The organism is Hanstruepera ponticola, assembly GCF_002940745.1.
GTDB classification, from domain to species: Bacteria; Bacteroidota; Bacteroidia; order Flavobacteriales; family Flavobacteriaceae; genus Hanstruepera; species Hanstruepera ponticola.
Map to the genome: position 1 here is coordinate 1 of NZ_POTB01000002.1, position 57,671 is coordinate 57,671.

The window sequence follows — 57,671 nt, forward strand, 5'->3', positions numbered from 1 at the left end:
GTTGTTACTATTGGCTCACCTACACCACAGTTGTCTGTTGCTCCAAACATTGGTGCCTCTACTTCTGGGTTACAGCCTAAATCACCACTCTCATCATCTGTTGTGATTACTGGTGCTTCTGTATCTACTATCCATGTATAAGTTACACTTACTTCTTCTGCAGGGTTTCCACAATCATCTGTCACGTTTGCTGTCCATGTCTGGCTGTATGCACATCCGTCATTTGTTGGACCTGCTGTTGTTACTATTGGCTCACCTACACCACAGTTGTCTGTTGCTCCAAACATTGGTGCCTCTACTTCTGGGTTACAGCCTAAATCACCACTCTCATCATCTGTTGTGATTACTGGTGCTTCATCATCAAAAGTCCATGTGTATGTTACACTACAAGCTTCAAAATCATATGATGTATTACCACATGGATCTGTAGCTTTGAAGATATATGTTACACTTCTCTCACATCCTTCATCATCAAGTATTGTTTCATCAACAAAAACAACTGAATTATCAGCTGCTCCAAAACAATTATCATCTACTGTTATAAAATCTATTAAACTTTCTCCGCTTGGTATAGATTCAGGGTTACAACCTAGATCACCTCCTGGAATTGCACTACAATTAACCTTGGGAGGCAGATTGTCTTCTGTCCATGTATATGTGATAGAGACTGGGGTTGCGGTGTAACCACAATTCTTTACTAAATATGCTGTCCACGTTTGAGAAAAACTACAATCAAATCCACCAGCATTTTGTGGTCCGTTTGTAGTAACAAAAATATCGCATTTGACATCTGTATCAAATTCAGGTGGAACCACAATAGGGTTACATCCTAAATTAGAATCAACTGCATTTGTTGTAATAACAGCTTGTTGCTGTTCATCTCCAAGTATAGTTCTTTGACTAAAACCTTGAAAAGATAGAAACAAAAAAACCATTAACGTTAACAACAGTTTATAACTGCTATTAGAATGAATGGTTTTTTTATCCCAAAAAGAACATAGTTTTTTTAGAGAGCTCCAACAATTGGTAACTCTCAATTTTGAGGTAAAAGTGTACATTAACATAACATTTTAGTTTGATTAATAATGCGTTAACATAACACAGTTGTTGTAATACAACGATTACTTTCAAGATGAGCAACATCTTAAAAATAACAAGTTATTCTTATGAAGTAAAATTGAGGCACTTAAATGCTATTAACCAATTAAATGCTAAAATTGTAGGAAGAATAAATTTAGAAAAAATATTCTGATAACGAATATAAATAATTCACATACCCGTTTCAAAGTAAATTAGATAATCGACATTTTTATTAGATAATGTGTAATCTAATTAGTACAATTCAGTATTATCAATTGTTAAATTTTGAAGAAAATTCAAGGAGTTCTCTAAATCAATATAAAGCTCCCTGTCATTTGATACAAAAGCAACTTCATTTCTATACGCAGCTAGAAAAGATTCAATAAAGTCAGAAGATTTTATCGGACTTCTAAAAGCAATAGCTTGAGCAGCATTAAATAATTCAATTGACAATATGCGTTCAATATTATTAATTAAGTCGTAAGCTTGAGTTGCAGCATTGGCTCCCATACTAACATGATCTTCTTGACCATTACTTGAAACAATACTATCGACACTTGCAGGCGAAGCTAGTTGTTTGTTGGCACTTACAATACTAGCTGCTGTATATTGAGGTATCATAAACCCTGAATTCAATCCTGGATTATCAACCAAGAATGTTGGTAATTTCCTTAAACCAGAAACCAATTGAAAAATACGTCTTTCTGAAATATTCCCTAATTCAGCCATAGCAATTTTAAGATAGTCCAAAGCAAGCGCCAACGGTTGCCCATGAAAATTCCCTCCAGAAATAATCTCATCATCCTGACTAAAGATATTAGGATTATCAGTAACAGAATTTATCTCTGTTGTAATTGTTTTATTTACGAATTCTAGAGTATCCTTTGTTGCTCCATGAACTTGAGGCATACATCTAAAGGAGTAAGGATCTTGAACATGCTCTTTTTCTTGCTTAATTAATTCACTCCCATCAAGAAATTCTCTAACTCGCTCTGCTGTTTTGAGTTGACCTGAATGAGGTCTAACCAAATGTACTAGTTCATTGAAAGGCTCTATTCTACCATCAAAAGCGTCTAGTGAAATACTACCAATTAAATCTGCTAAATAAGATAGTTTATATGATTTTATCAATAAACAAGTTCCATAAGCACTCATAAATTGTGTCCCGTTAAGTAAAGCCAAACCTTCTTTTGATTGCAATTTAATTGGACTCCAATTAAACAACTTAATAATATCTTTAGATTCACAAAATTCATCATTATATAAAACGGTTCCTTTACCTAATAGTGGTAGTGCCAAATGAGCAAGAGGTGCTAAATCTCCCGAAGCTCCTAAAGAACCTTGGGTATATACAACTGGTAATATATTATTATTATAAAATGCTATCAACCTTTCAACAGTTTCCAATTGCACACCACTATGTCCATAACTTAACGATTGAATTTTTAAAAGCAACATAACTTTTACAATATCACTTGGTACATGCTTTCCCATCCCACAAGCATGAGACATAACTAAATTTTCTTGAAGTTTAGTAAGATTTTCTTTAGTGATTTTAATGTTGTAGAGGGAGCCGAAACCAGTATTAATACCATAAATGGGCTTATCTTGACCTCTCAACTTTTCATTTAGATATTCTCTACAAGTATTTATTTTTTGGATGACTTCCTCGGAAAGCGCAAGTTTTTTGTCTTCAGAAATGATATCTGATATTTTCTCAATACTTAAAGTTTCTGATGATATGTAGTGAAATGAATCCATATTAATATTTTAACGGTTTCAAAATTCCACATTCATTGTTTATTATGCAAACAAATATCAATAATTAAATAAGATTTTAATTTAAAATTATATTTTTGGTAAATTAAACAAACAAACCCATGAAAAGAACTTTAATATTACTATGCGCATTATCAATTTTTGCGTGTGAAAAAAAAGAAGAAGCTCCTAAAGATTATGTGACTTTTTCAGGTAAAATCACCAACCCTAATAGTGACTCCATAGTTTTGAGAACCAGAGATTACTCAAAGACTATAAAAGTTAACGCTGATGGCACTTTTAGCGACACTCTTAAAGTTGAAACTGGCATCTATAATTTTTATGATGGAGCGGAATCCACTTCTGTTTTTCTAAAAAATGGCTATGAAATTGATATGACGTTAGACGCAAAAATGTTTGATGAAACAGCAAAATATACTGGAAAAGGATCAGAACATAGTAATTTTTTAGCTACAAAGGCCTTAAAGGAAGAAAAGTTACTTGACTTTGAGGAGTTAAGCACTATTGAAGACATGCAAACTTTAGAAGAAAGGTTAGCTAATATAAAAACTCAATTGAGCGAATTTTATGCATCAAATAAGGACATTGATACTTCAATAACTAATAGTGCTAATAAAACGTTAGAACCTATGCTCGACTCCTACAAAAGATATATTGGTCAAGCTATAGCTCTCAAAAAAGAACTACCTAAAGGTGCAGAGTCTCCGACGTTTGAAGACTATGAAAATTATGATGGCACTAAAACATCATTAGAAGATTTAAAAGGTAAATATGTTTACATTGATGTTTGGGCAACCTGGTGCGGACCATGCAAAGCTGAAATACCTGCTTTAAAGGCTATTGAAGAAGAATACCATGATAAGAACATTCAATTTGTAAGTATGTCTATTGATGATGACAGAACTCATGGAGGATCTTGGGACCAAGCACGTGAAGACTGGAAGGCCATGGTTAAAGATAAAGAATTAGGTGGTATCCAAATTTTTGCTCCAAAAGGCTGGCAATCTGAATTTGTTCAGAATTATAAAATAAATGGTATTCCGCGTTTTATTCTTATAGATCCTGATGGTAACGTTGTGACACCAGATGCACCAAGACCATCAAGTGAAAAATTAAAAGAACTGTTTACGGAATTAAATATATAATCTCATAAATTCTCAAAACAAAAAAGCCACATTATTGTGGCTTTTTTTGCTGTTTATCATTACTTTCTTCTTCAATAGGCTCTTGATTTTCAGGCAGTTTAAAAAGATCAATATAAGCTTCACCTAAAGCATCAATAACATCAGAAGCTATAAGGCTTTGATACCCTAAATCTTCAACAGCAATATCTGCAGCTTTTCCATGCAAATAAACGCCGAAAACCGATGACGCTAAAGGATCATACCCTTGCGCTATAAGTCCCGTAATTATTCCAGTTAAAACATCACCTGTTCCTCCAGTTGCCAATCCAGGGTTTCCAGTAGTGTTGACATACAATTTTTCACCCATTACAACAATTGTGTTTGCACCCTTTAATACAACAATAACCTTGTGTTTTACAGAAAACGCCTTAACCATTGATAGTTTATCGAAGTCATCTTTCCATTGTCCTATCAATCTCTCTAACTCTTTAGGATGAGGAGTTAAAACGGTGTTTTCGGGTAATAATTTAATTAAATCCTTGTTTTGCGAAATGCAATTCAAACCATCGGCATCAATAACTAATGCTGATTTATTTTTCTTTAAAAATATCCCAAGCGCAGAATTAGTTTCTTCATGTGTTCCCATTCCTACTCCAATACCTATGGCAGTTGGTTCAAAGTCAATTTGAATATTAGAAATATAATGTTCGTCTTCGTCTGTAATCACCATAGCTTCTGGAAAACTTGTTTGCAATGGTACATTACCACATTTTGGAACATAACTACTAATTAAACCGACTCCTGAAGATAATGCGCCTCTACTTGATAATGTGACTGCTCCAATTTTACCATAACTTCCTCCAATAATTAACGCATGACCGTAGTTTCCTTTATGTGAAAATTTTTCTCGAGGCTTATAAATTGGTAAAACCTCTTGTTTTCCAATCAACTCTACTTCAGTTGGTGTTGTTATTAAATATTCCCTATCTATACCAATATCTAACACTTCCCACTGTATTGTGTATTTACCTGTTTCTGGCAAAAAGAAAACCAGTTTTGGGGCTTGGAAACTCAAAGTATAACTCGCCCATACCACGTGATTTTCATTTTCAGGAACCTGATCAGTCTTCAATCCTGAAGGAATATCAATTGATAACGTAAACGCTTTCGACTGTCTAAAATGTTGAAATAATTTTAATACCCATTGTGCTGGTGGACGATTAAGACCAATACCAAACACAGCATCTAATATTATATCTTGTGGCTGCATTTCAGGATATTCATCACGTTCTCCCAATAGTATCGGCCAAGATTTAGTAGTTTCTTTGATACGTTCATAATTTATTAAGAAATCTTTAGAACGTTTATCACTGTAGTTAATTATATAAGTATGAACATTATAGCCATGTGTAATTAAATGACGCGCAACAACCAATCCATCACCACCATTATTACCAATACCGCAAAACACATGTATAGGTACTTGAGCACCTTGCATACGCATATGCAACCAATTAAAAATTTGCGTTCCAGCGCGCTCCATAAGTTCAGTAGAAGTAATGTTTTGACGTTCAGCAGTTAACTTATCGCCTTCATATATTTGTTCTTTTGAAAAAATCTTCATGTGATTGTTTTATGTTTTTAACAATTTATCGAATAAAAAAGCCCTTCAATCCAAAAAAAGGGTATTAATTTTTTTATTACAGTAAAAATAATACTTTTGATAGGTATAGACATAAAAAATGCAACTTTCAAACCAAATACATTTCAATTTTTTAACCTTTTCTTCTACGAAAGGTTGTGTAATTACAGTTGCTTTTTTTACGACCCTTTGGGGTTAAATCTATATAAAACTCCGTAATTAATTTATCCTTTTTTCCCTTACTAACATATTCAATTTATCAACTGATTTATTATGAATGTATTAAAATTTGGCGGCACATCTGTAGGCTCCGTAGAAAATATAAAACAAGTTATTGGTATTTTAGAAGACTATTCCAAAACTGAACCGCTAATTTGCGTGGTTTCAGCAGTTGGTGGCATAACTAATAAGCTTCTAAAAGCAGGAGAACTTGCTCAAAATAAAAATGAAACCTATCTATCTGAATTTAAAGATATTAAATCTATTCATTTAAATATATTGTCTGAATTAATTTCATCTCAAGACACGACTTCAAAAGAGTATTTAGAAACCAAATTACAAGCCCTAAAAAGCCTTTTAGATGGTATTTATTTAATCAATGAATTATCTCCAAAAACAACTGACAAACTTTTGAGTTTTGGTGAGCTTTTATCCTCATATATAATTACAGAAGCACTAAAAGAACGTGGCAACAGTATTATGAGAAAAAATAGCCAAGAACTCATTGTCACTGATTCCAATTTTACCAAAGCTGAAGTTAATTTTAATCTTACAAATACTAATATCTTATCATATTTTGCAGATGCTAAACAATCAATAACCATTATTCCTGGTTTTATCTCGAAATCAGAAGGTGGCGAACAAACCACTTTAGGTCGTGGTGGCTCTGATTTCACAGCTGCGATTATTGCTGCTGCATTACGAGTTAATCGATTGGAAATATGGACCGATGTTAGTGGCATGTACACGGCAAATCCGAAATTGGTAAAACAAGCTTATCCTATAAAAAACTTGTCCTACCAAGAAGCCATGGAATTATCTCATTTTGGCGCTAAAGTACTTTATCCTCCAACTGTACAGCCGGTTTTGGATTACAATATTCCAATTCATATAAAAAATACTATGGTACCAGAAGCTTCTGGAACTATAATTTCCAAAGATTACACCAATGGCAAAACAACCATAGCAAGAGGTATCAGCCATATAGATAACATGTCCTTACTCACCCTTCAAGGCAATGGCATGGTGGGCATCCCAGGATTCTCAAAAAGACTTTTTGAAACATTAGCCCAAGAGAAAATTAATGTGATTTTAATCACTCAAGCGTCTTCGGAGCATTCTATTTGCTTTGGAATTGCAAATGTTGACACCATAAAAGCTGAAAAAGCTATAAATGCAACTTTTGAGAATGAAATTTCACTTCATAAAATTGATCCCATAATAATTGAACATGATTTGGCTGTTATAGCACTAGTTGGTGACAATATGAAAAATCATCAAGGTATTAGTGGACGTTTATTTAGCGCTTTAGGTAAGAATAATATCAATATTCGAGCTATTGCCCAAGGTGCCTCCGAAAAAAATATTTCGACAGTAATTGCTCAAAAGGATGTAAAAAAGGCACTAAACACTATACATGAACGGTTTTTTGAAGAACAGAATAAGCAACTTAATGTGTTTATTACTGGAGTTGGTAACGTTGGTGAACGGTTAATAGAACAAATTAAGCAGCAGAAAAAATACTTAAAAGAACACCTCAAAATCAACTTACGCGTCATTGGACTCTCCAACTCACGTAAAATGATATTTGATGATTCCGGATTATCATTAAAAACCTGGAAAGTTGATCTTGATAATGGTGAATCAGCGTCGTTAGAGGCATTTTTTGAACATGTAAAGACTTTCAACTTACGAAATAGTATTTTTGTTGATGTTACGGCCAATGAATCTGTTGCCAAAATGTACACTAATTACTTAAAAGAAAGCATTGCTGTTGTTGCATGTAACAAAATAGCCTGTTCTAGTGATTTGGAAAACTATAATAATTTAAAACTCTTATCACGAAAATATAATGCACCTTTCTTATTTGAAACTAATGTGGGTGCTGGTTTACCCATAATTGACACCTTAAATAACTTAATAGCTTCAGGTGATGAAGTCACATCTATACAAGCTGTTCTTTCAGGCAGTTTGAATTTTGTTTTTAATAATTTCAATGACAAAACAAAATTTCATGACGTGGTAAAACAAGCCCAATTAGAAGGCTATACAGAACCTGATCCCAGAATTGATTTATCTGGTGTTGATGTGGCCCGAAAAATTCTTATTTTGGCAAGAGAAAGTGGCACAGATATGAATTTAGATGACATAGAGAATAAATCCTTTTTAACTAAAGCTAATTTAGAAAGTGATTCTGTAGATGAGTTTTATCAAACTTTAATTGATGATGAAGCACATTTTCAAAAACTATATGCCTCTGCACAATCCAACGATTGCCAGCTCAAATATGTTGCCGAATTCAATAATGGCAAAGCCGAAGTTGGGTTGCGGGAAATCCCTGAAGGTCATCCATTCTATAATTTAGAAGGAAAAGATAATATTGTCATGTTCTATACCCAACGCTATCCAGAACAACCTATGATAATTAAAGGTGCTGGTGCAGGAGCCGATGTTACCGCTTCAGGCTTGTTTGCTGATATAATCCGAATTGGAACCAACTAAATTATGGACAGAATAAAGATTTTTTCGCCAGCTACTGTTGCAAATATCTCTTGCGGATTTGATGCATTGGGTTTAGCGTTGGAAGGCATAGGTGATGAAATGGTATTCACCAAACGAAATGACAATCAACTCATAATCACTAAAATTGAAGGCGCTAACCTACCCTACGATATCGATGACAATTTAGTAGGAACCGTTATAAAGGCCATGCTCCAGAAACTGGATTTGCAGATAGGTTTAGATATTGAAATTTATAAAGGATTTAAACCTGGAAGCGGATTAGGTTCTAGTGCTGCCAGTGCAGCTGGCACTGCTTTCGCTATTAATGAACTATTAGGTAAACCATTTACAAAAACTGAATTAGTACAATTTGCCATGCTAGGTGAAGAAGCCGCTTGTGGCTCTCCAATTGCCGATAACGTGTCCGCTGCTTTGTTTGGCGGTTTTGTTTTAATTAGAAGTTTAAATCCTGTAGAAGTTATTAGCTTACCAGTTCCAGATGATTTATTTATAACGGCTTTGCACCCACAAATAGAAATCAAAACAGAAGATGCTCGAAACGTGTTACCTCAAGAAATCCCTTTAAAAGATGCCATAACACAATGGTCTAATGTAGGAGGTCTTGTTAGTGGCTTATATACAAATGATTACAAATTAATTGGTCGATCACTACAAGATGTTATTGTAGAACCTTATCGCAAAAAATTAATTCCTCATTTTGATTCTGTAAAGCGTGCTGCTTTAAATACTGGCGCCTTGGGTGCAGGTATTTCTGGCGCTGGACCAACTATATTTGCAATTAGCAAAGGTGAATCTCATGCAAAGCAAGTAGAATTAACTATAGATAATATATATTCAAAAACAGATATAGAATATTACACATTTGTCTCTTCAATTAATAAAGAGGGTGTGAAAATTATAAAATAGTGAACGTCTATTCGAGTTTTTTCTGAAAGAAAAAGTATCGAGAACACGTTTAGTAATTAATCTCTTATTCTCGATAAATTCCACATGAGTGGAACACTCGAATTGACGAGATAACAAAATTTGATTAATGATTTATTACAGTTTAAACAAAAAAGCGCCAAATACCTCATTTAAAGATGCCGTGATTAAAGGTATTGCACCAGACAAAGGCTTATATTTTCCAGAACGTATTACCCCTTTACCTGATTCCTTTTTTAGAAACATTGATAATCTTTCATATTCTGAAATAGCTTTTGAAGCTATCAAACAATTTGTTGAACCAGACATTCCAGAATCAATATTGCAACAAATTATTGATGAAACGCTGTCGTTTGAGTTTCCTATTGTAACCATAAATGAACATATATCAACTTTGGAATTGTTTCATGGTCCAACTATGGCATTCAAAGATGTTGGTGCCCGATTTATGGCAAGATGCCTCGGTTATTTCAATCAAAACAATCAGAATGAAGTAACGGTGTTAGTAGCTACTTCAGGAGATACTGGAGGAGCTGTTGCTAATGGATTTTTGGGTGTTCCTGGCGTTAATGTGGTTATCCTCTATCCTAGCGGTAAAGTGAGCGACATTCAGGAAAAACAATTAACCACTTTAGGACAAAACATTAACGCATTGGAAGTTGATGGTGTTTTTGATGATTGCCAAGACATGGTCAAACAAGCCTTCTTAGATACTGACATTACAAATCACATGCAATTAACCTCGGCCAACTCCATTAACGTGGCTAGATGGTTACCGCAACTGTTCTATTTTATGTTTGCTTACAAACAATTGCATAACCAGTATAAAGATATCGTGTTTTCAGTCCCAAGCGGAAATTTTGGAAACATTTGCGCAGGTATGATGGCACAGCAATTAGGCTTACCTATCAATCATTTTATTGCCTCAAATAATGAAAACAATGTCGTTTCAAGTTATTTGAATTCACAAGAATATACGCCCAAACCATCTGTTCAGACAATTAGTAATGCTATGGATGTTGGAAACCCTAGTAATTTTATAAGGATTCAAGAAATCTATAATCATGATTTTGATACGCTGAAAAAGAATCTGTCAGGATTTAGTTTTACTGATGCTGAAACACGCGAAGCTATGAAAGAACTCTATAATAAATATAACTATATTGCCGATCCGCATGGTGTAGTTGGATATTTAGGAAGCAAGGCCTATTTAAAACAAAACCCTAGTGCCCATTGTGTGTTTTTGGAAACGGCTCACCCCACAAAATTTTTAGATGTGGTTGAGGAAACCATCAATACAACTGTTGCATTGCCCAAACAAATACAAGCGGTTATGAACCGAGAAAAGAAAGCCAGCAAAATCGGTTCATACCAAGAATTAAAAAACTACCTACTTATGTCGTAAATATATGATAACAACGTAAATGCTATTAATTTTATGACCACCATTTTAACTGCCACACCAATAGATGCAAAACAACTTGCAGAACTTGGTAAAACTACTTTTTTAGAATCTCACGGCCACAGTGCTTCTAAAAAAGATATTACGAATTACGTGAAATCAAAATTTTCAATATCTGAATTTGAGCGCGAACTTAAGCAAGCTAAAAATCATTACCATATTTTGTATCATAACGAAACTCCCATTGGTTATTCTAAATTGGTATTGAATGTTACTAGTAAAAACATTCCTAATAAAACCACCACCAAATTAGAACGACTTTATGTTTTGCAAGAATATCATCATTTAAAGTTAGGCTTAGAACTCTTTAATTTTTGTGTGACCTTCTCAAAAAACCATGACCAAACAGGTATGTGGCTCTACACTTGGGTTGAAAACCATAAAGCTATAGCATTTTATAAAAAAGCTGGGTTTGAAATTGTAGGAAGCTATGATTTTAAAATTTCAGACACCCATTACAATCCCAACCATCAAATGCTTTTGGATTACTAATTACTCATGTTTTTACATAAAAGAACAACAAAACTGGATTCCTGCATGGCTATTGGCAGGCAATCTTATAGACCATAAGCAAACACAACAAAAAGTTCTCATATCCCGAAAATGACACCCAAAAAAACTATATTTATACTGATATAACAAGTTGTGCATAATGCGGAGAAACAAACTGCTGAAAAGAAAAAAACGTTAGAAAAGTTTGAATTTTAACTGATAAGGCACGTTATATTTTTTACAATATTCTATCCTAAAGCTATCCCAATCGTTAAACTGACTCATCATTTCTGTTGCTTGAGAAATAAATATTGACAATTCATTTCTTGCACCTTCAGTAAGATATTGATGATGTTTGTATTTTCTTGTTCCAGTTATTACGAATGGATTAACTATTCTTAAAAACGGCAAAACCTCTTGCGAAAATCTAAAATAGATTATCTCATTTGTAAATCGTCCAGCCTGCCAAGGTTTTTCAGCTATTATGCCATTATATTCCCAATTATTTAAACGAAACATTTCTTTGTAATAGTCTTGAGTAAAAATAGACTTGTATTCTGTTGGTTTTCGTAAAATTCGACTTCCAATGTTTTTTATTTTCCATAAATCCTCTATTGTTGAGAGAAGTTTACGTTTTTCATTTTCAGTATCTAATTCTTTATCAGAAAACTTGTTCTTTACTTTTGACTCTGTTTGGTCAATAATAAATCTTTTAAGTAAGTCCTGATTTTCTTTTCCCTGTAGAACCTTTAATTGTTCTATTTCTTCAGGATTCAATTTGGTATTCTTCATCGCTATTAATTATAAATTTTATTTCTCACTTTTTTTATATGGTCACCGAAAGTAAAATCATCCAAAAAATTATGTTCTAATTTTGATTTTAACTTTGTTATGTTGGGATTCATCTTTTTTGCTCTTCCCCAAGCATATTTATCCGAACTTGGAGCATCAAACGCATAGAATACGTAAGCAAAACTTGGGTCGACATTATTAGATATAGCATATTGCTTTATGAATTCGTGATTATTAATAAATCCACTTGCTTCTTTTGTTTTCTCTTTTGAGAAAAGATACTCTCTTGCAAAATTATCCGCTTCAATTTCACTTTGAGATTCACTATCCAAACTTTTTTGACCTTCTTGAGAAATATGATAATTTGAAAGCTGTATTTCATCCCAATCAAATAATACGTGATAAAGCTCGTGTACAAGAGCAAACCATAGTGTTGGATAAAACCCAACATAGTCGGTTAATGCTATACAAGGTTTATCGTTTACCATAAAAGTTGCACCTCTTATGTGTAAAGACGGAAAAGATGGAATAAAAACTACAGTAATTCCTAGTTGAAATAATTGTTTAATAACATTTACAAGACCATTTTCAACATCCATAGATTGCCATCTAATCTGCGGGAAATAATCTATTAACTTATCACGACTGTAAATATTTGGATTTCTTAATTCAATACAAGATTGTTCTGCTAAATAAACCCAATTCTTAACACTACAATTACGTTTAGCTCTTTTTCCGGAACTAAATGCAACATTAATATCAGGTTCAGAATATTCGAAAATATTCTTTAATCCAAAATAATTACAAATCGACTTAACAATTTCATTATAATCAGTCAAAGACTTTATTAAACCAACTTTTTTAAGCTCTGCCAAATTGAATTTTTCATTAATAAATTCAACCATTTCATTGGTTCGATTTATATCCTTCCCAACATTATGAACTTCATTTACTTTTTGTAAATATAGAGTTGCTATTTGCTCTAAATCAGTACCTAAAAAATTAGATAATTTTATTAATTGAGTGTAATCTAACATTTTTTGTTCACCCGAAAGAATTCCATCCAGAGTACGAACACTCATTCCCATAATACTTAATGCAGTCGTTTTTGGAATATTTAAGCTCTCAAGTCTATTTATGAACAATTCCTCTAAAGTTTCCTTTATTTTAGTAGGTTTAGGCTCGAATAGTCTTTTTAGAATATCATCACTATCAGAATTTATATTTCCCATATAGTTTTATAGTACCTTTTATGTTTTGATTTAATTTTTGACTAAAGTACTTCAAAAAATGCATCAATACATTTTTTATTTAATTAACTTTTAAAATGTTATTAACAATTAAAAATCGATTGAAAAGAATAATTATCTATACGGAAATCACAATATCCAACAATGTTTCTAAATAAATTGCAAGGTTCTCGCCTTCTAACGAAAATTCTCGAGGGTTTTTATATTCAATTTTTTTATTAAATTTAGGAACTTAAATACTAAATTAATCTTCTACAAAAACGTAGCTTTTAATACAAAAAATAGCGTTTTAGAGATTAATTAATTAAAATAATTTAAAGAAAAATTAGTTTGGATTAATATTTGTACTATATTGAATAATATTATTTAAGAAAAATGTCAAATAAATCATTTAAATATAAAGTTTCACCATTAACAGTTAGGAAGGCTAACCAAAGCCTTATTAAAAATGGTATTTCTGATAAAGTTAGAAATAGTTTTAATGGAGATATTGTTGTGCATTATAGTATCAAAAATGGAATAAAAGTTAAAACCTTTACCAATAAGGATATTAAAAACGCATATGAAAAAGCTCTAAGTTTATATGCCGAAAGAGTTTAATCATATTTATGAAAAACTTGTCTCTGACAAAAATGATATTGTAGGACATATTGCTTATTCTATCTACAAGCAAGATAAAATAGATTACATTAAATCAAAAAAGAAAGACGAGACTGCTGTTAAGAATAAGACGCTAAAGGCTTTTCACGAAATTTCCTCATCAGAATCTTCAATCGAATCTTATAAAATAAAAGCGGAATTAGTTTTACAAGCATTTTTCGAAAACACACTTGAAGAAATGTCTACCGACATTGAAAAACAAGCTGTAGAAAATCAAACTCAAATCCTACAAGAAGTACTCATCCCATATAAACCTGATTTCTGGAAAAGAGTACAGTCAGGTTTAGTTAGTGCATTTTTGTTTGCTCTGTTTTTAGCACTAATTGCCTTTATTTTACAATTTCAAGATACCGTTTTCGAATTCAACGTCAAGAAAACTAATGATATTGAATCAAACACTGGTAAAACAGATTTACCAACTGAAAAAAATACTGAAATCATTAAGCCAACTGAATAAAGCACTATGCACAACAACGTGTATAATTCATTGCTAATTATAGTCTACTTACGAAAGTCCTCGCGGACTTTCTATCTGTGGTTTATTTGCTAATTTAGTTGCTGAAACACGCAACGAAATCATACACAAACACGTTGTAAGAAATACCAAAAACCCACGAATTTGAATGAACAAAACAATATTTGAAATTACCAAAATGGACTGTCCATCGGAGGAAAATTTAATCCGAATGAAATTGGACGGAATTTCAAGTATTGCTAATTTGGACTTTGACATTCCGAATCGAAAATTGACCGTTTTTCACAACGGAGAAATTGACCAAATCGAAATGTCCGTTATCGAACTGAATTTAGGCGGAAAGAAAATCTCAACGGAACAAACAGACCAAACGGAATTTAAAGAAAACGAAAGTCAAAAAAAGCTACTTTGGGCTGTACTTGCGATAAATTTCGCGTTTTTCATAATAGAAATGACAACAGGAATTATCTCAAAATCAATGGGATTGATTGCCGACAGTTTAGATATGCTTGCGGACAGTTTTGTTTACGGAATTAGCTTGTTTGCGGTTGGCGGAACAATAATAAAGAAAAAACGGATTGCCAAACTTGCTGGATATTTTCAAATAACACTTGCGATTATTGGATTTGTAGAAGTTTTAAGAAGATTCTTCGGAGACGAGAAATTTCCTGATTTTTCGACAATGATTATTGTTTCGATTTTTGCACTTATCGCAAACGGAATTTGTCTTTACATTTTGCAAAAGTCAAAGAGTAAAGAAGAGGCACATATGAAAGCAAGTATGATTTTCACCTCGAATGATGTGATTATCAATTTGGGAGTAATAATTGCTGGAATTTTGGTAAATTGGTTGAGTTCGAGTAAACCTGATTTGATTATTGGAACGATCGTTTTTGCATTGGTAATTCAAGGAGCATTTCGAATACTAAAATTGAGCAAGTAAGCAAAATAGCACTACTTACAACAACGTGTGTAATTAATTGCTTTGGTCGTTTCTTATTTGGAAAATTCCTTCGGAATTTTATCGCGTTCGTTTTTGTTTACTAAATTACGTGCTAAACCACGCAACGAAATCATAGCCAAAACCGTTGGCAAACATTTAAGGAAATTGAGTACGAAAGAAAAAAAACAAAGAGGTTACGGAATTATTGAACCGCCAATTTATGAGGAATTGAATTGGGATATGGAATTAATTATGTCGTGTCTCGAATTTATCCGAACTAAATTGCCTGAACTATTTTCGGAATTCCCTCAAGGTGTGAAATATGAACTAATACCTTTAGAAAATCCATTTGGAGAAGCATATCCTGTAATTGGACTTTACTCTGACAATCCAAAAGATTTGGAGAAATTACCTGAATTTTTAGACCTTGATGAACAAGTTGGAATCTGGCTGAACGAAATCGGAATTGAAAGTATTAAAAAGGAATCGAAAAAAATAAAAACTATGAATTGGGAAACTCTGAAAAACAGAAAACCTGAATAAAAACGTTTTGCCAATACAATATATAAAAAATGCTGGTTTGGCTAAACCAAAGTTAGTTGCTCGTTTGCTTGCATCTGATTTTCCTTCGGAAAATCCTCGCACACAAACACGCTATTTTCCATATACATAAACGTTACCCAACATTTGACAATACAACAATGAGAAGGAAAAGACTACAACATAATGCTGATATTTTTTGTGATATGTTCGCCGGTTGCAAAATAGTGAATGATATGAAATCTTTGGTTGAATTGAAAAATGGAATTATTGAATTTGATTTCCTAAATAGAACTCAAAAACTCAACAATGCTGAATCGAAAACTGACTTTAATATGTTTCACGAAATTTCGGAATGGTTCGCTGAAGATTTAAAAAAGCACAATATCGAAAAGGAATTAATTAAAGAAGCTAAAGTAAAGGCGGAATTTAAAGTTGAATTTACTACAAGAAAAAAGAATTCTCGAACGAAAGGAATTACTGAACTATATCTGAATTTAAACTCTTGGATATTAACAGACGAAAAAGAATATAAATCGGAAAAGGAACAGACACAAGAATTTCACCATATTGTACGGAAAGAAAAAAACGTCGGGTAACGAAGTACTGTGGTAAAAACAAGTAAAACACATTAATTTTTCACTAAAGTGCTTCTATAAGTTTCATCATATACTAGTCCTGATATAGCATCCCGAGCTTTTCATTAAATATTCTAGACTTCTTATTAGCCTCTACAAAGTTTTGATTAAGAATTACAATTGCGTGATTGCGTGGTACACCTGCGTTATTAAGCGTTCACGTTCAGTTTTTAACCATTCCAGTTGCGTGATTGGTCGTTCCCCAAGCGTTATTGGTCATTCCCTATGAGTGATTGGTCGTTCCCCAAGCGTTATTGGTCATTCCCTATGAGTGATTGGTCGTTCCCCGAGCGTGATTGGTCATTCCCCGAGCGTGATTGGTCATTCCCCGAGTGTGATTAGTCGTTCCCCAAGAGTTATTGTTCGTTCCAACAGTCATCAAGACGTTATTGCGAACATAGTGAAGCAATCTCATAGTCCATAAGTAAACAAATAGATTACTTCGGTCGTACCTCCCTCGTAATGACGATCAACCAATAACCAAATTGACAAATCAACACGTTTCCCGACCTTTAGCGTCGAGAATCATCGGTCATCTGTCATCAATCGTCAATCGTCAATCGTCAATAAAAACAAACCCAAACAACTATCACAAGCTATTTGGGTCTTTATAAATAGTAATTCGTTTGTATCTAATCTAACTTCGGTAATACAAAGTCATCCAAAGCACTTTTTTCTTTCATTAAGGCTTCAATTTCATCAGACTTGCGTGGTGCTTCGGCTGATAAGTTTACAGGACCTTTATCAGTAATTAAAATATCATCTTCAATACGTACAGCAATGCCCCACCATTTTTCATCACAAGGACTTCCGTCTGGAATATAAATACCAGGCTCAACCGTAATAACCATATTAGCTTGTAAATCACCATAATCGCCTGGATCATGAACGTCTAACCCTAAATAATGTGAAGTTCCATGAGGGAAATATTGGCGTGCTTCATCTACTGTTTTAACAATGCCTAATCTTACTAAACCTTCATTAACCACTTTTCTACTAGCTGCATCAACAGACCTAAATGGTGCACCAACTGTAGAAGCCGCAATACCTGCCTCTTGGGCATCATAAACAATATCGTAAACAGCTTTTTGCTCTGGTGTGAATTTACCATTTGCTGGTATAGTTCGGGTAACATCGGCTGTATAGCCATGATATTCAGCACCTAAATCCATTAAGACCAAATCGTTTTCCAATTTCATTTTCGTGTTTTCTATGTAGTGCAATACACAACCATTGTTTCCTGCTCCAACAATACTTGGATAACCTTCATACTCACTACCATATTTTTTGTAAACATACTCATGTATACCTTGTACTTCGGTTTCAGACATACCAGGATGCATAGCTTTCATAATCTCGCGTTGCCCCATTGCCGAAATTCGCACAGCTTTATTCAGTAAAACCATTTCTTCTTCTGTCTTCAACTGGCGTAAACTTGCCATAATAGTTGATAATGATTTTGTATCTAAATTACTTTTTGGTGCTTCCAATTCAATTTTAATAACCTGTTGCTTCAACTCAATACGGGTTTTATCATCAGTAGCGTTTACATAACCAGCAATAACCTCATCGTTTTCCAAATCTGGAAACTGCTCAAAAGCCCTGCTAATCATCTGTGCTACATTAGCACTATTTTCTACCTCTGTAGCTTTTATCATCTCATAAACACGCTTTTTTATGGGATCTTCATCAACAGATTCGTCAAAATTTACTTGAGTTTTAAACGATTCTACTAAACTGTATAAATCGGCTTTATCACGTTTAGAATCACGATAATCATTATTAAAATTATTAAACATGACTTTGTTAAACGCGCTATAATCTATTCCAGAGTTCGCAAATTCAGACCCATTGTAGGCCACATCAAAACCCAATTGATTTTTAGCACCTTCTATTCCTAAGCGTCTTCCTGTCCACTGCTCTGCTTGCGCATTTCGTTCCTGTACATATAAAATTTCATTATAGGTATTACCCTTGTCATCGGTTTGATTGTCTTTAAAAACCACCAATACAGCATGAGGTTCTTTATAACCTGTTAAGTAGTAGAAATTAGGATCTTGATGATACACATAATCCACATCGTTAGCGCGATTTCTCACGGGATTGGCAAAAAATACAGCAACACTGTTATCAGCCATTTTAGCCCGCAAAGCAGCACGTCTTTCTTTGTGGAAATCAGCACTCAAATAATCGGTTGGCAAACCATCTTGTGCAAAAATGGTCATTGAAAAGAAAAGTGAGCAAAGAATAAATAATTTTAGTTTCATTATGAATTAGTTTTAAGAGCCCTAAAATAATTTTTAATTGTGAAAAGCACCATATAAATAAAAAAAATTAACAAAGTTTTAATTGCAGAATATCAACCCAATCCTAAAATAAAACAGATAATTTTCAATACTTTTGCGAGTAAATTAATGACAAATAAATCGCATTTCGTAACAACGGAATCAAAACCTATTTTTTGATGAAAAATACCGCTTTAACTGAAACACACATAGCACTTGGTGCAAAAATGGTTCCTTTTGCAGGATACAATATGCCAGTACAATATGAAGGCGTAAATATAGAACACGAAACTGTACGTAATGCTGTTGGTGTGTTTGATGTATCACATATGGGTGAATTTTTAATAGAAGGCCCTCATGCTTTAGAACTTATTCAAAAAGTGACGAGTAATGATGCTTCAAAATTAACAGTCGGCAAAGCACAGTATAGCTGCTTGCCAAATGACAATGGTGGTATTATTGATGATTTAATAGTTTATCGTGTCAAGGAAGAAACCTATTTATTGGTTGTTAACGCTAGTAATATTGAAAAAGATTGGAATTGGATTAGCTCTAAAAATGATGTTGGGGCTACTATGCGTGATTTAAGTGAGGACTATTCCCTCTTGGCAATTCAAGGTCCTAAAGCTATTGAAGCCATGCAAAGTTTGACCAGTCATGACTTATCAGAAATAAAATTCTACAATTTTATAGTTGGCGACTTTGCAGGTATTGAGCATGTTATAATTTCTGCAACTGGTTATACAGGTAGTGGCGGATTTGAAATTTATTGTAAAAACAGTGAAGTAAAGCAAATATGGGATAAGGTATTTGAAGCTGGTGCAGATTTTGGTATTAAGCCCATTGGTCTGGCTGCTCGTGATACTTTACGTTTAGAAATGGGCTATTGCCTTTATGGAAATGACATTAACGATTCTACATCACCCATTGAAGCTGGATTAGGTTGGATAACCAAATTCACTAAAGCGTTTACTAATTCTGAAGCTTTAGAAGATGAAAAACGTCGCGGACCAAGCAGAAAATTAGTAGCCTTTGAATTGGACGAAAGAGGTATTCCTCGTCAAGGTTATGACATTGTAGATGGTCAAGGTAAAAAAATTGGTGAAGTGACTTCTGGTACGATGTCTCCATCTTTAGGAAAAGGTATTGGTTTAGGGTATGTTCCAACAATATTCTCTGATATTGATAGCAAAATACATATACAAATTCGTAAAAATGCTGTCCCTGCCACTGTAGTCAAATTACCTTTTTATAAAGGGTAGTATCATGATTGATTACCACAACATTTTAGAACGTATAAATCAAACCGTCTCAAAGGAAAAAGACAAAGGTAAAATAGCCAGTTATATTCCGGAATTAGCCAATGTTGATATTAATAATTTTGGTGTTCATTTGCATTTGGTTTCAGGTAAAGAATATGCCATTGGCAATTCTGAACAAAAATTTTCAATTCAAAGTATCTCAAAAGTATTTTCACTCGCTTTAGCTATGTCTCATATTGACACAGCAATTTGGGAACGCCTAGATGTTGAACCATCTGGTAATCCCTTTAATCATTTGTCACTTTTAGAATTAGAAAATGGCATCCCTAGGAATCCATTTATAAATTCTGGTGCTATAGTCATTGCAGATATTTTGGTTTCAAAATTAAAAAATCCCAAGTCAGACTTTTTAGATTATGTTCGCGAGATTACTGGTGATAACAGCATTGATTACAACTACAAAGTAGCACAATCAGAAAAAGAAACAGGGTATACAAACTATGCAGCTGCTAATCTTCTTAAATCTTTTAACAACTTAAATAACGACGTAGATGTTGTTTTAGATTTTTATTTTCATCAATGCTCATTGGAAATGTCTTGTTCACAACTCACTAAAGCCTTCTATCTTTTCGCAAACCAAGGCGAATGTTTAGCACGTAAAAGCAGACTCACAAAAAGTCAAGCAAAGCGTATTAATGCCATTATGCTTACCTGTGGATTTTATGATGAGGCTGGCGAATTTGCCTTTGAAGTTGGATTACCTGGCAAAAGTGGAGTTGGTGGAGGAATTGTTGCTTTACTGCCCAATGAGTTTGTAATATCCGTATGGTCTCCAGGATTAAATGAGCGTGGCAACTCCAAACTAGGTATGCAAGCCCTTGAACAATTTACCACACTAGCCAATCAGTCTATTTTTTAATTCGTTTATTATTAATATGTAAGTGAAGAAAGTAGAAAATAAACATACCATATTAATTCTTGGCGCCAGTGGTTTTATTGGGTATGCGATTTACAAGGAACTCTGTGGATACTTTCGGACTTTCGGCACGTATAGAACGCCTAAAAAAGAGTTTAAAAAAAACCATCATTTCTTTCATTATAATGTTGAAGAAGATGATGTTTTTGAAATCTTGAACATTGTAAAACCAACGATAATAATTTCTACATTACGGGGAGACTTTTCTGCTCAAGTTATTGCTCATACGCACATAGTAGATTACATGAAATCACATAAGTGTAAAATGTTATTCTTATCATCTGCCAATGTATTTGATGGTTACAGTAAGTATCCGAGTTATGAAAATGATAAAACATACAGTAATAGTGTTTATGGGCATTTCAAAATAAAAATTGAAAACATGCTTATGCGTTTACCCAAAAAACAAGTAGCCATTTTAAGACTACCTATGGTATTGGGAAAACATGCTCCAAGAGTTGAAGAAATAAAGTTACTGTTGAAAGAAAAAGAGCCTATTGAAGTATTTCCTAATTTAATTATGAATGTAACTTCAGATCTCAAAGTCACACAGCAAATTCATTATATAATAAATCGTAACAAATCTGGTATTTATCATTTAGGGAGTCAGGATTTAGTTCATCATGAATCTTTTATAGAAGAAATCATTGCGTCTTTAGGGGCTAAAAATGCCATTATAAAACGTGTATACACCACTAATGATGATAGGTATCTGGCCGTACTACCCAAAGAACATTTACTCCCGAAACACTTGCAATTGCAGAGTAAGGATGTTTTAAAAGAATTGCTACAATAAATTTAGTTTTACCAAGTATTTCACTACTTTTAGTTATTAAACCTATTCCCATGAAAAAACTAAATCCCCAAGACATTGAAAAAAAGTTACTGCGTTTCCCAGATTGGGAGTATTTTGATGGTGCACTTCATGCAGAGTTTGAATTTGATAATTTCAAAGACTGTTTTAGTGCCATGAGTCGGATTGCTTTTGAATGTGAAGCGCAAAACCATCACCCAGAATGGACTAACGTATATAACATATTGTCCATTTCATTGTCAACACATGATGCCAGCGGAGTTACAGATAAGGATTTTAGACTAGCTGAAGCCATCGAAATGATTGTTGAAGTTCAGGATTAAAAGATTTTTTTATAGCATGGCATTTTTATTAAATTTGTCATTCAACTTTTAAAACATACTATATGGGAAGAGCTTTTGAATTCCGTAAAGCACGAAAAATGAAACGTTGGTCTGCTATGAGTAAGGCCTTCACTAGAATTGGAAAGGATATTGTAATGGCAGTTAAAGAAGGTGGTCCTGATCCCGATAGTAATTCTAGATTACGTGCCGTGATTCAAAATGCCAAAGCTGTAAATATGCCCAAAGATAATATTGAACGTGCTATAAAACGCGCGAGTGATAAAAATCAAGGGGACTATAAAGAAGTGATTTTTGAAGGTTATGCGCCTCACGGTATTGCTGTATTAGTTGAAACTGCAACTGATAATAATACCAGAACTGTGGCCAATGTTAGAAGTTACTTTAATAAATGTGATGGCAGTTTGGGAACATCAGGTTCTGTTGTATTTATGTTTGATCATACTTGTAATTTTAAAATAAAAGGTGAGGAACTTGATTTAGAAGAACTAGAATTAGAACTTATAGATTTTGGTGTTGAAGAAATCTTTGAAGATACCGATGAGGATGCTGATGGAAATGAAATTAATAGTGTTATGATTTATGCACCTTTTGAAAGTTTTGGAAAAATACAATCCTATTTAGAAGAAAATAATATTGAAATTTTATCTTCTGGATTTGAGCGTATCCCTCAAGTCACTAAACCTTTAAATACTGAACAGGTAGCAGATGTTGAAAAACTTTTAGAAAAATTAGAAGAAGATGATGACGTTCAAAACGTTTACCACACCATGGAAGAAAGCACTGAATAAAAATTTACACATAATTTAACCTAAAAATCCTAAACTTCTCGTTTAGGATTTTTATTTTTATAAGTAACAAAACGTCTATAAAAACGTTTGATAAGTAAAAACATATGACTAATCAGTATACTCCTCGCCTACTATTTTTATTTGCTATGATAATTTTTAATTATTATGGCCTTGCCCAAACTGTAAAAGGAAAAATCCAAAATCAAAAAAATGAAGCTATTCCTTTTGCCACCATTCAAATAGGTGAAGATTATGGTGTTATATCAAACGATGAGGGTAATTTTTCAATCGTAACTTCTGGTTTTAAGGCGTCTGATTCTGTGACTATATCCTGTCTTGGTTATGAAAAACTAGGCATGCAGTTACAAGAATTTTCTTCCCAAAATTATACGCTTAATGAACGCGTTAATGAACTTTCCGAAGTTTATATTACTGACCGAAATTTGGGTGTTGATTCAATTATGCACTATGTTAATGCAAATTTGAAAAAGAACTACAAAATAGACTTGCAAGCAATGAAGTTTTTTGGAAGACGAACTGAATATATAGTTGGAAAAACTGCTGATTTTGAAATTGAAAAATCATCAAATTTTAAAAAGAAACAACTAGAAGCTTTTAATCAGGATTTTGATGCTTTGGAAACATCCCTATTGAACAATAAATCAAAACAATATACCGATGTGGTTTCTACACTGTATATCTTGGATGAAAATAAAGCTAAATTAAACGTTGAAAAAGCCGTTAAACTTCTTGATGAAAAAAATGACCAATCATTGGAAAAAGTTGCCGAGAAAGGAAATGATATTGTTTTAAAACATCTGGACAAAAATAGTGTTTATACTGTAAAATCAGGATTGTTTAAAATATCAGATTCTGTTTCGCTTGATAATAGAGAGGATAAAATGGGAGATAGTATAAGTTCGGTTAAAAATGTTAGAAATGCCACCTTTGGAATCATTAAAAACAACAGCCTAATATCAAACGAGCCTGATTTAGATTTTGTAAGCGAAACAAGAAAATATCGTTACGAACTAGAAGATTTGACTCTTCTAAATAATGAAATTGTATATATCGTGAATTTTGAACCCAGAAGAAGCTCTGCAAAATACACAGGTACCATGTATATTTCCAACGAAACCTTTGCTGTTATAAGGGCTGATTATAAGTTTTATGAAAATAGAATTGGTGAAAAATTCAATCTGCGTTTGCTTTTAGGAATAAAGTATGTAGAAAAAAATAGAGCAGGATCAGTAGCTTACAAAAAGCATAATGACACCCATTACTATCCTTACTATATAAGTGAACAAGTTGACAGATATTTTTATGTAAACCGTCCCATAAAGTTTATTGACAACGCCAACGGAGATAAAGTAGCCTTTAATTTCAAAATAGAAGGTACTTTTAAAGAACGTTCCGAAATACTTATGCTAGAGATACAAGAAATCACTAGCGCTGATTATAATAATGCTGTAGAGTCTAAAAGCATAGACTACGAAAATATCAAAACATATGATCCCTCAATTTGGTCTGATTACAATGTACTTGAACCACTGAAAGAAATGAAAGAATTTAAAGTCACTGACTAAAATGAAAAAGCTACTTTAGAATAAGTAGCTTTTTTATTGGTAAATGTTTCTTTTTAGGGACTTAATCGTTTACTTTATGTTTCATTTACACATTAAAATATTTTCAAAATTCATGCCAAAAATCAAGAGTATTCAGGGATTTTACCTTTAACACCCTTGAAGAAATTTTTCATGAAAGTAAAATCGGCTTCAATATCATCCGTAGGATAAAAGGGTTCAGATATTCTGTTTTGTTTATTTTGAAAATCCAATGTAAACATAATGATGGGCACATTTGCAGCTTTCGCAATGTAATAAAAACCTGTTCGCCATTCACTAACTTTTTTTCTGGTACCTTCTGGCGCTAAAGCTAATCTAAATTCTTCACGTTCTTCAAATAATTTGGCAATTGCTTCCACCTTATTTTGATTAGAACTTCTGTCTATAGGTGCACCTCCAATAGCTTTTAAATACCATCCAAAAGGACCAATAAACAGTTCTTTTTTTCCGATAAAATTTGACTTGACACCAATAACCTTTCGTAAAAGAACGCCAATATAGAAATCATGCCAACTGGTATGCGGAACGGCTATTAATACGGCTTTTTTTACTGTGTCTTTAGACATGTTGGTATTACCCACAACTTTCCAGCCCAATACTTTAAAATAGATGAATTTGGCCAGCCAACGCATATTACATTTTTTGATAAAGATCTTTTAATTTTTGGGGTGTAATAACTTTTTTCCAGTTTTTACCTATAGCATTCTCCCACAGTGGCTCTAATCCCATGGCAACATTTATCATAGTGTTGAACTCATCATCGCTCAAATTATCACATAACCCTTTTGGAATTTCAATGTTGTTTTTGGCTTTCATTTTCTTAAACAAGGCTACACCTTCTGGATAAAATTCTTCCAAATGATCAAATACAATACAATTTCCAATACCATGTTTTGTTCCTAAAACATATCCTAAACCATAACTCATAGCATGTGCTACACCTACTTGAGAATATGCAATACTCATACCTCCATGCCAAGATGCCATCATGAGTTTATCCTGCGCCTCTTCAGGAGTTAAATTGTTGTCTAAAAACAGTTCATTACACAATTCATAGGCTTTTTCACCATAGCTTTTACTAAAAGCATTTAAAAAGGTTCCATTTAAGGATTCTATACAATGAATAAAGCAATCCATCCCTGTATAAAACCACTGCTGTTTTGGTACATCTTTGGTAAGTTCAGGATCTAAAATAACCTGATCAAAAGGCGTATAATCTGAATTTATACCTAATTTTTTGTCTGGACCAGTTAAAACGGTTGTTCTAGAAACTTCGGCTCCTGTTCCCGATATTGTTGGGATACCAACGTGATAAACTGCTGGATTTTTCACCAAGTCCCAACCTTGATAGTTTTTGGATTCACCATCATTGGTAAGCATAATTGAAACAGCTTTTGCCAAATCCATAATAGTTCCACCACCAATACCTACAATTCCAGAAGGTCTTTCTTTGCTGGTTAAAATAATATCTTCAACCAATTTATCAACTTGAGAGGTTTTGGGTTCCTCATTGGCAGATATATATAAAAGCTTATCCTCATAGGCTAGAGGAATTCTTGAAGTTAACCACGAATTACCTTTAAAAACATCATCCACTAAAAATATAAAAGGTGCTTTTACACTCAACCTTTTAGGAGAAATAATTTCATCTAATTGATTAAAACTGCCGCGTCCAAAAACGACTCTGGACACCATTGGATAATTTTTATAACTCATGTAATTCGTTCTGTAACAAAAATATTATTTTTTAATTTATAAGCGGTAAAATATCTAATAAACTCCCTACGGTTTTATATTTCAGTCCATTTGTCTCACTTTCATGCACTTCTTCATGAAGCCATGTAGTATGAAATGGTACATGAATAGCGTGAGCTTTTATGTTAATTAATGGTAAAACATCTGATTTTAGCGAATTACCTATCATTAAAAATTCAGATGGTTTTATATCTAAATGATTTAACAATTTAGAATAATTAACTTCTTTTTTATCACTCAACACCTCAATATGATGAAAATAATCAAGCAATCCAGATTTTTCAAGCTTTCGTTCCTGATCCAATAAGTCGCCTTTTGTTGCTAGTATTAAACGGTATTTTTGTGATAGATTTTTTAAAACTTGCTCAACACCTTCTAACAACTCTACAGGTTTATTAATCATATCCTTACCAATGTCCAAAATCTCCTTAATTACGTGATTGGATACTTTACCATTTGAAAGCTCAAGTGCCATTTCGACCATAGAAAGAACAAATCCTTTCACACCATAACCATATAATGGTAAATTTTTCATCTCCATTTTAAAAAGCTCTTGATCTATTTTATTTAAGGTTTCGTATTTAGATAATAGTTTACCAAAAGCCTCTTCAGCATCTCTAAAATATGTTTCATTGACCCAAAGTGTATCATCGGCATCAAATCCAATTACCTTTATACCACTATAATCTATTTCCATAGTTTTTTTGCACGTTCCAAATCTTCAGGCGTGTCAATTTCAACACCTTGAACATCCGTTTCAACCATCTTTATTTTTTTACTATACTCCAAATAGCGAATGCATTCTATTTTTTCCGATGCTTCGAGTTCTAGCATAGGTAATCTATAAAAATCTAATAACGCTTCTCTTCTAAAGGCATATACCCCTTTGTGTTTAAAATATTTAGTATTTACAGTTTCATCACGAGGAAACGGAATAGGACTTCGGGAAAAATAAAGCGCAAAATTATTTTTATCTGTAATAACCTTCACAGTATTGGGATTACTGATTTCTTCCCAATCAGTGATATTTACCATCAAGGAAGCGAGATCTATTTCCTTTGAAGCATCATTTTTAAACACGTCAATAAGCTTTTGCAATGACGTCAATTCGGTAAATGGTTCATCTCCCTGAACATTAACAACAATATCTACATCTGTCATATACTCAACAGCTTCAGCTATTCTATCACTACCACATTCATGTTCCTTAATACTCATCATTGCATTTCCACCATTATTCACTATTTCATTGAAAATGATATCGCTATCTGTAACAACAAAAACCTCATCAAAAAGGTTGGTAGCAACCGTTGCTTCATAAGTTCTTAAAATTACGGTCTTGCCTTCAAGATCTTGCATTAACTTACCAGGAAATCGAGATGCGCTGTAACGCGCAGGAATCATTGAAATAATCTTCATTGGAGTAATTTCGTTTCTAATTCAAAAATACATAATTAATACAACTTCACCTACCTGATTGTATCTTTCTGCAAAATTCAAAATCATAAAAATTATTAATAGTTTCTGAATTCTATTTTGGCTTAATCCATAAAAAACTCATCTTTAAAACCAATTAAATATAATTTCTCTTTAGCTCTTGTAACGGCAGTATATAGCCATCTTAAATAATCCTTATTGACACCTTCAGGAAGATAAGGTTGCTCAACAAAGACTGTATGCCACTGCCCTCCTTGTGATTTATGACATGTAATAGCATAAGAAAACTTAACTTGCAAAGCATTAAAATATTTATTGTTTTTTACGCCTAAAAACTTTTTATAATTACTTTTTTCATCTTGATAATCCTTCATAACTTCTTGGTAGAGTCTATTGGACTCTTCGTAAGGTAATGATGGTGTTTCTGCAGAAATAGTATCTAACAATAAAACGGTTTCAAAAGGTCTCATTTTTGGGTAGTCCACCATGCGAACTTTTACCTCTGCAAAACGAAAACCGTATAAATCTAGAATGTTAAATATTTCGAGAACTTCAATGATATCACCATTAGCAATAAACCCTGCTTCAGTAGTTGGTTTAATCCAAAAGTAATTGTTTTTTACGACCATGAGATAATCGCCACTTGTCAATTCATTTTCATTAAACAGAATACGACTTCTTATTTGCTGATTGTATAAATTTGCTCGTTTGTTGCTTCTAACGATAATTGCTGTTTCTTCATTTCCAAGATCGCTATAGGCTCCATTTATGGCATCCATGATTTCATGACCATCTATTAATCTAACAATATCTGAAAAGTTATTTAGTTGAAACTGAAAATCATCAAAACTATTTCCTGATAAGGTTTCTCTTAAATTGGTAGCATTGAGTAAAATCCCTGACTCCTGCTCTTGTCTTACCACTTCATCCAATTCCATTTTGGTTACATCCTTATTATAATGTAACTCCAAAGTGTTTTCATTCAATGCTGGACTTAAGTCTAATTTTACAGGAGGTAATTGAGCTGTATCACCAATGAGTAGCAGTTTACAATTATGCCCTGAATAAACATATTGCATTAAATCATCTAATAAGGAGCCATTTTCAAACAGTTTAGAATCGCCTGGAGTATCTGGAATCATAGATGATTCATCAACAATAAACAAGGTGTTTTTATGCTTATTGGGTTGAAGGACAAACTTTACTCCACCACTTTTTTCTTTTTTTGGAAAATAAATTTTCTTGTGAATTGTGAAAGCTTCTTTACCTGAATAATTAGATATTACTTTTGCTGCTCTACCAGTAGGTGCCATGAGTACTGCACTTTTTTTCGCTTTCCATAAATTGGTAACAATAGTCCCAACTATGGTTGTCTTACCAGTTCCGGCATACCCTTTTAATAGATATAATCCTTTTTTATTTTTATCAAAAATAAAATTTGATAATTGTTGTAATACAAGGTCTTGCTTTAATGTGGGTTGGAATGGAAATTGTTGTTTAACAAGGGAATAAAATTCGTTTGAATTCATTAAAGCAGATTAAAAATTTTAATTTCATCAAATATAAGAATGATTTTTAGTCGCATTGGCTTTTACGATTAAAAAAAAATTGTAGATTTGCGTATATCCTTAATTAAATTAATTAAACACTATGTTAACAATAATCCTTATAGTTGTAGCAGTTATACTTCTTACTACTGGCTTGGTTTGGCTTGTAGATAAATTTATTCCATCTAAATTCAAACCAGTACTAACTATATTACTTTGGATCTTAATTTTCTTTCTAGGCTACCAAACATTCATGTCAATTTATGAGCCTATTAAATTTAATGAAGTAAAAAACAAACGTTACCTACAAGTTATTGAGAACTTAATTGATATTAGAGATTCACAATTAGCGCACAGACAAGTTACAGGAAAATTTGCTGGAGATTTTGATGGTTTGGTAACATTTATTGATACCGCAAAATATACCATTACACAACGTCGTGACACAACAGTTATTGATAAAGAATTGACCAAACGATATGGTGGTGTTGAAACTGTAAAAGATAGTATCATTATCGATACATTAGGTTTTGTATCAGTTAGAGATTCACTATTTGGTAGCTCTGATAGATATAAAACCATGATGAATGTTCCTACTGCTAAAGAAGGAATTAAGTTCACAATGAAAGCTGGATTTCTTGAAGAAGATGATGTAAGAATACCAGTTTTTGAAGCTTTTGTTAAGAAAGAGGATATTTTATATGACCAAGAAAGAGATTTGATTTTACAAGAAAATGAAGTCATTTCTGTTGATGGTGTAAACGGAGATGCATTGCGTGTAGGATCTATGGATGAAGTTAGCACCTCTGGAAACTGGCCTAAAACCTATGGTGATAGCGAATAATATTTCAGAAAAAGAAAATAATCTAGAACTGTCCATTCAAATTAGTTTGAATGGACTTTCTTTTTGTGTTTTAAACAAAAAACTAAATACCATTACTTTTTTAAAACCGTTCTACCAGAATAAGAAGGTTACACCTATCAAGATACTGGACACTTTAATTAATGCTTTTGAATCTGAAACCGAACTTCAAAAAGAGTTTAAAAACGTTTTAATTATTCATGACAATGAGCTTTCAACGTTTGTACCCAAAAACTTATTTGATAGTAATCTTTTGGCAGATTATTTAAAGTTTAATTCCAAGATATTAAAGTCAGATTTCATAGCTTATGATGAGATCAAAACCAATGAGAGTGTTAATGTTTATGTCCCTTATGTGAATATAAATAACTACATCTATGAAAAGTTTGGAGCGTTTTCATATAAACATATTTCAACCATATTGGTCGAAAAAATTTTAGAAGCCGAAAAATATGCCCAAAACGATAAAGTATATGTGCATGTTGAACATTCTCAATTTAATATTGTTGCTATTTCAAAAGGCAACTTGATACTTTACAATTCTTTTGAATATAACACTAAAGAGGACTTAATTTATTATTTACTCTTTACATTAGAGCAGTTAGGTTTAAATCCTGAATCCATAGACGTCATATTATTGGGTGATATTAAATTAAACGATAATGTTTATGACATTATCTACAAATATATAAGACATGTAAGTTTTGGAACCCGATTTGATGATTACAAATTTAAGAACGAGCCTGCTTCCAATCATTCTAATTTTCCACTAATACATAGTTTCTAATGCGTATTATATCAGGAACATACAAAGGAAGGCGTATTAATGCACCAAAAAAATTACCAGTCAGGCCAACGACTGATATGGCTAAAGAGGCTTTATTCAATATTCTTAATAATTTGTATTACTTTGATGATATTTCAGTGTTAGATTTATTTGCAGGTACGGGAAATATCAGTTATGAATTTGCTTCTAGAGGAACAAATAATATTACAAGTGTTGATGCCGATTATGACTGCATTAAGTTTATAAATAAAACTGCACATGATTTTGAAATGCCAATAAACACCATTAAGAGTGATGTTTTTAAATACCTAGAATCTGCTCAAAATAAAAATACCATTATTTTTGCCGATCCACCATATAATTTCTCATTAGATTTGTTTTCTAAAATTCCAGAGTTAGTATTTAACAATCAACTTTTAGAAGATTCTGGTCTATTAATCATTGAACATTCCAAACACACAAATTTAAGTGAATTTCCAAACTTTAGCTACTCCAAAAGTTATGGTGGCAATGTGTTTAGTTTTTTTGAAGCACCTTAAACCCAAATATTTTTTTCTCTAATTCGTTTTTTTTCAGTAATTTAGATTTCTCTTTATAGCACTCAATAATAAATAGCACATTACGCATCCCCTTTTTATTGAACACAACCGCTACATTGCTATGGTTAGTATTTGACTATTAATCAACAATTTTTCTAACCAAAACCATTAATTATGAAAATTTTTAAAAGAGGAATTATTTTCCACACACTCGTTTTATGTGCACTTTTTAGTGTTTCAGCACAAGATAGCCAACCAACCATGTTTACTGTGCATACAGACAACGTGAAATTTGACAAAATGATGCAGTATGAAGAAGCTGCAAAAGAACTTAAAAGTAATTTTGAAAAACACAACATAAAAGATGTAAGCTGGACAGCGTTAAGTATTGAAGATGGCCGCTATGTCTATGTTACTCCTATTAAAAACATGTCTGAACTAGACAAAAATATGATGGAAGATCTATATAAGAAGATGGGAGAAGATAAAGCTGATGCCCTTTTTGAGAAAATGAATGAGTGCTACGATTCTCACCATGACAATGTTGTTCATTACTTACCTGAAATGTCTTATCATCCTGAAAGCGAAGGCTCAATGGAAGGCAAGAATCATCGTGAATACCATTTTCTTTATTACGCACCAAAAAATGGAAAGGCCATGAAAGAAGGCATGAAAGATATTCAAGCTATGTTTCAAAAAAGAGGCATTAAAAATGGCTATAGCGTTTATCATAGTGGCTTTGGAAGTGATGAAAGCTATTACATGGTGTCCATTTCTGGGAAAGACGGATTGGAAATAGCACAAAATGGTAAACTGAACGATGAAACTTTTACTGAAGAAGATCAAGCTAATTTCTTTAAGGTTATACAATCTACAACACGCTATGATAAAATAGAAGGGCGAGTGAGACCTGATTTAAGTTACCAACCAAAAAACTAAAAATAGATTAAACAAACTAAAACTCTCACATATGAAAAAACTTATCATTATGGCATTTGCATTTTTTATGATTGCTGCATGCCAAGATTCAGATCAGCGGTACACCCAACAATCTTCTGAGATTGAAACTGTAAAAAAGTTGATCAATAATTACAATAATAAAACGTATGATACCAGTATGTATGCTGATAGCTCAAAAACCTTTTACAATTCAAAAGATAAGAGTATGTCGCCATCTGAAACCATAGCCTATCATAAAGCTAATGACGAAAACTATTCCTCCAGAGGTTTTATGAGTGAAGATCAAGACTATGAAATGGTTAAAACAGACGATGGTCATACTTGGGTTAATTGTTGGCTAGATTGGAAAGGCACGTTGGCACAAACGGGCAAAGAGGTTATAATTCCAATTCATTTAACCTACCGCTTTATTGACGGAAAAATAGTTAGAGAAGTCGGCATGTGGGATCCTACCGAAGTTGTTCTTGCCCTACAGGGTGTCAATTTTAAAAACAGTCCGGTAATGCAAGCTGTCAATAAGGTAGTAGAAGGCTGGAATGCTCATGATATCAGTAATCTAAAATCTGTATCGGTTGAAAATCTAACAAGATCTTCTAATGGCAATGTAGATGTCAATAATATTAATGAATATGAAGGCTTCATGAATATTTTTGTAACTGCTTTTCCTGATTTTAAAGTAGCAATTGATGATGCCGCAATGAGCGGAAACAAAGTATATTTAAATTGGACAGTCACAGGAACACATAATGGAGATTTTATAGGTAATGCACCAACTGGTAAGAAAATGAAATCACACGGTTTTAGTGTCTGGACTATGAATGACGATGGAAAATTTACAAGAGAAGATGCTTACTATGATAATCTTGTATTGTATAACCAATTAGGCTTAAAGCCACCAAAAAAATAATAGCAATGCACTAACCAACCAACTTGTTATTATGTAAAAACCCTCTTAAAAAAGAGGGTTTTTTATGCTTGAGTAAATCTATAAGCCGAATTCTGTTACACAACACCAATAACTTGATGCCAGTACCTTATCATTTATCTGGATGTATTGTTACCAATACACTCTAGCTGCCTACCCTCCAACTATCGCACGTGCAGCGCTCAAACGTTGGTTTACATGACATTGCACCACATAGAGTTTACCTGGTTTCACTACAGCATGACCTGTACATTCTTTCTGTTGCACTTTTCCTAGCCTCACGACTGGTGGCTGTTAACCACTATGTTTGCACTATGGTGTTCGGACTTTCCTCCAAGACAATGAATGTCTTGACGATAAGGCGATTTACTACCGCAAAAGTAATTCATTTATTGTTAATAACTACTTTCAATTTCAGACTTCAAAATTCAGAAATCAGAATGGATTTTATATTTTTGTTATTCTAACAATTCTCAATGGAACATTTTGTTGTATCGGCTAGAAAATATAGACCACAAACATTTAAAGATGTTGTTGGTCAACAAGCCATTACCAATACGTTATTGAATGCTATTGAGAATAATCATTTAGCTCAAGCCTTATTGTTTACAGGACCGCGTGGAGTTGGAAAAACCACATGCGCTAGAATACTGGCAAAAATGATAAACAGTGATGGTAAAGAACGGGAAGATGAGGATTTTGCTTTCAATATTTTTGAACTAGATGCCGCTTCTAATAACTCTGTTGACGATATTAGGAATTTAACTGATCAGGTGCGTATTCCACCGCAAGTAGGCAAATACAAGGTGTATATCATTGATGAAGTCCATATGCTCTCACAGTCTGCTTTTAACGCCTTTTTAAAAACGTTAGAAGAACCACCAAAACACTGTGTCTTTATTTTGGCAACAACTGAAAAGCATAAAATAATTCCAACAATATTATCGCGCTGTCAAATTTTTGATTTTAAGCGTATCACAGTTACTGATGCCAAAGAGTACTTAAAATATATTGCTGAAGAACAAGGAATAGAAGCTGAAGATGATGCTCTTCATATCATTGCGCAAAAAGCTGATGGCGCTATGCGTGATGCGTTATCAATATTTGATCGAGTAGTGAGTTTCTCGGGAAAAAACCTTTCACGTCAAGCAGTAACCGAAAATTTAAACGTACTAGATTACGAAACTTATTTTAAAAGTACCAACTACATAATTGAAAATAAAATACCTGAATTACTTATTCAGTTCAATAATATACTGTCAAAGGGATTTGATGGTCATCATTATATAGCTGGTTTAGCTTCTCATTTTAGGGATTTACTAGTCTGTCAGAACTCTGAAACGGTTGTACTTCTTGAAGTTGGTGATGAAACCAAAGAGAAGTATTTAAAACAATCAAAACTAGCTTCAAAAGAATTTCTACTAAAAGGAATAGAACTAGCAAACGATTGTGATTTAAAATATAAAAGCAGCAAAAATCAACGCTTACTTGTTGAATTATGTCTTATGCAACTAGCCTCTATCAATTTTGATGGAGAAAAAAAAAATAGCAAAAACTTCATAATTCCTGCTAGTTATTTTCAAAATAAAGGTATCAAACCTATAGCAGTTGATAGGCATAAGAAAATTGATAAACCTAACTCGCAAGAAATTCAAAAGGGACAAAACAAAGAGGTAAATTCTGATGAAGAATTAATTAGCGAAAGTACCAATACACCAACAGCTGTTATGGAGCCAAAACGACCAAAGATTTCTTTGGAAGTAAAAAAGAAAGCAACATCAGGTCTTTCATTAAGCAGTATTCGCGCAAAAAAGGAACACCAAATAAAACAAATGGAAGTTGTGGTAGATGAGACCAATCTACCTAAAGATCCTTTTACTGAAGAACAACTCATATCAACTTGGAACACCTACGTTAAACAACTTGAAAAAAATGGTCAGTTTAATTTAGCCTCTATCTTGTCAATTGATACCCCAAAACTTACTGATACAACTATTAATCTTGAGTTTCCAAATGCTACAAATAAAGTTGAAGTTGAAAGGCAACAATATGATTTATTGGCGTATATAAGAAAAGAATTAAATAATTTTGATATTTCATTGGCTATAACCATAAATGAGGTTATGGAAAAGCAGTATGCCTATACAGCTCAAGAGAAGTTTGAAAAACTTAAAGAAAAAAACCCAGCTATTTCTGTATTAAGAAAAACATTTGGCCTAGATATTTAATAATATGAAAAATATTTTTTGCTTTCTCATACTTGTACTATCTGCAGTTGTTTTGGCTTGTACTGATGGACAAGAGCGCACACATAAATCAGCACAAGAAATTTTACAGGAAAACAAACTATTAGATTCATTTTCTGAAAAGCAAGTAAAATTCATTCCAGAAGCTTACGCCGAAAAAACGACTGATACCGTTTTTGACAATGGCTACGAAATTCATGTAAAAATGTATGCTAACATGAAAAACCATATTACCGTAAATTTGAATGGTGAAACGGTAAATTATAGAGATTTTAATTTAGATATTGAAGTCATAAAAGATGATAGGACTATACTTTCTTTAACTATTAGTAAAGACCATGACATTAATGAACAATTGAGTGATAATGTAAATTTAAATGAATATTATTTAAGAGATTTTTGGATTGCAAAAGAAAATAAGCATCACAAAGACATTCCTGGAATTTATTTTGAATATTATTCACCTACATCAAAAGATTCTATTATACAAGAAATATTACCATATCAGGAAAATGACATTAAATTTATGACTTCAGTCCTAACCAATTAAATATATGCTAGGCCTAAAACTTCCCACGGACCCAAGATGGGTAAACATTGTAGAAAAAAATATTGAAGATATTTTAACTGATCATGCGTATTGTGAGCAAAAAGCAGCAAGTACTGCCATATCACTTATTGTAAGCTTTCCTGAATATACAGAACTTGTACAAGAAATGATAGCCTTGGTTAAAGAAGAGATTAGTCATTTTAAAATGGTCCATGATAGAATTCTAGACAAGGGTTGGACTTTGGGTCGTGACCGCAAAGACGACTATGTTATTCAATTAGTAACCTTCTTTCCCAAAGGTGGTAGCAGAACGACACAATTAGTACATAGATTGCTGTACGCTGCATTAATTGAAGCAAGAAGCTGTGAACGCTTCAGATTACTATCTGAAGAATTACAAGATAAAGAATTGGCTGAATTCTACAGAAAACTTATGGTAAGTGAAGCTAATCATTACACCATGTTTCTAGGTTTTGCAAGGCAATATGGTAATAGAGAAGAAGTAGATAAAAAATGGCAAGATTTACTTGATTTTGAAGCCGAAATCATAAAGGATTTAGGTAAGAAAGAAACCATTCATGGGTAATTTGTATCTTTAGTCAAGATTCAACCTATTAATCATGAAGCAATTAGTATATGTTTTCGTTCTTCTTTTAAGTTTAGAACTTTCTGCTCAAGATATTATAGGTGAATGGTTTTTATACTCTATTACTATTGATGGTGATACCCAATCGAATACTTTTTCAAATGATTTTACAATTAATTTCATTGAAGATACTAACAATAATGAAATAAGCTTTGTAGGTCATGCTATCTGCAATGATTATGGTGGTACATTACCCAATGTAGATACGAGCATAACCATCGAGCTTAACTATTTTGACACCAATAATTGTGCTTATGAAGCTGAAAATCAATTTGAAGAAGATTATTTCTCGGTACTTCAATATAATAATCCAGCAATTTTCAACTATCATTTAGTAAGTGATAATCCGGGTTACAATAATAGAACGCTTACTATTACCAACGAAGATGGTGACATATTAACATTCGGTAAAGAACTGATAATCGAAGACAATCCTCTTGCTGGTGAATGGTTTTTGTATGAAATCTTAAATCCATCATCGTTTATTGATGAAATTCCCCAAATTGTAAGTATTGAGTTCATAAATAATACTGGTGTGACAGAAAACCCACTAATCATTAATGGAGTTTGTAATAGCTATACTAGTAATTATTTAACTCCTATTTACGAGAGTTCCTTCGCTCCTTTTGAACTTGATTGGACTCCTTCAGATTGCAGTTCTGATACTTTTAATATTGATATGCTATTACATGATCTCTTTAATCTGCAGTTTGAAGGAACATCAACTATAAATTATCAAATTACTGGTACAGGTAATGAAGCTCTTCTCGAAATTTCTCAAGTTCATTTCGGCCCTGGACATGCTGGCATTTTGTCTTATATTGGACGCTTTAGCAGACAGTTATTAAGTGTAGGCGATGTGAGTTCTAAAATGAACATAAGCATATTTCCAAATCCGACTGATGATTTCCTGCATGTTTCAAATTTAAAAGCATCACATTTAAACTATTCTATTTTCAGTACTGATTCAAAAAAAATCATTGATAATAAACCCGTAAATGGATCAAAAATTGGTGTGTCTTTTTTGGAAAAAGGAATATACATACTTCAAATAGGCAATCATTATTTTAAGTTTATAAAAAAGTAAAGCACAACTATTTAAAAAGCCTATGCTAGTTTAAATGAGATGTTTTTATTGGATTATTAGAAATACGTAGTAATTTTAAATGTTTGATTGGCTATGTGGTAATTTAAATTCAAGCTTACTACATAAAATTATTTACATTCTTTCCGATTTTACTAACTTGATGTAATGTTAAAATTTAAAATGGTTCACGACAGACTATTTTGCGTTGCTTTTGTTAGAGCGAAGTATCATGAAAATATTAGTTAGAAAAAACATTTATAAATAAAAAAACTCCAACACATTATCATGTATTGGAGTTAATTATAAAGTTGGTATTTAGTTAGATTTTTATACCTATACCAATTTGGATATTCGTGTTTTTTGCTTCTAATCCAGCTGGATTATCGTCTAAAATATTTGTAATACCATAATGGTATCTAGCATCAATAAAGATCTCATCAGTCACCATATATTCAAAAGCGCCAACACCGGAAAAACCAAAGTTTCTATAACCATCTTCAAACTCATGCACCTTAACACCTACTAGAGGTCCCGCACCTAATGCTATTTTGCTACCAATTCTAAATTTAACTAAAATCGGAGCTTGAATATAATCTACTCGTAAAGATCTGTCTTTCGCACCTTCAGCAGAAAACTGTAATTCAGGAGCCAAAGCTATGGCTGCTGATAAATCGTATTCTCCAAAAACACCAATAGCAAAACCATTCCTATGCTGATTATCAAAGGTAGGGTCTGGCTCGAAGTCTAAATTTGAAATATTATAGCCAACACGTAAACCATATTTAGCGTTTTGGGCATAAGACATTGAAGCTACAATTATAAAGGCCAATAATAGTATTGTTTTTTTCATAATTACATATTTTAATAGGTTCGTTTATATTGATTTAGATGTGGCTAATATAATTTAATTTGTGAAATATCATATATTAAAAAGACAAACTGCCTGATTTTTACTGTGTATTACTTGAAACCGTATCATAGTAAATGCTTTTAATAATTCCATCGGCTAGACCAATTTTAGGTACATAAATGTCTTTTGCTCCACTCCATTTCATTGCAGATAAATAAATTCTAGTTGCTGGTATGATAACATCTGCCCTATCCTGATTTAGATCTAATTCTGTGATACGTTCTTCATATGAATAGGATTGAAGCATGTTATAATAAGAGGTTAGATAAAAATAAGTCAATGGTTTCCCTAATGCTTTCCCTGAAATTTTAAATATTTTATTAATATTCCCACCAGATCCTATCACATCTATCTTTTCATAAATAGCCGTATGTTCTTTTATCCAAACCTCTAGCTCATTCCAAGTTTCTTTTTTAACGATATCATTTAGAAGTCTAACAGTTCCTATCTTAAACGAGCGTGATGTTATGGTTTTACCTAGATGAATCACGGTAAACTCGGTACTTCCTCCACCTACATCCACATATAGATAGGTTTTGTTGTCGTCTATAAAGGAATGTAAATCTGTTGCGGCAATGATAGATGCCTCTTCTTCACCTCCAATAATATCAATTTTTATATCAGTAGCAGCTAAAATGGCATTTGCAAGCTTTTCGCCATTAGAAGCTTCGCGCATAGCTGATGTGGCACAAGCCTTATACTTCTCAACCTTATGAGATTTCATGAGTAACTTAAAAGCTTCCATGGTATCCAGCATACGTTCCTTATTGACTTTAGATATCTTTCCTTTTAAAAACACATCAGCTCCTAAACGGATTGGAACTCGAACCAATGAGCTTTTTTTAAATCTTGGCGTCTTACCTTTTTCTTCTATAATATTAGCTATCAACAATCTAATGGCATTTGAACCAATATCAATAGCTGCATACTTTTTTATTGAAAGCATTTACTCTCTTAATTTATTTAAATAATATTCGTAGGTAGCAAATTGCGCACGAACTATAGGTTTTTTTCGCTTTTTATATTCATTGTTTTGCGTATCATTCAAAATACGTGCTTTTACATTGGCACTCCAACAAATATTAAAATTATCAATTAATTCCTGTTTGATATCTTCATTATAAATAGGACAACTTACTTCTACCCTATTTTCAATATTACGTGTCATCCAATCAGCTGAAGATATATAAATCTTAGCATCGCTATCATCTCCAAAGATATAAAGACGCGAATGTTCCAGAAATTTATCAACAATACTTATAACCTCAATATTCTCACTCATCCCTTTAATCCCAGGAATCAAGCAGCAAATACCACGAACTACCATTTTTATCTTTACGCCTGCTCGACTCGCTTCATAAAGTTTGTCAACCATTTTATAACTGGACAAACTGTTCATTTTTAAACGAATACCAGCTGGTTTGCCTAATTTTACTTTAATAATTTCTGTATCAATAAGCTTATAAAATGCTTTTTCAGAGTAATGAGGTGATGTAATAATATGCTTATACCTAAAAATCCTGTAATTGGTTTCAAAAAAGTTGAATACTTTATTTATGTCTTTTAGTATTTTTTGATCTGCCGTAAAAAGGGTGTAATCCGTATATATTTTAGCAGTAGATTCATTAAAATTACCTGTACTTATAAATCCATATCTTCTACTTTTACCATCTTCTTCACGTTCAATTACACACATCTTACTGTGAACTTTTAATCCTTGAACTCCAAAGAAAAGGTTAACACCTTCCTGCTGCATTTGTTCAGCATAGTCTATGTTTGCTTGTTCGTCAAATCTCGCTTGAATTTCTATAGAAACCGTAACTCTTTTACCGTTTTTGGCAGCATTTATAAGAGAACTTGCTACATGTGAAATTTGAGCCAATCTGTAAATTGTTATTTTTATTGTTGTGACTTTAGGGTCCAAGGCAGCTTCCCTTAAAAACTTAACCACATAAGAAAAAGTGTGGTAAGGTGTATGTATTAAATAATCTTTCTTTTTGATGGTTTGAAAAATACTCGTTTCAAGGCTTAAATCTTTTACTGGTAAAGGTTCTATTTTATCGTATAACAAATCATTTCTGCCCAAACTTGGAAAATCCATATAATCTCTACGATTATGGTAGCGACCACCTGGTATAATACTGTCTGTTGACTCAATTCCCATTTTATCCATTAAAAAAGACAGTGTTTTTTCGTCAATGGTTTTATCATAAACAAACCTGACTGGCTCTCCTATTTGTCTGTGTTTTACACTATCAGAAATTTTTTCAATAAAACTTTTACTTAAGTCACTCTCTAAATCCAACTCACCGTCACGTGTTATTTTGATCATATGCGCACTAATACTTTCATAATTGAAAATATTAAAAATATCATGTAAACAATAGCGTAATAAATCATCAAGCATCATGATGTAGCTATTACCTTCAGATTCCGGTAACACCACAAAACGGTTCATACTTTTTGAAATTTCAATTAGAGCATATTGATTGCTATCATCCTTCAAATCTAGTTTTACAGCCAAATAAGCAGCACTATCCTTAAGATTGGGTAATTCAACCGTATCACTTAATATTATGGTAACTAAAGCAGGACTAACTTTTTGAATAAAATAATTTTTAATAAAATTATGTTGGTCAGGTTTAACTTGTGTTTCATTAATTATAAAGATATTTTCGGCCTCCAATTTTTTATGAATCTTGCTCAATATCTCTAAACTATCACTCTGTTGCTTGATTACTATTTGAGTGATAATATCTAACAATTCATTAGATTTTATACCTCCTAACTCGCTTTTCCCTCCCTTACCAGCTTCAACAATGCGCTTTACAGTTGCGTAGCGGACTTTAAAGAATTCGTCTAAATTATTTGAAAAAATACCCAGAAACCTCAACCTTTCAATTAACGGAACGGTCTCATCATCTGCCTCTTGCAAAACTCTGGCATTAAATTGTAGCCAACTTACTTCGCGATTAATGTATCTATTTTGCGGTTCTTCTTTTGTCATTAAGCTTTCAGTTTATATTACAAATATATTTCATTTTTAATAGCTTAAAGGATAAGTATCGATAATTTGAAAAAAAAGCGTTTTTGTAGTATTTTTAATACAAATAGTGTTGTTTGTCGTAAAAATTATACACTTTATTGTGTAAAAAACTAAAAAATCAGTTGTATATTTTAATAAATTGTATAGATTTGCCTCAAAGGAATAATTTAAATAATATTAATTATGAAAACTAAACTACTTGTTTTTTGTGCTATTTTTTTTCTAACGTTAAGCACCAATATCTTTTCCCAAGATAAACCTCAAGGTATTATCAGTCAAAAAGTGGCTATAAAAAAATACCATGATAGAGACGAATTGAACCAAATGAATAAAGGTGAACTTTTAGATTTATATACGGAGCGTATAGAAGTAATTGTAAAAATTCTTCCAAATATTGCTTTTACAAATAAACCTGGTGTAACCATAAAAGATTTAGGAATTCCAGACACAAAAGAACACAGAAAAGCACTTGAAGAAAATAAAGAAGCTGCAAGTGACTATTTTGACAATACCATTGAGTTCCAGACAAAAATTCTTCCTTATTCTGATAAAACCAACTTAATAGCTGCTATTTTGTTTTATGAACAAACTTTAAAATCATTACATACTTATAATGAGTTTAACGAATATTAATAAGTAGCTGAATTTTAAAATAAAAAATCCTCTGAATGAATCAGAGGATTTTTTATTTTATGGACGAAGATATATCCCATAAAGAATGACCAAATAGTAAAGGTTTTTATCAATCATTCTTACTGGTTATATACCTTGTTTCACTAAAGAATTTTCAACCATCGGATTGAAACACATCGCAAAGTCTTCAATAAAGTGTTTATTCTGTAAGTTTTTACTTTCAAATAATATTAAAAAGTGTATTTCATCGATATTTTTTGTCTTTAAAAGAGTTTTTCCATATGTTTGACACTAAAGAAACCCAAAAATAAATATTGATAAAAAATCTACTTTACTATGAAAAATTTTACTCAAATTTTATGCTTATTCCTTTTAGCTTTTGGAAGCATAAACGCCCAACAAGAGAAAGGCATAGTTGGCTATAATAATTGGATGTCATCATGGACAGAGTTTCAGCCGAATAAAGTTGATTATGGTGAGCCTACCCAAATTCTTAGTGGTGATATAACCGAAGACACTAAACTTTTAAAGAAAAACACTTATTTATTATTAGGTAGCGTGTTTGTTACAGACAGCACAACCCTTACTATAGAACCAGGCACGGTAATCATTGGAGATTTTAAAACCAATGGATCTTTAACAATAAGTAATGGTTCAAAAATAATTGCCGAAGGTCTAGAAACTGATCCTATTATTTTCACGTCTAATAGAGGTGTAAAAAAACAAGGGGATTGGGGTGGTATTTTTATTCTAGGGGATGCACCTACTAATAAGTTTGGAAACGAGTCTGCCATCGATTTTGGTCTAAAACCATCATCTTACAAAAACGTCAGCTATGGTGGCGATTGCCCAGACAGTAATTCTGGTATCTTAAAATATGTTCGCATAGAATATGCAGGGAAAAGGACTAAAGAATATGGCTATTTTAGTGGTTTAACACTAGCTGGTGTAGGTCACCAAACAGTTATTGAAAATGTAATGGTTAGTTATTCTTATGGAAATTCTTTCAGTGTAATTGGTGGTGAAGTAAAATTAGATAAAACAATCTCTAATAGATGTAGCCGTAATGACTATGAATTTAATTTTGGTACACAATGTAAAATAACCAATTCTATTGCTATAAGAACACCTTATATTTCAGGTTCTGAAGGTTCAAAATGTATGTATGTTGCTTCATATGATAACCTTGATAAGGTTGATTTAACTAAAAAGAGAACCGATGTTCAAGCTGAAAACATGACTTTAGTAAATGTTAGTAATAATTTAGCTAATGATATAGAAATTGGTCTAGTAAAAGAAGCGCTATACATTGCACCCGAAACTTATGTTTCTTTGAATAAAACTGTTATTTCAGGGTTTAATCCAGCTGTGATATTGGACGAAGAAATTAAAATCAATAATAAAAGTTTAGATCGCATAAAATTTAGAGAAATGTATTTCAATAATTGTAATGGAAACATTTTTACAAAAGGTCATTCTAATAATGATGATTTGGAAAATTGGTATGGTAACAGCATATTCCAGAATGTCTATTCTAAAGGTGATGACAAAGAAACCTTTATTGATCTAAAAAACCCCAAACGCCCAGATTTTAGATTAAGAATCAATAAAATTATTGCTTCTAATGATTAAAACAAATCTATTAGAGGAGTAACAATTACAATTGTGCTCCTCTTTATAATATTAATTGGCTTACCCAAATCCACCTAATTAAACCTTAAACTACTATTGAATGCACAACTTTACTATCTCAAGAAAATTGTATGTTATTATTTGCTTGTTTGCTCTAATTAATAGTGCGAATGGGCAAATAGTTATTGGTACACCTAACTTGGGGTTTAGTCAGGCATGTGCTAGTGAGTCCTTCAATACTTATAATACAACCTTTGTATTTTCCCCGGAATCAAATTTAGAAGCCTCAAACCAATTTATAATAGAAATGTCTGATGCCAATGGTGATTTCACTGACCCAACAGTCTTATTTACATCTGCTGCTGGTTCGGTCACAACTTCGCCTGCTACTTTAAGTTTCTCAATACCAAATACAACAGCTGGTGAAGGATATAAAATAAGAATAAAAAGTACTGCGCCTGCTGCAACAAGTGCGAGATCAGCAGCTTTCGCTGCTTATTACAAAATCCAAGATAGTCCTTTTACAATAAACAATTTAGTGTCAACTGGAGCTTTTTGTTCTGGTGGCAGTTACTTGCTAACCATTGATAATCCAGGCACAGGTGATAATGATTCTCCCTTGAATTACCCGTCACTTACTTTTAACTGGTTTAAAGAAACTAGTCAAACTACTTCAGTTTTTGTATCGCAAGGAGAAACATTAGATGTTACTGAAGAAGGCACTTATTTTGCTGAAACTAATTATGGTACTTGTACTTCTGATTCTTTCTCAAACCGAGTAACCATTACTGAAGTGAATTCAGGTCAAGCTGATGTTACAATTAGTTCAAGCTTGGGAAATCCATTTTGTCCAGACCAAGGTTTAACAACATTAAGCACTATAAGTGGTAATAGTTACCAATGGTTTAAGGATGGTAATGCCATATCAAATGCAACAGGACAAATGTATCAAACTGATGAATCTGGAGTGTACTCAGTACAAGTCGATTTAGGCAGTTGCTCCGCTTCTGGATCCATTGATTTAGTAAGTGAATTATTTGAAGCAACAATAAATGTTGATGAAGAAAACACTATTGAAAATGGTGAAACATTAACTGTTATTATTTCATCAACTGCCATAAACCCACAATATCAATGGTACTTAAATAGTAATTTGATTTCTGATGCTACAAGTGACATGTATGATGCCACTGAATATGGTGATTATACGGTAGTTGTTTCAGAAAGTACTGGTTGTGAAGGTTCAAGAGAATTTATGTTTACAATTAATGAGCCAATTGACCCATTTCCAGATGTTGAAAAAATTCCAAATGTTATCAGTCCGAATGGTGACAGCGTCAATGATACATGGGTAATTCCAAATAAATATGTCAATGGAACCAATACTGAAGTTTTGATAATGACCAATCAAGGAAAGGTTGTTTTAAAAACCAACAATTACCAAAACAATTGGCCAGAAAACCAATTAAACCTAACTAGTATAAACCAAGTTTATTATTACATCATAACAACACAAGACAACGAAACAAAAAAAGGTTCTATAACCATTATAAAGTAAAATGAAAGCAATTGTGATAACCATATTATTTTTCTGCACTACGCAGTTTTTCTATTCTCAAGAAGAGGATGGTGTGGTTTCTCTTGCTTTACCAATACGGAATTCTTTAACCTATAATCAATATGCCATTAACCCTACATTTAGTTTTGTAAGACAGCAAAACAAATACATCAGTATTACCAATAAAAGAGAATGGATTCAATTTGAAAATGCACCACTTACCTATTTGGCAAGTTACTCAGGAAGGTTCAGAGAAAATATTGGTATTGGTGTTGGCTTATTTCAACAAAACTATGGTGTACTTACAACATTTGGTGGTATTGTAAACTTCGCTTATAATGCACAGTTAAATAGGGACAGCAATTTAACATTCGGTATCAATGTTGGCGCATATAGCAGCGGCATTAATAATGGAAACGTAGTTACCAATAATCCGGATCCATCTTTAGATAATATTCCATCTAACTTTTTATTAAGCGTAAGCCCAGGAATAAATTATGGTACTGCATTTGTTGATTTTGGTGTCACAATAAACAATGCTATTCTATATAACTTCAGTACTTCAGAATTAATTCAAGATAATCCTGAACAAGGTATTCAAGGCCATATAATGTACACTGGTTACATGTATAGTAATAGTTTTATTGATGAAAGTAAGTTTACAGGGCTTGCTAGAGTAGAATTTAGAGATGAAAACACAAACATTACTGGAACAGCTATGCTAACGATTCCAATGGGTATTTGGGCACAAGTTGGGTACAGTAGTTTATATGGATTACATGGTGGTTTTGGTCTAAATATTACCCAACAAATTTCTATAGAATATAATTATGAAAAAGCCATGGGTTCATTATCAAATTTTGGTTCAGCTCATGAGCTAACTTTAGCATACAAGTTTGCCAACAAAGAGCGCTATGATTACAGTCGTGAAGATGATGTAAGTGGTTTATTCACTACAAATAAAAAGAAGAAAAATACAGCAAAACCAACCAATACCAAAGCTGAAGCTAACAGAAAAGCATCTGCAATTGCTAAAGCTGAAGCTGAAGAACAAGCACGTATTGCGGCTGAAGCTAAAGCTCAACAAGAAGCTCAAGAACAAGCACGTATTGCTGCGGAAGCTAAAGCACAACAAGAAGCACAAGAACAAGCACGTATTACGGCGGAAGCTAAAGCACAACAAGAAGCCCAAGAGCAAGCACGTATTGCGGCCGAAGCTAAAGCACAACAAGAAGCCCAAGAACAAGCACGTATTGCTGCTGAAGCTAAAGCGCAACAAAAAGCCCAAGAACAAGCACGCATTGCCGCTGAAGCTAAAGCACAACAGGAAGCCCAAGAACAAGCACGTATTGCTGCGGAAGCTAAAGCACAACAAGAAGCGCAAGAACAAGCGCGTATTGCGGCTGAAGCTAAAGTACAACAAGAAGCCCAAGAACAAGCACGTATTGCGGCTGAAGCTAAAGCACAACAAGAAGCCCAAGAACAAGCACGTATTGCGGCTGAAACTAAAGCACAACAAGAAGCCCAAGAACAAGCACGTATTGCGGCTGAAGCTAAAGCACAACAAGAAGCTCAAGAACAAGAACGCATTGCTGCTGAAGCTAAAGCACAACAAGAAGCCCAAGAACAAGCTAATGAAAATATCATTCCAGAAGCTACTGACGCACTTGCAAAATCAATGAATGATTTAGCCAATGAAACTGAAAACTCTAAAGAAGTGCAAGCTGATCTTTTAAATGAGTTAAAGGCTCTGGTTGCTAGTAAAGATCAAGATCTTAAAGACTTAAAAGAAGAAAACGATTTAAGCGAACAAGGTATTTATATGGAACCTAAACCTTTTAAAAGTATTTCTGCTGAAAATGCAAAATTAGAGGCTATCAAATCAGATTTAGACAATGCCATAAAATCACGTAGTTCAAAAATCAAAGAGTTAGAAGAACTTTATGAGCAAAGACAACAAATTGATACTATTGAAATGGATGAAGTGAGTTTGTTCTATAAAAAGACCATTCAGAAATTAAAATCTGAACAAGCCACAGCAATAAAAACAAAAACTGATTTAGAAGCACAGTTAATTGACATTAAGGTAGCAACCGATTATGAAAGAAAACGTAGAATTAAGCGTGCCGCCTATAAGAATGAAGAAGATAGATACTCTCAAGACAGAGCAACTTTAAAAGCTATCAAAGAGAATACAGAATTAAGTTCAGAACCACTGACAAAAGATGATTTCGATTTTGGAGAAGAACGCAGTGGAAATATTGAAATAATGAAGAATGTGGCAAATGTTGATGAAGGTTATTATATGATTTTAGCTGTTCATAACGACGTTAGCAAAAGGGACGAGTTCTTAAGAAAAGCTGTAGCATCAGGAGAAAGCAATATCAACTTCTTCTACGATGTAAACACGAGTAAGTATTACATCTATGCAAACAAATTTGATAACATAAACGAAGCCAACCAAGCACAAAAAACTAAAGGATTAAAAGCATATAACAACAAAATGTCGATTGTAAAAATCGAAGATTAAAATATAAACAACTCGCTTTTCGAAAGACATTGCCCCAAGTCACGAAAAGACAAATATAAATAACATGAAAAAGCCTACTTATTCAAAAATCGCTCTTATTGCATCACTGATTTTTATTGGGTTACAAAGCTATGCCCAGAACTATGTGCCATTCACACCTAGGTTTAATCAGGACTTACGTGGAGATATTGTTTTAATTGGTAACAATATTCTTGGCCCAGATAATAATGCTTTTAATGACAATAATACCTACAATCACAATGTAGATATGCAATATATTGACATAGACGGTGATGCTTCTACTTTTAGTTCTTCAAGTGCTGATTTAGAAATACCAAACCCGAATTGTTATAGAATTATTTATGCGGGTTTGTATTGGGGAGCCGTAACTAATGGTGATGAGCCAATAACCAATGTGAAGTTGAAAGGCCCAACTGGTGGATACAATGATGTAACGGGAACCATCATATACGATGCCAACGGATCGGCTACAGGCAATAGCTTTCCGTATTCATGTTATGCTGATGTAACATCAATTGTTACTAGTTTTGGCTCTGGTGCTGATTTAGGTACCTATACCGTAGCAAATGTATCCAGTGCTTTAGGTGAAACTGCTACTTTTGATCCATATAATGGAACTGGTTTTTCTGCAGGATGGTCTTTATTCATTGTATATGAAGACCCAACCATGCCTGGAAAATCTATTACGAGTTTTGATGGTTTTAGTGCTATAAGTAGTTCAGTAAACGTGGATATTCCCATTTCTGGATTTAGAACCGTTCCCGCTCCTGCCCCTGTAAGAGCTAATTTGGCATTTGCAACATTGGAAGGTGATAAACCTATTCAAAATGACCGTTTAGAGTTAAATGGTGTACCAATGTCTGCTGCAGACAGACCAGCAAATAACTTTTTTAATAGTTCTGTTACGCGATTAGATGCAACACCTGTTAATAACAGAGTACCAAATAGTACGAATACTTTAGGTTTTGATACAGGTGTAATGGTTGTGCCTAACCCAGGAAACTCATTAATTGCTAATGATGCTACTTCTGCAACGTTTAGTTTAGTCAGTGATCAGGATGTTTATTTTCAATATTTCTTTGCATTTGCAGTTGAAATCATTGAACCTAATATTGTTCTGACTAAAATCGTAGAGGATGACGCTGGAAATAATATTGGTGGACAAACAATAGGTCTCGGACAACCTCTAAATTATATAATTGGTTTTCAAAATGTAGGTAATGACCACGCTACTAATTTTCAGATTAGAGATATTCTTCCAATAAATATCATATTTAATTATCCTACAGATTTAGTATTGCCTCCTGGTGTTACAGTTGCCAGTTACGATCCTGGAACACGTGAAATTATCTTTAATATAGCAGATTATTTAGTTGAAGAAAACGATCCTGTTTATGAAATAAGAATTGAAGCGCAAACGGTTGAAACCTGTAATGAATTAGCCGATTCATGTTCTAATATAATTAATAACCAAGCATTTGCATCGTACTATGGTTTTTACAATCCAAATTTTTACGTAACTGATGACCCTAGTTATAGCAGTAATACAGGTTGTTTAATTTCACCCCAAGCAACCAACTTTTTGGTAAATCTTGATTGTGAATTTGTTCAGGATATTTCACTTTGCGGAGATAGTGTTTTGGTAACAGCCGCTGATGGTTATGACTCCTACTCTTGGTCAACAAGTCCTACAGGAACTCCTGAAATAGGTACAGGTCAAAGTATTACAATAACCTCAACTGGCACCTATTATTCATTTAACAATGCCATTGCACCATGTCAGTCTATAGTTCAACAATATAATGTTTCTGTTTTTGGAGGCAGTAGTTTAACGAACCCTGTTATCCCTTATGCTGATGAAGTAGTTACTTGCCCTAATGATGGTAAACCATTGCCAAACATCTTTTTATGTGGTGCCAATGATATTAGAGAAATAGAAACTAACATCGCTGGAGCTACTTCAATTATATGGGAACAGTTAGATGAATCTAGCTGTGCTCCTGTTACTGATCCTGATTGTGCCAATGAAAATAGCGCTTGTACATGGAATGAAGTCGCAACTGGACCAAATTATGTAGCAAACACAGCTGGTCAATTTAGAATCACAATAAACTTTGAAGGTGGTTGTTTTGCACAATTTTATTTTAACGTTTATCAAAATATATTGAATCCGACTGTAACCTCAACAGATATTATTTGTACAACACCTGGTTCCATTACGGTTAATAATGTTCCTAGTGGTTATGAATACAGTATTGATGGTACAAACTTTCAAGCAAGTAATGTGTTTACAGTTCCTACACCTGGAACTTACACAGTTTACATCAGACAGGTTGGAATTGATACCAACCCATGTATTTTTACTGTACCAGATGTACAAATCAGAGCTCGTGATTTTACAGTATCCAATATCGTAACACAACCACTTTGTCATGGCGATTTAGGAAGTATTCATTTAGCTGCAAACGATGTAGATCCGCAATATTTCTTTGCCATTTATGATGGTGGCACACTTGTAAACGGTGTGGGTCCAATAACCGAAAACAGTTATACGTTTGCTAACCTCAACCCTGGAGTATATACTGCCGTAATTGAAACTGAAGACGGTTGTACCCATACTGAAGATATTGAAATAATTGAACCCCCATTATTAACGGTTACAGCTGCTATTACAATACCATTAACTTGTACCGATGGTGAAATAACAGTGTATCCTGAAGGAGGAACACCGCCATACTTCTATTTTATAAATGGTTCTTCGGATTTTCAAACCGTTCCTGAAATAGTTGTTACTAGTGCTGGAACTTATGATATTACTGTTATAGATTCTAACAACTGTAGCGCCAGCACAACTATTGAAGTTGAATCAATACTTGCCCCAGAATATACAGTTTCAACCACTGATTTGGATTGTGCTGGAGATTCTAATGGCTCAATTATTTTTAATGTAACCAATGCCAATGGCAATAGTTTAGAATTTAGTATTGATGGTGGTGCATCGTATTCAAACTCATCGACCTTCACCAATTTACCTGAAGGCAATTATGATGTCGTTGTTCAATATTCGTTTGGTGGTTCAGTTTGTAATTCCGACCCACAAACAGTTACTATTTCATCACCTGACCCAATAATTGGTACCGCAACCCTAACAGCTGCTTATACTTGTACATCAGATGGAACAATTACTGTCACAGGAGTTTCAGGTGGGACACCTCCTTACATGTACAGTATTGATGGCGTAAATTTTCAAGCAAGTGATACATTTACTGGATTAACAACAGGAACTTACACAATAACCATTCAAGATGCTAGTGACTGTACCTTTATTACAAATGATGTGACTATTGACCCATTAAATCCTCCAACCGGTTTAATGTTCGATCATACACCTTTGACCTGTCCATCTAATACAACAACGGTAACTATTACTGGTACAACTGGAGGTGTTGGTATTTTAGAATATCAAATAATAGCACCAGCATTTGCTGTAACACCTTATCAAACATCTAATACCTTTTCTGGTTTAGTTCCTGGAACCTATACATTTCAGGTAATTGATGAGAACGACTGTACCTATAGTGAAACATATACTATTGACCCATTACCTACACCAACGGTCGCTACTGTATTGACTGAAGATTTAGATTGTACATCAGATCCAGATGCCGTAATTACCGGAACTATTTCTGGTCCTGCTCCATATACTTATGCTGTATCTATTAATGGTGGAAGTTACACTGGTTTAGGTGCAACCGGAACAACGTTTACTTATAGCACCATAACTCCAGGCACGTATCAATTTGAAATTACAGATGCCAATGGTTGTACTGCAGAATCTATGGTACACACCATCAATCCTATCGTGCCACCAGCAATTAGTTTTATTACCCAAACACAGCCCATATTATGTAACGGTGATTCCAATGGCGCAATTGATATTACTATTGATACATCGGTTGGAACACCTCCGTTTGTTATCAATGTGCATAATGACACAACAGGAACCGATTATGGAACACAAACTTCTGGATTGCCAGCTGGTACTTATACTATAACAGTAACGGATGCCAAATCATGTACAGGAACAGATACCATAACTATTAGCGAACCAGATCCCATACTTGTAAATTATCATACAGTAGATATTTCATGCACGGGTGGAGGTGTGTCTCAAGGCTCCATAATTATTGATGGTGTAACTGGTGGAACAGCTCCTTACAATTACTTTGTTACGGGAACCAATGGATATTCAAATTCTGAAACAAATTCAACCGGAACAACTTCTGTTAGTTTTGATGTTGTTGATTTTGGACTATATCAAGTCAATGTTGTAGATGCAAACGGTTGTTCAGTACTAATCCAAGATGTGATTGTTGCATCGCCTCCTTCAGATTTAGATATCTCTGTTTCTTCAACTGTGGATTGTGCTACTGGCGGAACAGCTGTTGTGAGTATTGGTAGCACTTTAAGTAGTTCAGGGCCATTTTTTTTCAGTATTTATCAAGGTGCAATTTCAGTATATCCTAATCCACCAGGATCATGGATTCCTGAAGATGCTCCTGGAAGTGAATCGGCTACTTTTACTGGGTTAACACCTGGTGTTACATACACTTTTATTGTATATGACGCGTCAACTAATTGTAGTTATTATGAGCCTGCAACTACGCCTATTCCCACTAACTCTACATTGACTGTTAGCGCTGTTAGTGCCAATAACATCACCTGTACAGGAAGTGCTGATGGTAACGTTTCCTTTACAGTTAACAGCTCTTATGGCGTTGCTACAAATATCAGCTATGAAATTTTTGATTCATCTACATTAGTATCTACAGGGATTTCAGGAACTGGAACAGTTACAGCAGGAGGATCTGAAACAATTACAAATTTAGGACCATTGCCATATGGGAATTATTATGTACTTATTAATGAAACATCTGGGCCAAATGCTGGCTGCGGAATAGTTACGGCACCATTTAACATAACGGAATCTGCTATTCCATTAAGTCTGACAGTGTCAGTAGATCAAAATGCAAATTGTAATGCCAATTCTGGAGTTATTAGTGCGGTTGGTCATGATGGAACAGCTCCATATCAATATCAAATAACAACTAGTGCAACAGCTCCACCTGCAAATGATACATCTTGGGCGTCATCAAGTACATTTAATATGGATGCTGGGAATTATTATGTGCATGTACTCGATGCTTATGGTTGTATTGAAACAAGCCCAGTAGTAGTTTTACCTATGGATCCAACTCCAGTTATTTCTGCGACTTTGACTGATCAATGTACAACAGCTGAAGGTAATTTTGAAATTGATGTTACATTAACAAATGCTGGAATACCTCCTTATAGTTTTAGCATTAATGGTGGTGCTTTTCAAACACAAACGGCTCCTTTTACGATTTCTAACTTATATTCTGGAACCCATACTATTGAAGTCAACGACGCCAATGGTTGTGGTAATTTAGTTACTGTAACTATTGAGGCACCATTAAACTTAACGCCTTCAGTTACGGCTACTCCAACATGTAATGATAATGATGGAGAAATAACAGTTACTGCTATTGGTGGTTCTGGTTCTTACACATATAGTATTAACCCAAATCCTGCTTCTATTAGTTTAGCTGGGAATGTGTTTTCAGGTGTACCATCTGGATTATATACCATAACAATTACTGATACAGCAACATCATGTTCAGAAGATGTACAAATTTCATTAACTGCTGCTGTTCCACCATCAATTAGTCTGACACCAACAGCAATAACGTGTTTTGGTGGTAATGATGGTTCTTTTGAAATATTAGTAAATGGTTATGCTGGAGCCTATAATTATGAAGTTTTTGATAGCACAGCTACATCTGTAACTGGTGTTGTTAATGCTAATACTTCTACTAATCCAATTACTGTTTCAGGTATGTCGGCTGGAAGTTATTCAGTTGTTATGACAGCGACTGAATCTCCATTTTGTTCTACTACTTCAGATATTATTATTAGCTCACCAACTGAAGCCATAGCATTGATGGTAAATGAAACCTCAAATGTAACTTGTGATAACATAAACGGTACAATTACTGCCATTGCAACAGGTGGTTGGGGAGATTATGAATATGAACTGACTGGTACTACTACTATTGCATATTCAACTAATAATACGTTTACAGGTTTATCTGCTGGATCATATACCGTGAATGTTAGAGACTCATCAGGTTGTACAGCTTCAATGCCTATTACACTTGTTGAACCAACACCAATCAATGCTACATTCACACCAAGCACTACACTATTGTCTTGTTTTGGTGATCAAAATGCGACTATTACGGTTTCTAATGTCACTGGCGGTCAAGGAAGCAACTATTCCTATACTTTGAATACTATTTTACCAACACCTAGTACATCAGGCCCTCAAACATCCAATGTGTTTTCTAACTTGGGTGCTGGAACTTATAATGTAATTATTACTGATGGTTTTAACTGTGAGACTTCATCTCTAGATATTGTAATTGACCAACCAACACCTATTGAAGTAGATTTAGTAACAGCTTCAACACAAAGTTGTTTAGTTGATGCAACTCTTACTTTAAGTGCTTCTGGTGGAACAGGGCCTTATACCTATAGTGATGATAGTAGTTTTTCTACTGTTTTAGGATCATTTACAGCATCAACGACTTTTTCTGTTAGTCCAGGAACATACGCATATTATGTTATGGATGCCAATGGTTGTGTTAACAATGTATCCAATGAAATTACAATTGATACCTTACCTACTCTACTGATTAATTTAGAATCTACTAATCCAACAATTAATTGTGCTGGTGATAATACAGGTTCAATTGTAGCAACAGCTCAAGGTGGATTAGGAAACTATATTTACACCCTACAGGATACTGCTGGAAATACCATTCCTGCAACACAAAATTCACCTGGTGTCTTTACAGAACTTGTTGCTGGCACTTATGTAGTATATGTTGAAAGTGGCGATTGTGATACTGCAACTGCACCAATTACTATTACAGAACCTACTACACAATTAGATGCTACTTTTGTGGTTAATGATGTCACGTGTACAGGATCGGAAGACGGTGTTCTAGAAATTACAGCTAGTGGTGGTACTGGAATTATCAAATATGCCATTTCACCACAATTAGACCAGTTTTTTGAAACCAGTATTTTTGAAAATTTAGCTCCCGGCGATTATGATGTCATTGTTCAAGATGAGTTGGGTTGTTACTTAACGTTCAACTTTACCATTACGGAACCTATACCAGTTATTATCAGTATCGTAGCAGATTCTATGTTTCCAGAAGTATGTGAAGGTGATTTAGATGGTGAATTTAGTATTGATATTTCAGGTGGAACCGCTCCATATAGTGTGAGTTTAGGTAACTATGATGGTCCTTATACTGCAGGATCTGCAACTCAAACACAATTTGACTTTACAAACCTTGGTGGTGGCGATCATACCGTATTTGTTAGAGATAGTCAAGGTTGCGAATCTGAATGGAATATTACATTCCCTGAATCGGTAAGCATTAACCCTATTGTAGTTGTTGAATATAATTGTGTTAATAATGCACAAAGTAATACAGTTACTGTTCTAGTAGATGATAGTATTACCAATCCAGATGATTTAGATTACTCATTAAACGGTGGTCCTTACCAAGCAAGCAATGTATTTATAGATGTGCCAGCTGGCAATGGACATTATATTGATGTGAGACATACCAACGGCTGTATTCAAACTACTGAATTTTTTAATATTGATATAGTCGAACCTGTTACTTTGGTACTTAATGAAACTGACCTTAATGAATTTACTGCGATTGCTAATGGTGGTACTGGAGATTATCAATTCACTTTAAATGGTGAAGATTACGGTAGCACCAATACCTTTATTATTACAGAAACTGGCGAATATGTTGTTGTTGTAACTGACAGTAGTGGTTGTACAGCTATGGCTACCATTTTCATGGAGTTTGTTGATATCTGTATTCCTAATTATTTCACACCGAATGGCGATGGTGTTGCCGATTATTGGACGCCTGGTTGTACAAACAACTATCCTAACCTAACCTTCTCAATATTTGACAGGTATGGTCGTAAAATTGTCACACTAAATGTTGGTGAAAAATGGGATGGCAGATATAATGATAAAGAACTACCAACTGGTGATTACTGGTATGTAGTGAACTTAAACAGCTCTAATTCGGACCGTGACTTTGTTGGTAATTTTACACTTTACAGATAATGATGATGCATGATGAACTTGACAACTAAACTTAACCTTATGAAAAATTTACTAAAATATATACTAGTCTTAATCATTGGACAGAGTTTTGCCCAAGAGTTAAATCTACCCGTTTGGACCCAGTATTTAGCTGATAATGATTTTGTGATTTCACCAACATATGCTGGTATTGGCGACAATATGAGAATTAGAGTCAACGGCTTGACGCAATGGGTAGGCATTAAGGATGCTCCTGACAATCAATCACTGTATGCTGATATTAGAGTTGCCAACAAATCTGGTGCTGGTATATCGCTTTACAATGATAAAAATGGAAACACACACCAGAAAGGGTTGAAAGTGTCATTTTCACATCACTTAACCCTAGATTATACGACAAGACAGTTTTTATCATTGGGTGTATCTTATAACCTCAATAGTTTTCGAGTAGATGTAAATAATTTTCAACCTACCTACGATATCCCTATCGTAGATCCAAATATTGACGGTGATCGATCAAATTCTAATAATAACTTTGATGTTGGCGCATTATACAGATATGGTGGATTTTATTTTAGTTTAAATATCAATAATTTATTGAGTAAGGAAATTGAAGACTTTAGAGGTATTGAACCCGAGTTATTACGTAACTACCAAATATATTCTGGATATGTCATAAAAAGCAAGCACAATAAACGTGTAGAGTTTGAACCATCTGTTTTCTTTCAAATGTTTGAAAGTGATAACCGTTCTAGTACCGATATTAATTTTAAATATAGAAAGTATAATAGAAAGGAAGATTACTATTGGATTGGTGCTTCTTACCGTTTTCTTAATGATCAACCATTCAAACCCCTGAACCTAGGACCTATGGCTGGTATCATGAAATCAAAATTCTATTTTGCATATTCCTATCAAATAACCATGAATGATTTAGCAGGTTATAACTCTGGTACCCATATGATTACTATTGGTTTTGACTTCCTACAAGGATTGAGTGATTGTATATGTACAGATACGAATTAATAATTCAGGAAATAGTTGCCTATTTTAATTCTTTAGGAAAAAGTGTCAAGATTGTTTTTCCTTTTTTGAGTTGACTCCAATCTGTTATATCAAAATTGATGACTACAACG

46 protein-coding genes and 1 other RNA gene (1 of these 47 running past the window's edge) are annotated in these 57,671 nt (G+C 33.4%); 31 read left to right on the plus strand and 16 right to left on the minus strand.

The features are described from left to right. Positions 1-935 (minus strand): hypothetical protein (locus tag C1S72_RS11485; RefSeq protein WP_162919977.1); only part of this gene is annotated, 935 nt, incomplete at its 3' end. 397 nt (positions 936-1,332) lie between these two features. Beyond that, the gene (hutH, locus tag C1S72_RS11490; RefSeq protein WP_104735877.1) at positions 1,333-2,841 is read right to left on the minus strand and encodes a histidine ammonia-lyase; all 1,509 of its coding nucleotides are present in this window, start codon (positions 2,839-2,841) and stop codon (positions 1,333-1,335) included. Between the two features lie 119 nt (positions 2,842-2,960). On the opposite strand from hutH, the gene C1S72_RS11495 reads away from it, so the two are divergent. Further along, positions 2,961-4,004, plus strand: coding sequence for a TlpA family protein disulfide reductase (locus C1S72_RS11495; RefSeq protein WP_104735878.1), 1,044 nt, complete (start codon positions 2,961-2,963; stop codon positions 4,002-4,004). Positions 4,005-4,035: 31 nt separating this feature from the next. Here C1S72_RS11495 and C1S72_RS11500 read toward each other — a convergent pair whose 3' ends face one another. Further along, positions 4,036-5,607 (minus strand): NAD(P)H-hydrate dehydratase, encoded by a 1,572-nt coding sequence (locus C1S72_RS11500; protein WP_104735879.1) that lies wholly within the window; start codon positions 5,605-5,607, stop codon positions 4,036-4,038. Between the two features lie 291 nt (positions 5,608-5,898). On the opposite strand from C1S72_RS11500, the gene thrA reads away from it, so the two are divergent. The 4 genes from thrA to C1S72_RS11520 all read left to right on the plus strand — a co-directional run bounded on the left by thrA (position 5,899) and on the right by C1S72_RS11520 (position 11,245). Next, positions 5,899-8,346, plus strand: coding sequence for a bifunctional aspartate kinase/homoserine dehydrogenase I (gene thrA, locus C1S72_RS11505; RefSeq protein WP_104735880.1), 2,448 nt, complete (start codon positions 5,899-5,901; stop codon positions 8,344-8,346). Between the two features lie 3 nt (positions 8,347-8,349). Beyond that, positions 8,350-9,273: a homoserine kinase gene (locus C1S72_RS11510; protein WP_104735881.1), complete on the plus strand. Its 924-nt coding sequence runs from the start codon at positions 8,350-8,352 to the stop codon at positions 9,271-9,273. 127 nt (positions 9,274-9,400) lie between these two features. Further along, complete coding sequence (gene thrC / locus C1S72_RS11515; RefSeq protein ID WP_104735882.1) at positions 9,401-10,696, plus strand: threonine synthase; 1,296 nt, start codon at positions 9,401-9,403, stop codon at positions 10,694-10,696. Positions 10,697-10,729: 33 nt separating this feature from the next. Continuing rightward, on the plus strand, positions 10,730-11,245 hold the full coding sequence (locus C1S72_RS11520) for a GNAT family N-acetyltransferase (RefSeq protein WP_104735883.1): 516 nt from the start codon (positions 10,730-10,732) through the stop codon (positions 11,243-11,245). A gap of 195 nt (positions 11,246-11,440) precedes the next feature. Here C1S72_RS11520 and C1S72_RS11525 read toward each other — a convergent pair whose 3' ends face one another. Both C1S72_RS11525 and C1S72_RS11530 read right to left on the minus strand, forming a co-directional pair. Further along, on the minus strand, positions 11,441-12,037 hold the full coding sequence (locus tag C1S72_RS11525; RefSeq protein WP_104735884.1) for a P63C domain-containing protein: 597 nt from the start codon (positions 12,035-12,037) through the stop codon (positions 11,441-11,443). Between the two features lie 5 nt (positions 12,038-12,042). Next, positions 12,043-13,269 (minus strand): ImmA/IrrE family metallo-endopeptidase, encoded by a 1,227-nt coding sequence (locus C1S72_RS11530; protein WP_104735885.1) that lies wholly within the window; start codon positions 13,267-13,269, stop codon positions 12,043-12,045. Positions 13,270-13,662: 393 nt separating this feature from the next. On the opposite strand from C1S72_RS11530, the gene C1S72_RS11535 reads away from it, so the two are divergent. From C1S72_RS11535 to C1S72_RS11555, 5 genes are all read left to right on the plus strand, one after another. Continuing rightward, positions 13,663-13,887: a hypothetical protein gene (locus C1S72_RS11535; RefSeq protein ID WP_104735886.1), complete on the plus strand. Its 225-nt coding sequence runs from the start codon at positions 13,663-13,665 to the stop codon at positions 13,885-13,887. Beyond that, complete coding sequence (locus C1S72_RS11540; protein WP_104735887.1) at positions 13,871-14,404, plus strand: hypothetical protein; 534 nt, start codon at positions 13,871-13,873, stop codon at positions 14,402-14,404. The genes C1S72_RS11535 and C1S72_RS11540 overlap by 17 nt, the downstream gene beginning before the upstream one ends. Positions 14,405-14,570: 166 nt before the next feature. Beyond that, positions 14,571-15,365, plus strand: a complete 795-nt coding sequence (locus tag C1S72_RS11545) for a cation transporter (protein ID WP_104735888.1) — start codon at positions 14,571-14,573, stop codon at positions 15,363-15,365. Positions 15,366-15,530: 165 nt separating this feature from the next. Beyond that, positions 15,531-15,908, plus strand: a complete 378-nt coding sequence (locus C1S72_RS11550) for a hypothetical protein (protein ID WP_162919978.1) — start codon at positions 15,531-15,533, stop codon at positions 15,906-15,908. A gap of 158 nt (positions 15,909-16,066) precedes the next feature. Then, positions 16,067-16,504, plus strand: a complete 438-nt coding sequence (locus C1S72_RS11555) for a hypothetical protein (RefSeq protein WP_104735890.1) — start codon at positions 16,067-16,069, stop codon at positions 16,502-16,504. A gap of 671 nt (positions 16,505-17,175) precedes the next feature. Here the strand turns inward: C1S72_RS11555 and C1S72_RS11560 are convergent. Then, complete coding sequence (locus tag C1S72_RS11560) at positions 17,176-18,810, minus strand: aminopeptidase P N-terminal domain-containing protein (RefSeq protein WP_104735891.1); 1,635 nt, start codon at positions 18,808-18,810, stop codon at positions 17,176-17,178. Positions 18,811-19,007: 197 nt separating this feature from the next. On the opposite strand from C1S72_RS11560, the gene gcvT reads away from it, so the two are divergent. From gcvT to C1S72_RS11590, 6 genes are all read left to right on the plus strand, one after another. Then, positions 19,008-20,090 carry a glycine cleavage system aminomethyltransferase GcvT gene (gene gcvT, locus C1S72_RS11565; protein ID WP_104735892.1) on the plus strand — a complete coding sequence of 361 codons (1,083 nt, stop codon included), beginning with the start codon at positions 19,008-19,010 and terminating at the stop codon, positions 20,088-20,090. 4 nt (positions 20,091-20,094) lie between these two features. Further along, a complete protein-coding gene (locus C1S72_RS11570) occupies positions 20,095-21,009 on the plus strand; it encodes a glutaminase (protein ID WP_104735893.1) in 915 nt (304 codons plus the stop codon). A gap of 22 nt (positions 21,010-21,031) precedes the next feature. Further along, positions 21,032-21,862, plus strand: coding sequence for a sugar nucleotide-binding protein (locus tag C1S72_RS11575; RefSeq protein WP_104735894.1), 831 nt, complete (start codon positions 21,032-21,034; stop codon positions 21,860-21,862). A 50-nt stretch (positions 21,863-21,912) separates the two neighbouring features. Further along, a complete protein-coding gene (locus C1S72_RS11580; RefSeq protein WP_104735895.1) occupies positions 21,913-22,203 on the plus strand; it encodes a 4a-hydroxytetrahydrobiopterin dehydratase in 291 nt (96 codons plus the stop codon). A gap of 62 nt (positions 22,204-22,265) precedes the next feature. Beyond that, positions 22,266-23,012: a YebC/PmpR family DNA-binding transcriptional regulator gene (locus C1S72_RS11585; protein WP_104735896.1), complete on the plus strand. Its 747-nt coding sequence runs from the start codon at positions 22,266-22,268 to the stop codon at positions 23,010-23,012. 146 nt (positions 23,013-23,158) lie between these two features. Beyond that, positions 23,159-24,598, plus strand: coding sequence for a carboxypeptidase-like regulatory domain-containing protein (locus tag C1S72_RS11590; RefSeq protein WP_104735897.1), 1,440 nt, complete (start codon positions 23,159-23,161; stop codon positions 24,596-24,598). A gap of 122 nt (positions 24,599-24,720) precedes the next feature. On the opposite strand, the gene C1S72_RS11595 is transcribed toward C1S72_RS11590, so the two are convergent. The 5 genes from C1S72_RS11595 to C1S72_RS11615 all read right to left on the minus strand — a co-directional run bounded on the left by C1S72_RS11595 (position 24,721) and on the right by C1S72_RS11615 (position 29,358). Beyond that, entirely contained in the window at positions 24,721-25,269 is a 549-nt protein-coding gene (locus C1S72_RS11595; RefSeq protein ID WP_104735898.1) for a 1-acyl-sn-glycerol-3-phosphate acyltransferase, read from the minus strand. A gap of 1 nt (position 25,270) precedes the next feature. After that, entirely contained in the window at positions 25,271-26,353 is a 1,083-nt protein-coding gene (locus tag C1S72_RS11600) for an iron-containing alcohol dehydrogenase family protein (RefSeq protein WP_230401639.1), read from the minus strand. 31 nt (positions 26,354-26,384) lie between these two features. Next, positions 26,385-27,089: an HAD family hydrolase gene (locus tag C1S72_RS11605; RefSeq protein WP_104735899.1), complete on the minus strand. Its 705-nt coding sequence runs from the start codon at positions 27,087-27,089 to the stop codon at positions 26,385-26,387. Further along, the gene (gene kdsB, locus C1S72_RS11610) at positions 27,080-27,811 is read right to left on the minus strand and encodes a 3-deoxy-manno-octulosonate cytidylyltransferase (protein ID WP_104735900.1); all 732 of its coding nucleotides are present in this window, start codon (positions 27,809-27,811) and stop codon (positions 27,080-27,082) included. The genes C1S72_RS11605 and kdsB overlap by 10 nt, the downstream gene beginning before the upstream one ends. Positions 27,812-27,933: 122 nt before the next feature. Further along, the gene (locus C1S72_RS11615; protein ID WP_104735901.1) at positions 27,934-29,358 is read right to left on the minus strand and encodes an ATP-dependent DNA helicase; all 1,425 of its coding nucleotides are present in this window, start codon (positions 29,356-29,358) and stop codon (positions 27,934-27,936) included. A 121-nt stretch (positions 29,359-29,479) separates the two neighbouring features. Between C1S72_RS11615 and C1S72_RS11620 the strand changes: the two genes are divergently transcribed. From C1S72_RS11620 to C1S72_RS11640, 5 genes are all read left to right on the plus strand, one after another. After that, positions 29,480-30,220: a hypothetical protein gene (locus C1S72_RS11620; RefSeq protein ID WP_205527094.1), complete on the plus strand. Its 741-nt coding sequence runs from the start codon at positions 29,480-29,482 to the stop codon at positions 30,218-30,220. After that, entirely contained in the window at positions 30,168-31,025 is an 858-nt protein-coding gene (locus tag C1S72_RS11625) for a DUF3822 family protein (protein WP_230401640.1), read from the plus strand. Before C1S72_RS11620 ends, C1S72_RS11625 begins: the two co-directional genes overlap by 53 nt. Continuing rightward, complete coding sequence (locus C1S72_RS11630; protein WP_104735903.1) at positions 31,025-31,564, plus strand: RsmD family RNA methyltransferase; 540 nt, start codon at positions 31,025-31,027, stop codon at positions 31,562-31,564. Before C1S72_RS11625 ends, C1S72_RS11630 begins: the two co-directional genes overlap by 1 nt. A gap of 174 nt (positions 31,565-31,738) precedes the next feature. Continuing rightward, positions 31,739-32,503 (plus strand): hypothetical protein, encoded by a 765-nt coding sequence (locus tag C1S72_RS11635; protein WP_162919979.1) that lies wholly within the window; start codon positions 31,739-31,741, stop codon positions 32,501-32,503. Between the two features lie 31 nt (positions 32,504-32,534). Beyond that, positions 32,535-33,431, plus strand: coding sequence for an ester cyclase (locus C1S72_RS11640; RefSeq protein WP_104735905.1), 897 nt, complete (start codon positions 32,535-32,537; stop codon positions 33,429-33,431). 65 nt (positions 33,432-33,496) lie between these two features. On the opposite strand, the gene rnpB is transcribed toward C1S72_RS11640, so the two are convergent. Beyond that, positions 33,497-33,822, minus strand: an RNA gene (rnpB, locus tag C1S72_RS11645) — RNase P RNA component class A. A 103-nt stretch (positions 33,823-33,925) separates the two neighbouring features. Between rnpB and C1S72_RS11650 the strand changes: the two genes are divergently transcribed. Genes C1S72_RS11650 through C1S72_RS11665 form a run of 4 tightly spaced genes read left to right on the plus strand, consistent with a single transcriptional unit; the run spans position 33,926 to position 37,978 of the window. Continuing rightward, on the plus strand, positions 33,926-35,677 hold the full coding sequence (locus C1S72_RS11650) for a DNA polymerase III subunit gamma/tau (protein ID WP_104735906.1): 1,752 nt from the start codon (positions 33,926-33,928) through the stop codon (positions 35,675-35,677). Positions 35,678-35,681: 4 nt separating this feature from the next. Further along, positions 35,682-36,245: a hypothetical protein gene (locus C1S72_RS11655; RefSeq protein WP_104735907.1), complete on the plus strand. Its 564-nt coding sequence runs from the start codon at positions 35,682-35,684 to the stop codon at positions 36,243-36,245. 4 nt (positions 36,246-36,249) lie between these two features. Further along, positions 36,250-36,831 (plus strand): tRNA-(ms[2]io[6]A)-hydroxylase, encoded by a 582-nt coding sequence (gene miaE, locus C1S72_RS11660; protein ID WP_104735908.1) that lies wholly within the window; start codon positions 36,250-36,252, stop codon positions 36,829-36,831. Between the two features lie 34 nt (positions 36,832-36,865). Further along, positions 36,866-37,978, plus strand: coding sequence for a T9SS type A sorting domain-containing protein (locus C1S72_RS11665; RefSeq protein ID WP_104735909.1), 1,113 nt, complete (start codon positions 36,866-36,868; stop codon positions 37,976-37,978). A gap of 319 nt (positions 37,979-38,297) precedes the next feature. On the opposite strand, the gene C1S72_RS11670 is transcribed toward C1S72_RS11665, so the two are convergent. The 3 genes from C1S72_RS11670 to ppk1 form a co-directional block, all read right to left on the minus strand. Beyond that, positions 38,298-38,828, minus strand: coding sequence for a porin family protein (locus tag C1S72_RS11670; RefSeq protein ID WP_104735910.1), 531 nt, complete (start codon positions 38,826-38,828; stop codon positions 38,298-38,300). A gap of 100 nt (positions 38,829-38,928) precedes the next feature. After that, on the minus strand, positions 38,929-39,834 hold the full coding sequence (locus C1S72_RS11675; RefSeq protein ID WP_104735911.1) for a Ppx/GppA phosphatase family protein: 906 nt from the start codon (positions 39,832-39,834) through the stop codon (positions 38,929-38,931). Further along, positions 39,835-41,895, minus strand: coding sequence for a polyphosphate kinase 1 (ppk1, locus tag C1S72_RS11680; protein ID WP_104735912.1), 2,061 nt, complete (start codon positions 41,893-41,895; stop codon positions 39,835-39,837). 222 nt (positions 41,896-42,117) lie between these two features. On the opposite strand from ppk1, the gene C1S72_RS11685 reads away from it, so the two are divergent. The 6 genes from C1S72_RS11685 (at position 42,118) to C1S72_RS11710 (ending at position 57,561) form a co-directional block, all read left to right on the plus strand. Next, positions 42,118-42,567 carry a hypothetical protein gene (locus C1S72_RS11685; protein WP_104735913.1) on the plus strand — a complete coding sequence of 150 codons (450 nt, stop codon included), beginning with the start codon at positions 42,118-42,120 and terminating at the stop codon, positions 42,565-42,567. Positions 42,568-42,903: 336 nt separating this feature from the next. Continuing rightward, positions 42,904-44,199: a hypothetical protein gene (locus C1S72_RS11690; RefSeq protein ID WP_104735914.1), complete on the plus strand. Its 1,296-nt coding sequence runs from the start codon at positions 42,904-42,906 to the stop codon at positions 44,197-44,199. Positions 44,200-44,299: 100 nt separating this feature from the next. After that, positions 44,300-45,757, plus strand: coding sequence for a T9SS type B sorting domain-containing protein (locus tag C1S72_RS11695; RefSeq protein WP_104735915.1), 1,458 nt, complete (start codon positions 44,300-44,302; stop codon positions 45,755-45,757). Between the two features lies 1 nt (position 45,758). Next, complete coding sequence (locus C1S72_RS11700; protein WP_104735916.1) at positions 45,759-48,287, plus strand: PorP/SprF family type IX secretion system membrane protein; 2,529 nt, start codon at positions 45,759-45,761, stop codon at positions 48,285-48,287. A gap of 64 nt (positions 48,288-48,351) precedes the next feature. After that, positions 48,352-56,556 carry a T9SS type B sorting domain-containing protein gene (locus C1S72_RS11705; protein WP_104735917.1) on the plus strand — a complete coding sequence of 2,735 codons (8,205 nt, stop codon included), beginning with the start codon at positions 48,352-48,354 and terminating at the stop codon, positions 56,554-56,556. A 39-nt stretch (positions 56,557-56,595) separates the two neighbouring features. Continuing rightward, positions 56,596-57,561: a PorP/SprF family type IX secretion system membrane protein gene (locus C1S72_RS11710; RefSeq protein WP_104736145.1), complete on the plus strand. Its 966-nt coding sequence runs from the start codon at positions 56,596-56,598 to the stop codon at positions 57,559-57,561. A gap of 19 nt (positions 57,562-57,580) precedes the next feature. Here the strand turns inward: C1S72_RS11710 and C1S72_RS11715 are convergent, their stop codons facing one another. Beyond that, positions 57,581-57,671: the 3' end of a SixA phosphatase family protein gene (locus C1S72_RS11715; RefSeq protein WP_104735918.1), read on the minus strand. Its footprint extends 395 nt past the window's final position; the window shows 91 of its 486 coding nt (coding positions 396-486); its start codon lies off the right edge, out of view; it ends in the stop codon at positions 57,581-57,583.

Excerpts from the sequence above, each read along its gene's own strand:
- hutH (WP_104735877.1), bottom strand. The coding sequence starts at position 2,841 with ATGGATTCATTTCACTACATATCATCAGAAACTTTAAGTATTGAGAAA.
- C1S72_RS11495 (WP_104735878.1), top strand. The coding sequence starts at position 2,961 with ATGAAAAGAACTTTAATATTACTATGCGCATTATCAATTTTTGCGTGT.
- C1S72_RS11500 (WP_104735879.1), bottom strand. The coding sequence starts at position 5,607 with ATGAAGATTTTTTCAAAAGAACAAATATATGAAGGCGATAAGTTAACT.
- thrA (WP_104735880.1), top strand. The coding sequence starts at position 5,899 with ATGAATGTATTAAAATTTGGCGGCACATCTGTAGGCTCCGTAGAAAAT.
- C1S72_RS11510 (WP_104735881.1), top strand. The coding sequence starts at position 8,350 with ATGGACAGAATAAAGATTTTTTCGCCAGCTACTGTTGCAAATATCTCT.
- thrC (WP_104735882.1), top strand. The coding sequence starts at position 9,401 with ATGATTTATTACAGTTTAAACAAAAAAGCGCCAAATACCTCATTTAAA.
- C1S72_RS11520 (WP_104735883.1), top strand. The coding sequence starts at position 10,730 with ATGACCACCATTTTAACTGCCACACCAATAGATGCAAAACAACTTGCA.
- C1S72_RS11525 (WP_104735884.1), bottom strand. The coding sequence starts at position 12,037 with ATGAAGAATACCAAATTGAATCCTGAAGAAATAGAACAATTAAAGGTT.
- C1S72_RS11530 (WP_104735885.1), bottom strand. The coding sequence starts at position 13,269 with ATGGGAAATATAAATTCTGATAGTGATGATATTCTAAAAAGACTATTC.
- C1S72_RS11535 (WP_104735886.1), top strand. The coding sequence starts at position 13,663 with ATGTCAAATAAATCATTTAAATATAAAGTTTCACCATTAACAGTTAGG.
- C1S72_RS11540 (WP_104735887.1), top strand. The coding sequence starts at position 13,871 with ATGCCGAAAGAGTTTAATCATATTTATGAAAAACTTGTCTCTGACAAA.
- C1S72_RS11545 (WP_104735888.1), top strand. The coding sequence starts at position 14,571 with ATGAACAAAACAATATTTGAAATTACCAAAATGGACTGTCCATCGGAG.
- C1S72_RS11555 (WP_104735890.1), top strand. The coding sequence starts at position 16,067 with ATGAGAAGGAAAAGACTACAACATAATGCTGATATTTTTTGTGATATG.
- C1S72_RS11560 (WP_104735891.1), bottom strand. The coding sequence starts at position 18,810 with ATGAAACTAAAATTATTTATTCTTTGCTCACTTTTCTTTTCAATGACC.
- gcvT (WP_104735892.1), top strand. The coding sequence starts at position 19,008 with ATGAAAAATACCGCTTTAACTGAAACACACATAGCACTTGGTGCAAAA.
- C1S72_RS11570 (WP_104735893.1), top strand. The coding sequence starts at position 20,095 with ATGATTGATTACCACAACATTTTAGAACGTATAAATCAAACCGTCTCA.
- C1S72_RS11580 (WP_104735895.1), top strand. The coding sequence starts at position 21,913 with ATGAAAAAACTAAATCCCCAAGACATTGAAAAAAAGTTACTGCGTTTC.
- C1S72_RS11585 (WP_104735896.1), top strand. The coding sequence starts at position 22,266 with ATGGGAAGAGCTTTTGAATTCCGTAAAGCACGAAAAATGAAACGTTGG.
- C1S72_RS11590 (WP_104735897.1), top strand. The coding sequence starts at position 23,159 with ATGATAATTTTTAATTATTATGGCCTTGCCCAAACTGTAAAAGGAAAA.
- C1S72_RS11595 (WP_104735898.1), bottom strand. The coding sequence starts at position 25,269 with ATGCGTTGGCTGGCCAAATTCATCTATTTTAAAGTATTGGGCTGGAAA.
- C1S72_RS11600 (WP_230401639.1), bottom strand. The coding sequence starts at position 26,353 with ATGAGTTATAAAAATTATCCAATGGTGTCCAGAGTCGTTTTTGGACGC.
- C1S72_RS11605 (WP_104735899.1), bottom strand. The coding sequence starts at position 27,089 with ATGGAAATAGATTATAGTGGTATAAAGGTAATTGGATTTGATGCCGAT.
- kdsB (WP_104735900.1), bottom strand. The coding sequence starts at position 27,811 with ATGAAGATTATTTCAATGATTCCTGCGCGTTACAGCGCATCTCGATTT.
- C1S72_RS11615 (WP_104735901.1), bottom strand. The coding sequence starts at position 29,358 with ATGAATTCAAACGAATTTTATTCCCTTGTTAAACAACAATTTCCATTC.
- C1S72_RS11620 (WP_205527094.1), top strand. The coding sequence starts at position 29,480 with ATGTTAACAATAATCCTTATAGTTGTAGCAGTTATACTTCTTACTACT.
- C1S72_RS11625 (WP_230401640.1), top strand. The coding sequence starts at position 30,168 with ATGAAGTTAGCACCTCTGGAAACTGGCCTAAAACCTATGGTGATAGCG.
- C1S72_RS11630 (WP_104735903.1), top strand. The coding sequence starts at position 31,025 with ATGCGTATTATATCAGGAACATACAAAGGAAGGCGTATTAATGCACCA.
- C1S72_RS11635 (WP_162919979.1), top strand. The coding sequence starts at position 31,739 with ATGAAAATTTTTAAAAGAGGAATTATTTTCCACACACTCGTTTTATGT.
- C1S72_RS11640 (WP_104735905.1), top strand. The coding sequence starts at position 32,535 with ATGAAAAAACTTATCATTATGGCATTTGCATTTTTTATGATTGCTGCA.
- C1S72_RS11650 (WP_104735906.1), top strand. The coding sequence starts at position 33,926 with ATGGAACATTTTGTTGTATCGGCTAGAAAATATAGACCACAAACATTT.
- C1S72_RS11655 (WP_104735907.1), top strand. The coding sequence starts at position 35,682 with ATGAAAAATATTTTTTGCTTTCTCATACTTGTACTATCTGCAGTTGTT.
- miaE (WP_104735908.1), top strand. The coding sequence starts at position 36,250 with ATGCTAGGCCTAAAACTTCCCACGGACCCAAGATGGGTAAACATTGTA.
- C1S72_RS11665 (WP_104735909.1), top strand. The coding sequence starts at position 36,866 with ATGAAGCAATTAGTATATGTTTTCGTTCTTCTTTTAAGTTTAGAACTT.
- C1S72_RS11670 (WP_104735910.1), bottom strand. The coding sequence starts at position 38,828 with ATGAAAAAAACAATACTATTATTGGCCTTTATAATTGTAGCTTCAATG.
- C1S72_RS11675 (WP_104735911.1), bottom strand. The coding sequence starts at position 39,834 with ATGCTTTCAATAAAAAAGTATGCAGCTATTGATATTGGTTCAAATGCC.
- ppk1 (WP_104735912.1), bottom strand. The coding sequence starts at position 41,895 with ATGACAAAAGAAGAACCGCAAAATAGATACATTAATCGCGAAGTAAGT.
- C1S72_RS11685 (WP_104735913.1), top strand. The coding sequence starts at position 42,118 with ATGAAAACTAAACTACTTGTTTTTTGTGCTATTTTTTTTCTAACGTTA.
- C1S72_RS11690 (WP_104735914.1), top strand. The coding sequence starts at position 42,904 with ATGAAAAATTTTACTCAAATTTTATGCTTATTCCTTTTAGCTTTTGGA.
- C1S72_RS11695 (WP_104735915.1), top strand. The coding sequence starts at position 44,300 with ATGCACAACTTTACTATCTCAAGAAAATTGTATGTTATTATTTGCTTG.
- C1S72_RS11700 (WP_104735916.1), top strand. The coding sequence starts at position 45,759 with ATGAAAGCAATTGTGATAACCATATTATTTTTCTGCACTACGCAGTTT.
- C1S72_RS11705 (WP_104735917.1), top strand. The coding sequence starts at position 48,352 with ATGAAAAAGCCTACTTATTCAAAAATCGCTCTTATTGCATCACTGATT.
- C1S72_RS11710 (WP_104736145.1), top strand. The coding sequence starts at position 56,596 with ATGAAAAATTTACTAAAATATATACTAGTCTTAATCATTGGACAGAGT.